The organism is Mesorhizobium sp. LSJC285A00, assembly GCF_000503155.1.
In the GTDB taxonomy this organism is placed as follows: Bacteria; Pseudomonadota; Alphaproteobacteria; order Rhizobiales; family Rhizobiaceae; genus Mesorhizobium.
The window spans coordinates 1-57,671 of the sequence record NZ_AYVK01000020.1 but is presented as its reverse complement, the minus strand read 5'-3'; the positions used below and the strand labels follow the sequence as shown (position 1 = coordinate 57,671).

Genomic DNA, 57,671 nt, shown 5'->3' with positions numbered 1-57,671 from the left:
AACAACGTCCATATGGCCAGACAGGACAATCCCGCCCGGAACCATTGGTCCAAACGTCATGAGCAGGCTGGTTCGGGTGCCGTCGGGCGAGGGGAACCTTTGGATGGCTGCCCCCAGGGATTTGGCGAACGTTTCGACATAGTCCGCGATGTCGTGGTTGGATTGACCCGATAGCGACTTAAATCCCACCAGCTTGGATAGGATCTCGATAGCGTCTGTGGAGGGCATCCTTCATTCGACCTTTGGTTCCAGTGGCTGCGACGGCGACTTAGCCCGAAGGATGAAGCCGCCGCCGCGTCCGCCGGCAAATGGGAGGATGCCGTTGGCCGCCGCGCCAACATTGTGCATTCCGCGGAGTATGAGAGGTGAGCCAGGGCAAGCCGATATGTCCTTGCAATACATCCAACCGCCGAGACGAACGTTTCCCAGACTTGGGCTCCCAGTAGACCCCAATCGGACGGCACATGATGTCAAACTTTCAAACAAGGGTTTGAGAGCCATATTGTCGACAGTGGACAATAGGTTCGCCATGCTAGATATCGGCGATGTGTGAGATGAGGTTTCAGATTGGACTGGGCTGGACAGATCGCGTCGGCGACGGTTTTGACCGTTGGGCTGGCACTTGCGACGCTTCCGGTAGGGCTCTTGCTTGGATTGGTGCTGGCCTTGGCATCAAGGTCGGAAAGTCTTTGCCTGCGGTCCGTTGCGGCGGTCTACTCAACAGTCTTCCGCGGCTTGCCGGAGCTTCTGACGCTGATCGTGATCTACTATGGAGCGCAGGAACTGCTCAATCAGTTCGCAGACGAAATCGGGATTGACGGCTTTGGCGAGATCAGCCCGTTTGCAGCGGGCGTATTCTCCCTGGCTCTCGTTTTCGGAGCCTTCTCCGCGGAAGTCTTCCGGTCTGCGCTGAACTCCATCGCCAGCGGCCAGGCCGAGGCCGCGCAGGTGATCGGCCTTAATCGCTTTCAGACATTCAAGGATGTCATCGCACCTCAGATGCTGCGGGCGGCGATGCCTGGCCTGTCGAATACGTGGATTGTATTGTTGAAAGATACGTCATTGGTCTCGATCATCGCGCTCAATGACCTCATGCGGACGACCAGCCTGGCGGTATCGAGCACCAAGCAACCGTTCGCGTTCTACGGGGCCGCCTGCATCATCTATCTCCTGTTGACCACGGTCTCGGAACGCACCGCAGGTGTACTCGAGGCACGGTTCTCTCGCGGATATGCCAGGAGCGCGTCTTGAATTTGTTCCTGCCCGATTTTGCCCCTCAGCTTCTGGCCGGTTTTGCCGTCACCCTGAAGATCGTGGCCGTGTCCGCCTTTCTGGGGTTCCTTGCGGCGATTCCGCTGACGATGGCGCTTCTCAGTGGTCGTGCATCCATCCGTCTCATAGCCAGTTCATACCTGCTCTTCTTCCGCGGTACGCCGCTGCTCGCACAGCTTTTCCTGGTCTACTATGGAAGCGGCCAGTTCCGCACAGCCCTGGACCATGTCGGCCTCTGGTGGCTCTTCGCAGACCCCTTCTTCTGCACGATCTTGACGTTTTCGCTGAACACCGCAGCCTATCAAGCCCAGATTTACCGCGGCGCCATCAACTTGGTCGCGCGCGGGCAAACCGAAGCGGCGCAGACCCTCGGTTTGTCCCCCTACAACACGTTTGTCGACATCTTGATTCCGCAAGCGATGGTCGTCGCGGTGAGACCGCTCGGCAATGAACTCGTTCTTCTTGTAAAGGCGAGCGCCGTCGCCTCCATCGTCGCCGTCTATGACCTGATGGGTTCCGCCAGATTGGTCTATGCGCGGAGCTTTGAACTAAGCCCATATCTTTGGGCGGGGCTTATCTACATCTGCTGCGTTGAGGTGCTCAGGTTGAGCTGGAATGTCCTCGATCGCCGGTTTCGGCGGCATCTGCCGAACAGCCATTGACAGATATCTTCGCATCGATAGATTGCCGACTGTCGACAATGAAATTCAAACGATACCCCTCTGGGAGGAACCAATGAATTGGAAGCGTCTTACGACGGCAGCCGTCTTTGCGGCTGTATGTTCGGTCAACTCGGCTTACGCACAGCAAGACGTGAAAATCGGAACGGAGGGTGCCTTTCCTCCCTTCAATTTTGTCGACGCGAATGGCCAGCCGCAAGGGTTCGAAGTCGATCTCGGTTATGCGATCTGCAAGGCGGCCAAGCTCAATTGCACATTTACCGCCATCGCGTTCGACGGTCTTATTCCTGCACTCAAGGCAAAGAAGATCGATGCGATCATCGCCTCGATGAACATCACCGACGAACGCAAGAAAGTCATCACGTTCGTCGGGCCCTATTACGTCGATCCGCCTCGCTTCGTTGGCAAATCTGGATCGTCTGCCGATGTCACCCCGGCGGGGCTTAAGGGCAGAACCATCGGTGTAGCGTCGGGAACGATCAGCGAGAGTTACGTTCGCGACGTTGCAGGGACAACAGCAAAAATCACGAGCTATCCGAGCCTGGACAATGCTCTTCTTGACTTGTCGGCCGACCGCGTCGAACTCGTCCTTGATAACGCGATCGCCCTCTCCGAGGGATTTTTGAAGAAGCCTGAAGGAAAGGAGTTTGAGTTTATCGGACCGGCGCTGTCGGACACCAAGCATTTCGGCATCGGCCCAGGCATTGGAATTCGCCAGAACGATAAGGCTACGGCATCCGCGCTTGCTTCAGGCCTGAAGGCGGTACAGGACTCCGGCGAGTTCAAAACACTGAGCCAGAAGTATTTTGGCATGGATATCTCTCCGAAGAAGCCATGAGCATTCGGAGCACGAGCATGGATTCCGAACGACACACAACCAATCCGGCGATCGATGTCGCCGGAGTGTCCAAGCGATTTGGCCAACACCCGGTTTTGACCGCAATCACCTTGCAGATGCCGGCCGGAAAACGGTTCGTCGTCTGCGGTCCGTCGGGATCGGGCAAGTCGACCCTTGTACGCTGCATCGTCGGTCTTGAGCGAAGATCCGCAGGCTCAATCAGGGTGGCCGGTCATGATCTCGATCCCGATTGTGCGAACGCAAGGCAACTCGCCGGCGACGTCGGAATGGTCTTCCAGCAATTCAATCTTTTCCCGCATCTGACCGTCATGGAAAACCTCATCCTGGCCCCGCGGCGCGTAAAGAAGATGACACGGGCTGCTGCGGAGGAAATTGCCATGGCGCAGCTGAGAAAGGTGCGCGTGGAGCAACTGAAGGACAAGTATCCGTCTCAGCTATCAGGAGGTCAGCAGCAACGCGTGGCAATCGCCCGTGCTTTGACGATGCAGCCCGCTGTCATGCTCTTCGACGAGCCGACCTCGGCGCTCGATCCGGAACTGGTGAACGAAGTGCTCGACGTCATGCTGGGTCTTGCCGACGAAGGGATGTCGATGATGATCGTCACGCATGAGATGCGGTTTGCGAGGCAGATCGCCGACCGGATCGTCTTCATGGATATGGGGGAGATCGTCGAGCTTACGCCGCCCGACTGCTTCTTCAACGCGTCTCAAAATTCCAGAGTGCGTTCTTTTGTGGAAGCCACGACAAGGGGATAGCCGCTGTACCTTCATGGTTGCCAATAAAAACCCAAATAGAATGGAACTCGTGACTGAACCCGATTCGGTCGTTGCTCGCACCAATAATTCATACGCATCCAGAGCTGCTTTGCGACATTCCCCGAGAAGGCGGGTTTCATCGCGCGTCATCTCCGTTTTTGGCATCGATTGGATCGCAGCTGGGATCGGTGGGACGTGCTCGTTGCGATCTGGCGGTGAGCCGAAAGCGATCTGGACCGTCTGCTGAAAACAGCCTGCGGTGTCGCCGAAGGTGAGCGTCAAGCCGCCGGCCAAGTGTGGGCTGGTAGCGAATGACGCCGCGGCGCCCGGCAGTCACTCTGCGACGTCACAATGCCGCCCTCGGCCGATGGAGCGAGCACGGCCAAAGCCAGGACCAGTCCCAGGCAAAGCCACCGGCATTATGAGGAGTTACATGACCAATTCCGACCTTGCATCCAAATTGAAAGACGACACTCTCCTGGTCAACAAGGCGCTTGTGGGCGGGCGCTGGGTGGGTGCCAGGGAAGGATCCGTCTTCGCCGTGACCGACCCCGCCACCGGCGAACACATACTGCCAGTCCCAGATATGGGCGAACTGGAGCTCCGGGAGGCAATCGATGCCGCGCACGAAGCACAGAAGAAGTGGGCGAAGCTGACCGGAAAGGAGCGAGCATCATACCTTCGAAAGCTGTATGATCTCGTCGTTCAAAATGTCGAAGATCTTGCGATCATTCTGACCCCGGAAATGGGCAAGCCCCTGCAAGAAGCCCGGACCGAAATTCTCTATGGGGCGTCCTACATCGAATGGTTCGCCGAGGAAGCAAAACGGATTTACGGCGATGTCATTCCCGGCCATCAGGCTGACAAGCGCATTTTCGTGCTGAAGAGTCCGGTTGGTGTGGTTGGAGCAATTACGCCCTGGAACTTTCCAAGCGCGATGCTCGCCCGGAAACTTGCGCCCGCTTTGGCGGTGGGATGTTCGGTGGTCGCCAAGCCGGCCGCGGCAGACACCATTGTCGGCGCTCGCCCTTGGGGTACTTGCGGAGAGGGCCGGTATCCCGGCGGGCGTGCTGAACATCGTCACATCCACCAACGCAGCAATGGTTGGTTCGGTGCTCTGCGCAAGCGACAAAGTTCGAAAGATCTCGTTTACAGGCTCGACGAATGTCGGACGGATCCTGATGAGGCAAGGTGCGGACCAGATCAAGAAGCTCAGCCTTGAGCTTGGCGGCAATGCACCGTTCATCGTTTTCAACGACGCCGATATCGACGCGGCCGTGGAAGGGGCGGTCGTTGCCAAATTCCGCAATGCGGGCCAGACCTGCGTCTGCGCAAACCGCATCTATGTGCAGTCGGGAGTCTACGAGGAGTTTGCGTCGAAACTCGCAGGCCGGGTGCGCAACCTGAAGGTCGGCAATGGCTTTGCTGAAGGGGCACAGATCGGCCCTCTGATCGATGAAAATGCAGTCAACAAGGTCAATGAGCATCTGCAGGATGCGCTGTCGCACGGCGCGCATATAGCGACAGGCGGGACAAGCGGTGAACAGGGCAAACAGTTTTTCTCGCCGACCGTACTCCTCGGTGTCACCTCCAAGATGAAGGTTGCGGCGGACGAAACCTTTGGTCCCCTTGCTCCGCTGTTCTCCTTCGAGACAGAGGAGGAGGTCGTGGCGATGGCAAACAAGACCGAGTTCGGTCTTGCCGGCTATTTCTACTCGCGAGATGTCGCTCGTATATTCCGCGTTGCCGAGGATCTTGAAACTGGGATGGTGGGTATCAACACAGGTCTGATCTCGACCGAGATCGCTCCGTTTGGCGGCGTGAAGCAATCGGGGATGGGACGGGAGGGCTCGAAATACGGAGCCGACGACTACATCAACATCAAATACATCTGCTTGAGTATTTCGTAGCCGATGATCGAGGCCTGGTAAGCGTGGCGGAATGGGTGCCATTTGCGGGAGTGTCCTCAATTCGGCTCTCGTCGCGGCAATGGCCATCGTGAAGGCTTTGACGTTCGCAATCATCAAACCTTGGTTTGGTGCAACATAATTTCGAATTTCCCCCGGTGATCTAAACAAGGCCAGGTGAGTCTCGGCCTCTCCTGCGCAGCGATGCGGCGAAGCCGGGCTTCCCGTAGACCAAAAGCTCAGGACGGGACGAGGGGGTGCTCGATCGGCTTCCAGCCGAACCGCCACCTTGGGTGATTTCGGCGCCTCGAATCTTTGAGGATCACCATAGCCGGCAGGCGCTCTTCGATGCGTCACCGATGGAGGTAAGAGAGCAGAAGCATGAACCAGGACATTGGCAGCTACTTCAATCGGTTCTCCGTCCCGTCCGAAGTCATTTCCTTCGTCTGCCGTCCGATAGGCCATTTCATCGACGGCAAGGAAGTTGATTCAGCCGCCGAAGTCATCGATGTCATCGAACCGTTCACTCGTCAAAGATTGACGGGAATGGCAAGCGGAAATGCTGAAGTTGTCGATCGCGCGGTGCGTTCGTCCCGCAAGGCTCTCAACGGCCATTGGGGCAGAATGCCGGCGCTGGAACGACAGAAGCTTATCCTGCGATTGGCTGAAGCGATCGACGCCGACGCAGATTTCCTGGCCCATCTGGAAACCATCGACGTTGGGAAAGCGATTTCCGACGCGAGGTCGATCGACGTTTTCGGCTCGATCGCAAATTTCGACTATTTTGCAGGCTGGACAAGCAAGCTGGATGGCAGGACAGCGAGCGCAGTCTCCCTACCTGGCGAGACGCTGACCTACACCATCAAGGAGCCGGTCGGGGTTGTGGCGGCAATCATCCCGTGGAATTTCCCACTGCAGATCCTCTCGTGGAAACTTGCGGCCGCGCTTGCTTGCGGATGCACGGTCGTCTGCAAACCGTCGGAGCTCACGCCTCTCTCGGCAATGAGGGTCGCCCAACTCGCGACCAAGGTTGGTTTTCCTGATGGCGTTATCAACGTCGTAAATGGCTTTGGGCATATCATCGGCCAGGCGTTGGCCGCCCACCCGGGTATCGACAAACTTTCGTTTACAGGTTCGACAGCCGTGGGAACGGCGGTTGGGAAAACCGCGCTCGATACGATGAAGCGCCTGACGCTTGAGCTCGGAGGTAAATCGCCTGTGATCGTGACGAGGCAGGCGAACCTGGATAACGCAGCGAACGCAATTTTGTCAGGAATATTCATGAATTCCGGCCAGGTCTGCGACGCGGGATCGCGCGTCTATGCCCATGCCAGCGTCCACGACGAATTGGTCGAGAAGCTGAAGGATGGTGCAGAGAGTTTGGTAATTGGTTCTGGTTTGGATCCGACCTCCAGGATCACCCCACTCGTCTCGGCGGCGCATCGGGGCCGCGTCCTGGAGCATATCAGGAGCGCACATTTGGAAGGCGCATTACTCGTTACAGGCGAAGGGCCAGGCGGAACGGGTCGCGAGGACGGCATTCTTCGTCCGACGATCTTCGCTGAATGCTCCGAAGGAATGGGAATTTTCCGCGAAGAAATCTTCGGCGCCGTTCTGGGCGTTGCACGATCTGAGACCCTTGATGAAGCGGTGGAAAGGGCCAATGCGAGCATCTACGGCCTGGCTGCCGCGGTCTATTCCGACAATGTCGACGAAACAGTGCAGCTGTCCCGGCGGCTCAAAGCCGGGAACATCTACATCAATGCAAATGGGCTGCTGGATCCCACAATGCCATTTGGTGACGTGGGAGCTTCGGGCTTCGGCAAGGACATGGGACCGGAACAACTCGACGGATTCCTGACAACAAAAAGCATCTACCTTCAACTCGGAAAGTGATGCGCAACATCTCACACAGCGCTTTCGGGAGGAGGCAACGATGGAAACATTGCGGCGAATTAACACTGATCAGGAGCTGCCACGGTTTTCGGAGCACACTCGGGCCATCGCCAGTGAAGGAGCGGCAGGCTGGGCGATCGCGGACTTGGCGGCGGATGCTGTAGATCGAAGAGAAGACGTCGTCAGCCTCTGCCTTGGGGATACCTCGTTCGACACGCCGACGAGGATATCCGAAGCTGCCATTCAAAGCATCCGAGGCGGTCGGACGCACTACGCTCCGGTTCCGGGCACGCCCGGCCTCCGTCGCAACATTGCGGCCGCGCAAAAGCGGTTCGATGGGTGTGATTGGAGTGCAGCTCAAGCCATTGTATTCGGTGGAGCACAAAATGCTCTTTTCGCCGCCCTGATGACCGTTGCCGGAGCTGGCGACGAGGTGCTTTGCCTTGAGCCTTGGTATGCCACATACGAAGCGGCAATACGCGCCGGTGGAGCAGTGGCCCGACCCGTCAAACTATCGCTGCAAAATGCGCGGCGGAAGGTGTCCGAGGATATTCTCCGTGCAGTGGTAGGAGATCGAACGCGGGCGATCTTGCTGAACTCCCCAAACAATCCCGGCGGATATGTGTTCGGCAAGCAGGATCTGGAAACCATTGCCACCTTTGCCGAGCGGCACAATCTATGGATCATCAGCGATGAGGTTTACCGCAGCACAGTCTTCGACGGCGAGTTCCTCTCAATAGCATCCATTCCCGGAATGAGAGAGCGGACGATAATTGTGAACAGCCTGTCGAAGTCTCATGCAATGNTCTCAATAGCATCCATTCCCGGAATGAGAGAGCGGACGATAATTGTGAACAGCCTGTCGAAGTCTCATGCAATGACCGGCTGGAGGCTGGGGTGGACGCTTGGGCCGGTCCCGGCATCAGGTCATTTGGAAAATCTTGCGCAATGCATGCTCTTCGGATCGCCGACCTTTATTCAGGATGCCGCAGCGGTGGCTCTCGATGAGGCGGGTGACGAGGAGATGCGGTTTTTCTCAAGCGAACTGAAGCGCAGACGCGATCTGATGTGCGCTAGCTTGTCCGAGATTCCCCAGCTGAAATTTGCGCGGCCGGGTGGCGGCATGTTCTGTTTCGTGGACGTCAGTGCGACGGGTTTACCCGGCACTGAGTTTGTCGAGCGTCTGTACTCCACGGAACGACTGGCAATCGTCCCGGGCATCGCGTTTGGGCCGGATATGAAAAACTTCATACGTATCTCGTTCTCGGGTGCCGACTCCGTGATCGAGAGCGGAATGGACCGGCTGAGACGATTTTGCGCGGGATTGTAGCAACGACGTGTCGAATTTGGTAACTGCTCGTACGCGAGCCGCTCGCCCCTGGTACTGGGCAAGCGATCTGCACCGGGCAAAAGGGGCAGGGGCTTGAGTACACAGGTTGCGGCGACGGCCAACTGTACGATCCGGAATTCGGGCCATGGGATGGATTCCTTGGTTTGGGAATGGGACTGCTCGCTCGCACCCTTGCCCTCGTCACGACAGTGCTAAGGCTGCGGCGGCAGTTAACGTTTCGACCTACTAGGCCTTCATACACGAGGAGCCATTGCGTCGCGCCGGTGGCCAGGAGGTTCGTGGACACGCCAAGCTGCGTGGGTAGTAAGATACTCGATGCCATCACTACGCGGGATTGACGGGTTGAGTGTTCCCGGACTGAAGTTTTTGGACAGGGTGGGTTGCCGAGCAACTCCCCATTGCGGCGCGAGACGATCCGATCGCCGCCAGCGACTTGGCAGATCAATTGATGAAAGCGGCCGAGAAGCGGCATCGTAGCGCCAGCTGGTTATGTACCATGAAAGCAGCAAAAAATGTGTTACGCGTTGTGATACCTATTGTGATATAAATCGGCTGTCGACGCTAGGAAAAACATAGTAAATACAATCGTGTAGAGCCGAAGCCGATCCAGCCAACGGTACCATCGAATTTCCCGCTAAAGTCTTGATTGCCGATCCCGGCGATCCACGGGAGATCAAGACCTGTATGGCGCTGTCGGCAGGGCAGGAAGACCCTGACTGCACACACACCGCGGTGCAGATACCCGCGCCGCATCTAAGGTTTCATCTTACTCCAGCGGTTCGTCGGTCGGCCGAGGCGTCGTGCCTGCCTGACGAGGACGGCCGGCATTGCGATTTGCAACGCGGCTGTCGAGCGGCGATCTGGACGCTTGCTGGGCGCCAGCGGTCTTGGGCGCCGTCGGCCTGGCACCGGAATCGCTGTCTTCAGCATCGCGAGGGGGATGTGGCAGGCCGGCGGCCTCAGGCGATCTGACCGAAGGTGTGGCGGCCGGGTTTGTCGATGCGGGTTTGTCCTTGGCCATTTTCAACTCTCGCCTTTTCAGCATGCAGACGGCCGGACAACAAAGTCGGGCCACTGGGGCAGAACGGTCAGCCGTGCGGGCGCATCACGACTTTGATGCAGCCGTCCTCCTTGTCGCGGAAGGTTTTGTAAAGCTCGGGCCCGGCCTCGAGGCCAGCCGGATGGGTGATCACGAATGACGGGTCGATATCGCCGTTCTGAACCTTCTGCAGCGATGTCGCGTTCATCCTGGATCGTCGGATCGGCCACCTGATCGCAACGTATGTCGCCTTTACCGTGCCATGTGAGGGCCTTCATGTGCTGTTCCTTGACGACAAGCTCTGCGAGCCCGAACTTGGCTTGATGTGAAATGTTCCCGCTTCGAACGAGCATCCGGCCTCAACCCTTGGCGGCCGAACCGGGTTCGGCCATGCCGCAATGCTGCTCGGCCAGGGTGCCGGCCGGCGTGCCATGCGCCGCTGCAACCTGCAGCTTGTTTTTCCAGCCGCTGATCGCCTGCTGCCACGACCGCATCCCTGATCGCTTCGCAGAGGTTTGGCGCAAGCGCAGGATCTGCTATCGCGCCAGAATCGCGGCGACAACGAACACGACGGCGGCAACGACGACAAGCGCGACAATGGCCAGCACCGGGCCGTTTTTACTCGGGGCCGGGGCGCGCTCGTCGTCCGGCCGCCGCATCGCATTGGCGAAGCTTGCTTGATTAGCGAAAGCCGGCGTGCCCGTCGCTGCGGGAACCGGCACGGCGCAGGTGTCTGCTGCTTCGGCATCGGTTTCCATAGGCGCCGCCGCCGGGTCGAATCCCGGCGTCTTGTCCTCTGTCACCCCAGACTGGATATCGCCTCTGTCTTCGGCCGGGTTACGTTCGACGTTCATGATGATGCTCCTGCCGCTGGCCCGGGCTTCCCCAACCGCGAGCGGATCAGGATGTTCCATCGGGCGGAATCGCCGACAACGAGGAGCAAATTCAGATAGCCTTCAAACAGATGTCCCTGGTGGCAACGCGGCCTTGCAACCGGTCAGCACCGGATGGTGGTTTCGTTGTAGTCGGCCATGGTCGGCAACGCGGCAGATTCGGCAAAGTTCCAGTCTGGCTCGCAATGCCCGCTTACGCACACCGCCGCTCGTTGACCTTGAGCTGGCTCGTTCCAGCCACTCCAACCCAAATTGCCAGTCCGGCTCCCGGCGGCGCGCTGTTTGGATTCCGTGGGAACATCAACAGCGCCAGCGAGTTCGGTATGTGCAGCGAGTTCCCTGTTCGCCGCATGGCCGACTGCCGGAGCTCTTGACTGCCCGCGTCTTCGCTCCTGGAGCGCGGGCCACTCCTCTTAGCCCAAGGTTGCGATCATGAGCAGAAACATTCCGGAAAAGCGGGCCAGGCAGGGTGGCTTGGGGCGACCGGTCCTTGGCGTGCTCTTGGCAGGCCTTGTCTTGGCGCTCGTTGCCTGGGGGATCGCTGAAATCTATGGCGAGCAGGCTAAGACACCGGCGACACAACAAAACAGCCGGGTTCCATCGCCAGATACTTACAGCCCAAATCCTGGCCAAACGGACCCTGCAAACTCCAAGGCCGACGATGTGAATGGCGAACCGGTGGACCGAAATCCCAAGCTCGACAAGGATCCCACGCCGCGATCAAGCACTGGCGGGGATCAGCCAGGAACGCCGCCAACTCAACCTGCTTCGCCATAGCGTCCGCACTAGTTGATAAACACAATTCAAACAGATGCGGAAATGTGGAGCGGCGTTTTCAGCCAATTTCAAGAGCCGGGTCTGTCAATAATCGCCGGCGCTCTCTGATAGCTGGGGAGCCACGAAAACCTCCGCTGATTCTTACCGCTTGCTGGATGGCACTGGCGGCTCCAGACCGACTCCGCGCTGTGTCACGCCGGCAGACCTTTGCACCTCTGGGGCGCTTTTGAACTTGCAAGTCGATGGAATCGGGCAAGCTGGGTGTAGATGATGCAGTCGTCATCTTATCGAGGTCCGGCAGCAACACCATCTTTGCGTAGCGTGGAGGAACCAGATGGCTTCCGAAAACAGCGAACATCCCGCACACAAATAAAGCGAGAAGCAGGGCCGTAAGCACATCTGTGAAAATCTCGACAAATCTCATGTGCTCGCTCCGCGCGTAAGGATCCCGCCGCGCTCTCGACAGTAAGAGCGGCGGGATCCTCAACCGGCGATGAAGGGACTTTGATCGACGGTCTTCTCCTAATGTGGCTTCCGGTTGCGTGTTCCCTGGTTCGGACCTTATCCACCGACTATGGGACTAAGGTCCCGAACCTAAATGGAACCAATGGGGAAGAGCGGAATCCATGTGCCTTTAAGAGGCTTCAACCAGAGGGCACGACGGCTGATCGTCAGCCTCCCGCAAGAGACAGTCCACGGGCGCGCTCGCGCAGCAACGCAAGCAGTTCGTCGCGCCGTGGCTCCGGCGTGTCGACGGGTAACACCAAACACAAGGTCCTTTTGATGACGCCGTGGCCGTCACGGATGGGCGCCGCCATGCACCAGGTGAAACGGTCGGCCAGGGCTGTGGTCTCGCTGAAACCCTGCCGGTGGGCCAAGGCAACATCGGCAAAGAATTCGGCTGGTGCAATGATGCGGCCGTCGGGAAGCTTGTAGTCGCCAGATGGGATGAAATCCCTCAACTCTTGCTCGTTCATATGGCCGAGGAGCAGCCGTCCGGATGCCGTCCATGGGATCGGCACCTCAACCCCGACATCGCTTGAGATCCGGAACGGGCCTGGGGAATCTCGGCAGTCCAGGACGACGTATTTGTTGCCACGCAGGCCGCATAGCTGGACCGTCTCGCCTGTCTCGGCGGCCAACTTATCCAAGGTCTCGATGATGCGACGGTAATGGGCGTTGTGATGTGAGTAGGCCCAGCCGAACAGATGCATGGCGCGTCCGAAATAGACGTAACCTTCACCGCCGACGTTTTCGAGCATTTCGGCGTCGAGCAGGCTGTTGACGATCTCGTAGGTGGTCGAACGCGGCGCGCCGATCATTTTGGCAATGTCGCCGACGCGCATTGGCGCGCGGTGCCGCAGCAACGCCTCGAGCAGCATGATGACGCGGTCAATGCCGCGTCGTCGTTCGCCGTTGCGCGGCTCCGCGCCGGCTTCCTTCCCGATCGCATCGTTAGTGCCGTCGCTCATGACCATCCGCCAAAATCATTTCGGTTCTCGTCTCAAGGCGCTTGAAAGATGTCAAGGCTCGGTCTAGCATCCAATTTGTCCGATATACAGACACATTGTCTGAAATACCAGACAAACTAACGAGCCTGACGCAGACAAATCCCGAGGCGACACACGGTTTCCAAGATCCGGCGACCGACGGGTTTCCTCGCCCTTGTTCTGCACGTCGAGGCCACAACCTCTGAAGGGAACAGTCATGATGAAATCACCGTTTTTCGCATCCGCCAGCGCGCTTTGCCTCGGTCTCGTGCTGAGCTTTGGCGCCGGCTCGGCAGCCAATGCCGCCGCCAACTGCATCAAGGGCGACCGCAAGGCGCCGTACACGATCGGCTGGGCCAACATCTATTCCGTGCCGACCTGGATGAAGCAGACCCAAGGCACGATCGAAGCCGAAGTCGAGACCCTGAAGAAGCAGGGACTGGTCGACAAGCTCGTCGTCACCGACGCTCAGGGCGATGCCAACGTCCAGATCCAGCAGATCCAGTCGATGATCGATTCCGATGTCGACGCCATCATCCTGATCGCCGGTTCGTCGACCGCACCTGCACGCGTTCTGGCCGATGCCTGCGCCAAGGGCATCGCCATCATCAACTTCGACAGCCTCGTCGATACCGACAAGGTCACCGCCAAGGTCAATACCGATTCTTCGCAGTGGGGCGACCAGGCGGCCAAGTTCCTGATCGACGCTATCGGCGGCAAGGGCAAGATCCTGATCCTCAACGGCCCGGCCGGGGTTTCGGTCAGCGATGACAGGCGCAAAGGCGCCGACGCTGAGCTCAAGGCCCATCCCGACGTGACGGTGCTTGCCGAGACCAACACGCCCTACAACGTCGCGCCGGCACAGGAAGCCGTCACCAGCCTCCTCTTCGCCAACCCCGAGATCGACGGCATCCTGTCGCTCGGCGGCGCTCTGTCGGCAGGCGCCGTGCTGGCCCTCGACAAGCAGGGCCGTGAACAGGTGCCGATCACCGGTGAGAACGCCCGGCAGTTTTTGGAACTCTGGAAAGAAAAGGGCTTGAAGAGCTGGGCGACGATGCAGCCGAACTGGCTCGGCGCCTTCGCCACCTACACTGCCGTCCAGGCGCTGGAAGGCAAGGATGTGCCGGCTTTCGTCAAGATTCCGCTGCCGGTAATCGACAATTCCAACATCGACGAATACCTCGCCCGGGCCAAGGACTTCCCGGCTGACGGCTACATCTTTTCTCCTTACGATGAGGAGCTGTTCAAGAAGCTGCTGGCTCAGAAATAAGCCTGAAGGGTTGTAGCGTTGACAACCATGGCTCCGCTGCTCGTGGCGCGGGGTGTGTCGAAGTCTTTCTTCGGCAACCCCGTCCTGCGCGACGTTTCAATCGCTCTCCAGCCGGGCCGCGTGCATGCGCTGCTCGGCGAGAACGGCGCCGGAAAGTCGACCTTGATCAACCTTTTGTCCGGCGCCTTGAGACCGGATGGCGGGACGATCGAGGTCGATGGACGCGCGGTCTCACGCATGACGCCGGCTGTTGCGCGGCAGGCCGGCATCGCCGTCGTCCAGCAGGAACTCAGCCTGACGGCCAGTCTTTCCATCGCCGAAAATATTGGTCTCGGCGCCTATCCCAAACGGTTCGGCCTGATCGACTACCGCGAACTCGCTGCGCGGGCGAGGGCCGCATGCGAACTTGTCGGCCTGCACGAGCCGCTGTCGACGCCGGTCGGGAATCTGTCGCTCGGCCGCCGCCAAATGGTGGAGATCGCCAAGGCGCTCTACCGCCGGCCGCGCGTGCTCATTCTCGACGAACCGACATCGTCGCTATCGGCAACCGAAACCAAAATCCTCACCGATCTGCTGCAGCGGTTGCGCGGCGAAGGCATCGCCATTCTCTACATCTCGCACCGACTGAACGAAGTCATGGCGCTATGCCAGCACGTCACCGTGCTGAAGGACGGCACCTGCACGGCCGACCGCACCCTGGAAGGCACCGACGCCGCCGGGTTGGTTCGGCTGATGGTCGGCCGCGATCCCGGTGACCTTTTTCCGCAATGGCAGCCTTCCAGTTTGCCTGCCGACGCTATCTCCGTCCGAAATCTTTCGGCCGGCCTGATGCGCGACGTCGATCTGGATATCAAAACGGGCGAAGTGCTTGGCATTGGCGGCCTGGTCGGGCAAGGGCAGGAAGATCTGCTGCTCGGTCTCTACGGCGCCATTCCGGCACGGACGGCATCGGCGACCGTCAACGGCGCCTCCGGCCTGCCCGGCGGCGTGCCGAAAGCCAACGCGCTGGGGCTGGCCTATGTGCCCGCGGATCGCAAGCGCGAGGGCCTGCACCTGATCCATCCCATCATCACCAACATGATGCTGCCCGCCTTTGCCAGGCTGCCGGCGCTGAAGCTGCGCAGCCGCCGCGCAGAGCGCGAGACGGCCAAAAGCCTTGCCGCCCAACTCGGCATCAAGGGTCACCTCGGCCGGGCGGCGCAGGCTCTATCGGGCGGCAACCAGCAGAAGGTGGCGCTGGCGAAATGGATGCCGCACGACCCGTTGGTGCTTCTGCTCAACGATCCGACGCGCGGCGTCGACGTCGAAACAAAACGTGAGATCTACATGATGCTTCGCAATTTCGCCGCCGCCGGCAAGGCGGTCGTGCTGCTCAGTTCCGACACGCCCGAACTGGTGCACCTTTGCGACCGTGTAGCCATCGTCCGCGAAGGCCGCATCGTCGCCATGCTGGCGCGTGGAGCGCTGAGCGAGGAAGCCATCGTCTCCGCCGCGATGGGCGCCGAACAGCGGAAGGTTGCGGCATGAACACATCTTCCTCCGCCCGGCAGACCGATGCGCTCTACTGGCCGGTGCAGCTGCGTCGCAATGTCGGCGTGCGCAGCCTGTTTGCCGTCGTCCTGGTGTTTCTCATCGCCTATGGCGTCCTCTTTCCGGGCCTGTTCACGGCGTCCGGCTTCGCCAAATTCACCCAGAGCTGGTTTCCATTGGCGCTGGTCGCCATGGCGCAGGCGATCCTGATGCTCACCGGCGGCATCAGCCTGGCCATCGGCGCGACGGTCAGCTTGGGCGCGGTCATCGCCGCGACGACGATGGCCGGGCCGCTGGGCGTCGCCGGGGGCACTGCCGCAGTGGCGCTGACGGGCCTCGGCATCGGGGCGGCGACCGGCTTCATCGTGGTACGGCTTCGGCTGCCGGCCNTCGGCTGCCGGCCATCGTGGTGACGCTTGCCGGGTCGTTCATCATCGGCGGCGCCGCACTGCTGATCCTGCCGCGGCCCGGCGGCGCAATCCCGGCGTGGCTGTCCGACCTGCTTGCCGGCAACACACCGGCGGCATTCGTGCTGCTGGTGGTCATCATTCTCCTGTGGAAGCTCTATCTCGCCACGCCGCTTGGCTTGAGCCTCTATGCCGCCGGCGAGAATCCGGTCGGCGCCTATCGCTCCGGCGTGCCGGTCGACGGCGCGCGCATTGCGGCCTATGCGATCAGCGGTCTGCTCTCCACCGGCGCCGGCTTGTTCGTCGCCGCACAGACCGGTTCGGGCGACCCGGTCATCGGCGCCGCCTTTACCCTGAACTCGATTGCCGCTGCGGTGCTCGGCGGCATCGGCTTCCTCGGCGGCCAGGGCACGATGCGCGGCGCGCTTGCCGGCAGCCTGCTGCTCAGCCTGATGATCAGCGTCATGTTCTTCCTCGGCTTCACGCCGGTCGCACAATATGTGGCCCAGGGCCTGATCATCATCGGCGCGGTCGCCATCCCGCAATTCCGCAAGGCACAGCAATGACAGCATGGAATGACAGCGCGGGCGGCAAACGCGCCCTGACGGTCCTGCGCAGCCGGCCGTTTCTCACCGGTGCCATCGTTGCCGCGGTCTGGATCGTGGCGAGCTTCGTTTCGCCCGGCTTCGGCGCTTATGGCCATCTGCGCTATCTGGTGGAGCTCGGCGCCGTCATCGGCCTGGTTGCCGCGGGCCAGACTTTTGTGGTGATCGCCGGCGGCATCGACCTTTCCGTCGCGGCCATCGTCACGGTCAGCGCCGTCAGCCTGCCGCTGCTGTCGTGGCAGGTGGATCCGACCGGCATCACCGCCATCCTTGCCGTTCTGGTGCTGACCACGGCAATCGGCCTGGTCAACGGGCTCGGCGTCGCTTTGCTGCGCGTCCACCCGATGATCATGACATTGGCCATGGCGACATTCCTGCAGGGTCTGTTGATCATCATCGCCGGCGGCAGCGCCGTGACCGCCGAGAACCCGCTGGTCCACTGGCTCGGCAATGGCCGGCCGGCCGGCATTCCCGCTGGCGTATTGTTGTGGGTGGTCGTCTCGGTGATCGTGCTGACCACGATGCATGCGACATCGCTCGGCGCCCGCATCTTCGCCATGGGCGCCAACCCGCTTGCCGCGGCATTGTCCGGTGTTCCGGTCACGTCCACGACGCTTGCGGTCTACGGCATCAGCGGCTTCTGCTCGGGACTTGCCGGCGTGCTCGTGTTGGGCATGAACGGACAGGGCTATGTCGGCATCGGCGATCCCTATCTGCTCGCCTCGATTGCCGCCGTGGTCCTCGGTGGCACCTCGATCCTCGGCGGGCTTGGCACCTATGCCGGCACCATCCCCGGCGCCATCCTGCTGGTCACCATCACCGCGCTGATCACCGTCGTCAACGCATCGCCCGGCTGGCGCAGCATCCTGTTCGGCTCGCTGATCCTCGGCCTGCTGCTGCTCTCAGGCCGGGAGCAGGCGCGCCGATGACACATCGTCGAGCCGATAGATGCGCCTTGCGTTGCCGAAGAACAGCGCCGTCTGCTCGTCGGCGGAAAAGTCCGCTGTGATGGTTTTGAAGCCGTCATATATGTCATCGAACGAGGCATGCAGGCCGGCGACCGGAAAGTCGCTGCCGAACATGGCGCGACCGGTGCCGAAACAATCGATGCAATGCAGGACGACGGGCTTCAGGCTGTCGAGCGTCCAGTCATGATCGTAGGCGACCAGATCCGATATTTTGATGGCGACGTTGTCGCATTGCGACAGAAGCCGCAGCCCGTCGCGCCATCTCTGCATGCCGTCGGCGTCGCGGTCGATCGGACTGCCGCAATGGTTGAGCACGAATTGCTGATCGGGGAAGGCAGCCGCAAGGCGAGCCGCGCCGGCGAGCTGGCGCGGAAACACCATCAGGTCGAAGGCCAGCCGATGCTGGCCAAGCAAGGCAAGCCCGGCGCGCCAGGCCGGATCGTCCATGATGCCGTCACGGGCCGCAAAACGGCGGGCAGGGTCGGGATCCCAGCTCAATATGTCGCGCACGCCGGCGACACGCTCGAACGCGGCTTGCGCTTCGATCAGCGCAGGCGCCTGGCGATCGGCGAGCGGCACGTGAACGACATAGCGGGCGGCGACGCCGCGCGATTTGTCGAGTGTTTCAAGCCAGCGCGTTTCTCCGATGCAGTCGCCACTCGCCCAGCCGGCTTCGACATGGACGGTGGCGACGACATTATGCCCTATGGCATCGCGCGCATAATCCCCGGGCAGATAGTTCCGCCGCAAGGGGCCAAGCTCGCCCAGGCCGCCGCGCTCGCCGGCCGTGGCGGCGAGCCAGGGATGCCGTCCCAGGCTGAGATCCCAAAGATGATGATGGGCGTCGATGATCGGTCCGGCGTAAGGTTCTGGCACGTATCTCTCTCAGGCTGTGACCGGCGATCGATTCTGGCTTCGTTCTGCGACGGTGAAAGGGTTAGCATCGGATGACTGAAAACTCACCGGTTCCAGCCCTTTCGGTGCACGAAAATTTTCAGCTCGACGACCGCATCCGCGGCGTGCCTCCCGGCACAACCGGGCTTGACAGCAGCCTTGTCGCGGCCGAGCATTGGCATCCCGCCGATGGACGCATGGCGCTTCCGGTGCTGACCCTCCACGAGGCGGCCTTCTCCGCCAATCGCGACCTGTTCCTGCGCTATGCGCGCGAACACAATGTTGAGATCGCTCCGCATGCCAAGACGCCGATGGCGCCCGACCTTGCCCGGTCGCTGGTCGAGGCCGGCGCATGGGGCACGACGGTCGCCGACATCAGGCAAGCGACAGTGATGCTGAAGGCCGGCTTGACACGGCTGATCATCGCCAATGAGGTTGGCGGAGCCGGCGGCGCTAACCGGCTGGCCGTGCTTGCTGGTGCCTGGCCGGATGCCGAGCTCTATGTCTTTGCCGACTCGGTCGACGCCGTGAACGCGCTTTCCGAGGCTTGGCGCGCCAATGCGGCACTGCCGCCTTTGCATGTGCTGGTCGAACTTGGTGCGGGCAGGGCGGGCGCCCGCACCACCGCGCAAGCCGAGGCCATCGCCGATGCGATCACGGCTGCCGGCGGGCGGTTGCTGATCGCCGGCGTTGCGACCTATGAAGGGGCGGCGGCGCAACCCGAGCCCGGTCGCACCGATGAGGTGATATCCGGCCTGCTGGCAATGACCGCCGACATGTTCCTGCGGCTGCGTGCCCGCGTCGGCGGCGACGCACCGCTGATCGTCACAGCCGGCGGCTCCGCCTTCTTCGACCAGGTGGTCGCGGCGCTTGCACCCCTCGTTTCCAGCGACGGCAACGCAACGCTGGTGCTACGCAGCGGCGCCATCTTCTTCCACGACCACGGCACCTATGACCGTTCGCTCGGCGCCCTCGATACCCGCAAGGGTTTTGCCATAGGCGGCATCAGCGCTTCGGCGCGGCATTCCTTTCGCCCTGCGCTACGCCTTTGGGCCGAAGTGCTGTCGCGTCCGGAGCCGGGCCTTGTCATCTGCGGCATGGGCATGCGCGACGTGTCGTTCGACCAGGGCTTTCCAACGCCGCTCACCGTCTTTCGTGCCTGCAAGCCGCTGCCGATGCCGGCGGCGCGCGCCGAGGTGGTCAAGCTCAACGACCAGCATTCCTTCCTGTCGATTGCACCGAGCGACGACGTGGCCGTCGGCGACGTCGTCGAATTCGGCATCTCGCATCCCTGCACCTGCCTCGACCGTTATCGCGTGATCTTCGGCGTCGACGCGACCGGCCACGTCCGCCACGCTTTCCCCACCTGGTTCGGCTGACCAGATCCCCCAAAAAGAGAACCTCGAAAGGATCCGATATGATCAAGTATTTTCAGTCCGGCTCGCGCATGTCGCAGGCAGTCGTCTATGGCGGCCTCGTTCACATAGCCGGCCAGGTGGCCAACGATCGCAAGGCCGGCATCGAAGGCCAGACCAGCGACGTGCTTGCCAAAGTCGAGGCGCTGCTGGTCGAGGCCGGCAGCAGCAAGTCGAAGTTGGTGGCGGTCAACATCTTCCTGCCGCAGATCGGTGATTTCGAGGCCATGAACAGCATCTACGATGCCTGGATCGATCCTGCCCGCCTGCCGGCGCGGGCCTGCGTCGAGGCGCGGCTTGCCGACCCTGATCTGCGCATCGAAATCACCGCGGTCGCGGCGGTCTGACCATGCACACCGGCCTCGCCCACACGCTCGATTTCGACCGCGACGGCAAGACGCTCAGCCATCTAAGCATTCCGTTCTCGATCGATCGCTCGCCCTACTTTCAGGTCAAGGTGCCGATCTGCCTCATCCGCAATGGCGACGGCCCGTCACTGCTTTTGATGGCCGGCAATCACGGCGACGAATATGAGGGCGAGCTGTCGCTGGCAAAACTGGCGCGCCGGCTCGATCCGAGGCGGATCAAGGGCCGCATCACCATCATGCCGATGGCCAACGCCCCTGCGGTGATGGCCGCCAAGCGCTGCTCGCCGCTCGACGGCGGCAATCTCAACCGGGCCTTTCCCGGCGACCCCTCGGGAACGCCGACAAGCCGGCTCGCCAATTTCCTCGAGACGGAGCTGTTTCCCCGTCACGACGTCGTCTTCGATATCCATTCGGGCGGCACGTCGATGGAGCATCTGCCGACCGCGCTGGTCGAACGCAACGCCGATCCCGAGCGCCACCGGCGTGGCGTCGAGCTGATGCGCACGCTCGGCATGCCCTACGGCTTTATCGCTGACAACGGCCAGGCCTCGCCAACCTCGATGGGCGCAGCGCGCCGCGCCGGCGCCGTCGGCGTCAGCGGTGAGTTCGGCGGCGGTGGCACCGCAACGGTCGATTCGATGGCGATCACGGCCCGCACGCTCGACCGTCTGATGATAGCAATGGGTGTGGTCGACGCGCCGGTTCTTGGCGCGGGCGAAAAGCCTTCGGCGCCGACAAGGCTGCTGTCCCTGTCCAGGCACAGCCAGGGCCTCTATGCCACCCGCCGCGGCTGGTTCGAGCCCGCCGCCAGGCTCGGCGACAGTGTCACTTCAGGACAATTGGCCGGCTGGTACCACGATCTCGAACGGCTCGATGTTGCCGAGGAGGCCCTGCATTTCGCCGAAAGCGGCTTGGTGCTGTCGCGCCGGCTGCACACGATGTGCGAGGCGGGCGACTGCCTCATGCAGGTCGCAGAGCCGGTCGACGGCTGAGCCAAACCCGGATCAGGCAGAGGATATTCCATGCAGCAACTGTCCATGTGGACCTATCCCTGGGACATCCAGGATCTCGGCCTGGAGACGGTCGAACGTGATCTTGTCGAGCGCGCCGGGCTCAACATGATCAGCCTGGCAACATCCTATCATGCCGGGCGCTTCCTGCAGCCGCGCAGTCCGCGCCGCAAGGCCTATTTCCCTGAGGACGGCACCATCTATTTCAAGCCGACCGCTGCGCGCTGGGGAAGTCTAGCCATCCAGCCCAAGGTGGCTGACGTGATCACCGAGGGCGGCGACGTGCTCGGTCAGCTCATCCGCCATCGCGATGCGGGCGGGCTAGGCGTTTCGTGCTGGACGGTCTGCCTGCACAACACCCGCCTGGGCATGCTGCATCCGCAGGCCGTCACCCGCAACGCCTTCGGCGATGCCAACTACTACAATCTCTGCCCCTCCCATCCCGATGCGCGCGCCTATGTCCGCACGCTGATCGCCGACATCTCGCACAGCTACCGGCCGGACCGGATAGAACTTGAAAGCCCGTCCTTCATGGGCTTTGCCCATGAATACCATCACGAGAAGGACGGTGTCGGGCTGACGCCGGAAGACGATTTTCTTTTGTCTCTGTGCTTCTGTCCGTCCTGCGTCGCCCGTGCGGCAAAAGCCGGCATCGATGCCGAGGCGGCGCGCAAGCTCACCAGGCAATGGATCGTCGAGACCTGCGAGCGCGCGGTGCCTGAGCGGCGCTTTCCCGATTTCCCCGCCTGCGGCCTCGACGCCTTTGCGCCGTGGCCGGAGCTCCATGCCTATCTCTTGTGGCGATTCGAGCCAGTGACCAGCCTGGTCGCCGAACTGCGCGAGGTAGCCGATCCCACGACGCGGGTCGTCATTATCGATCTGAAAGACGGCTGGCTTGGCGGTTGCGATCTGGCAGCGCTGGGCAAGGTCTGCGACGGGGCGATCCTGTGCGCCTACGACATGCAGGCCGGCGATGTCGCCAGCCTGATGGCGGCCGGCCGTGCGGCACTGGGCGCGGACAAATTCCTCGGCGCCGGCTACCGGCTGTTCTATCCGGAAATGGCCCGCCCCGACATCCTTGCGGCCAAGGTGAAGCCGGCGCTGGCGCCCGGTGTCGACGGCGTCAATTTCTACAATTACGGCCTCATTCCAGCCGCGCGGCTCGACTGGATCGGCGCTGTTCGGCGGTCTTGAGCCAGCGGGCCAATGCTCGTCGGCCACAATGCGTTTAGGACGGATTCGGGCGCGAGCGCTTTCAGGTGAATCAAATCAGCGAAACCTGAAGCCATCCATGGTGTAATCCGGGTATGCGTCCATCGTGTCGAACAGGTCGAACAGGTCAGGTGTGTCCGCCAATATTCCTGACAGAACCAGCACCGTGGCCACGCCGGCAGCAAGTCCGCCGGCGATGTCGTGTTCGACGCTGTCGCCGATGCAGACCACAGTGCTGCGGTCTGGATTGCCTGCCAGCGCTAGCGCAGCGCCGAATATAGTGGGGTAAGGCTTGCCGATACGCGTGACGCTGCCACCGAGGCTCTCGTAGAGATCCGCCAGCTGGCCGGCGCCGAAGCGCGGCCCCACCTCCGTCAGCATGATCTTGTCCGGGTTGGTGCAGAAGCATGCCACCTGCCGCGCTGCAGCCGGTGCAAGAAGCCTGCGATAGTGTTCAAGATCGTAGCGGTCGCCCTCGCTGCCCGAAATCAGCACCAGCCCGGCATCGTCACTGTCCTTGGTCAATGCGAAGGGCAGACCTTCGATCGCCGAGCGGTCATCGTCGCGGCTTACAAGCAGGCATTTCGTGTTTCGCAGCAGCCTTCCGGATGCCGCCATGTCGTGGAAGAACTCCCACGCTATCTCGCCGGAAGAGACAAAATGGTCCCAGCTTCCCGGTTCGAAGCCGAGCTTTAGCAGCCGGCTCTCGTTGGGGCCTGCCCGCTTGCCGGAGTTCGAGATCAGCACAATGGTCTTGCCGGCGCGCTTCAGGGCCGACAGCGCTTCCACCGCGCCTGGATAGGGGCTGGTGCCATCATGCAGCACGCCGAACTGATCGAGCAGGAAAACATCATAGCGCTCGGCCAACTGCCTGATGCCGTTGAGGTGTTCGACTGGTTTCGCGCTCATAGAAGTCCCGCCGTGCTTGCGCCCATCAGCGCCAGCCGCGCCGTGCCGGCAGCCGCCTCGTCCGAAAGCGCCGGCAGGAATTCAACGCCCAGCCGGCGCTGCCGAATCGCCGTCCAGGCAGGATTTGCCGCACCGCCGCCGACGCTTCTGACCGATGTCAGCGCAGGCGCTCCGAGTTCGGCAAGCCTGTCATAGCCGAGCGCCTCGATCGCGGCGATGCCCTCGAACATTGCTTTCAAATAGTCGGCGTCGTTCGCCGGCCGCGGCGCAAGGCGCGGCGGCAGGGCGGGATCGGCGACTGGAAATCGCTCGCCTGTCGCGGGAAGCGGATAATAGTCGAGGCCGGTCGCGGTCGCCGGGTCGATCGCGGCGCTGAGCTCGATGATGCGCGCCAGCGAAAAATGCTGCGCCAGCACCTTGCCGCCGGAGTTCGACGCGCCGCCCGCCAGCCAGACATCTCCAAGCCGATGGCTGTAGATGCCGAAGCGTGGCGCCGAGATAGGCCGGTCGGACAGGATCTTGACGGTCAACGACGACCCCAGCGCGGTGACGCCGTCGCCTATTGCCGCGGCACCTGTCGCCAGGAACGAGGCGCAGCCATCGGTCGTTCCGGCGACGACGGCGATTTCGCGCGGTAAGCCGAACATATCCGCGGCATCCGCGGTGAGTTTGCCGACGACATCGCCCGGCCTGGCGATACCGGGCAGCAACTCCATGCGCATTTCGGTGGCCGCAATCCAGTCCGGCCAGCAGCGGGCCGTGATGTCGTAACCGGTTTTCAAGGCATTGTTCTCGTCGCTGACATCGAAGCGACCGGAGAATTGTCCCGCGATCCAGTCCGCCTGATGCAGCACCGCGGCAACACCGGGCGTGCGCTGGAACCAGAGCGCCTTGGCGAGACCGGACGTCGCCCCAAGTGCGGCACTGGTCGCTGGGGCTTCGCGAGCGATCGCGACCAGAATGGCGTTGTCGGCGACCGTATCGTTGTACATCAGCGGCTCGGCCAGCGGCCGCCCGGCGCCGTCGACCGGCAGCAACGTACCTGAAGTGCCGTCAACAGCGATCGACCGGACCGCTGTTCGGTCGATGCCCGAAAGCAGTTCCGCCAGCGCTGCGCCGACCGCTGACCACCACACTGCAGGGTCGCGGGCATTCCGGCCAAACAACTCGAGCGAAACGGCGGAACGCGCGGCAATGGAAAAATCCGGACGCATGGCGACCGCGCGCGCGCCGGACGTGCCGATGTCGATGCCTATGGCAAGCGGCGTGTCAGCGGCTGGCGGCATTGAGTTTCTGGCGATACTTCTCGGCGTCCCAGTTGACCAGTTCATCGTTCTCGGCGGCGGTGAGGTAGTTCAGCCGCGCTGCAATGTCGATGCGTGCCGTCACGTCGGCAAGGCAGCGTTGCATGGCGTCGGCGCCCGCACTGGCATCGCCGCGCATCAGCACGCCCAGCCCGGGAAACAGGATCGCCACGGGGTTTGTACCGCACCGCTCGATGACGCGCGGCACATCCTCACCGGGCTTTGCCACCACCGACCCCCGACCCAGAAAGATGACGTGATCGGGGTAGAGGCTGCCCCCGGACGCCATGCGGCGGCTTTCGGGATCGATGGCGACCGCGTGCGCCTCGATTTCCGCCGGCAGCCTGTAACCGGTTTTCCCGGCCAGCGCCGCCAATCCCGCAACATCCGGTTCCGCCACTTGGCGCGCCGGCCGCGCCAGAAGCAGCGTGACGCGGCGCAGCAGCACTTCGGCCTCGGCGACGGTATCGGCCGCGACGACCAGCCCGTGATTGGCAAGGATTAGCACGTCGACCCCAGCCTGAAGCCGCTCGGCAATACCCTGGGCAAGCGGCAGGCCTGGCCGGAAATAAGGAACATACGCCCATTTGAGACCATCAAGGCGTCTGGCGGCTTCCACCTCGCAATTGGCCTGTACCGCCAGCGAAATGGTTTCGACGCAATGGACATGCAGGACGACGCGCTGCGGCATCAGCGCGTGAACGGTGGTTTCAATCGAAGGGCGCAGGCGCCGGGCGTTGAGCGTCTCGATGGCGAAGATCTGCGGCTGGTCGGCGGCGCTGTCGCGCTGTTCGACAGCCCTGAGCAGCGGCGCCATCGCCACCGGGACCATGATGTCTTCGGAGAGCGCATCCTTCAGCCATGTGCCGGAAGCCTTGATCCACAGCGTGTCGCCGGCTTTCAGCGAGGTGTTGCCGCCGGCGGCCTGGGTCAGATTTGGATTGCGCCCGATGCTGGCCGAAAGCGCCCGCAAAGCAGCCATTTCCTGCGCATCCGCATAGCTCGCCATGGCGCATTTCCTCTATCAGCTCCGTCAGCCTCGCAGCTTCGGATACCCGTCGTGGGATGTTGATGTGTATCGCAGATGCGAGCGACTTACGTCAATAGTGATCTAATGTCATCAAAGGTTCTTGCAATCGGAAAGATGTTGAGTAAGTTACGTCAAATGCCGTGGCAAAAACGGCTCCTGGGAGGAAAAACGATTGAGCGACTCCGGCCGCCAGCGTCAGATCGTCGAGTTGCTGCGGGATCGCCCCTTCGCGTCGGTGCGCGAACTGCAGGAGCAGCTCGGCGTGTCGGCGGCGACGGTGCGGCGCGACATCGACAAGATCGACGAGGCCGGTGAAGCACGGAAGGTCTATGGCGGCATCTCGGCGCTCGACGGTGCTTCACAGGCGGGTGTTGCCTATGCCAGGCCCTATGACGAGAACCGCGACCTCGCGGTCGAGGCCAAGCGGCAGATCGCCGCTCTCGCGGCCACGATGGTGCGCGACGGCGATGCGGTCATCGTGCATGGCGGTTCGACCTGCTTCCACCTCGGGGTCAAGCTGGCTGAGCGCAGCATCCGTCTCTATACCAATTCGATGCCGCTCGCGGCCTATCTGAGCGACCACGGCCATTGCAGCCTGACCGTTGCCGGCGGCGATCTGCATCGTGAGCCGGGCATCATCCATTCACCGACCCAGGCGGAGCCGTTCTACGCATCGAAGTTCTTTCTCGGCGCCCAAGGCCTTGGCCAGGAGGGCGTGCTGGAATCGCACCCGCTGCTGGTCCGCTCCATCGCCGATCTCAGCCTGTGTGCCGACCAGATCGTGGTGCTGGCCGACAGCCGCAAACTGTCGATCCACGCCCGTAACATCGCGCTGCCCTTGTCGCGCATCGGCACGCTGGTGACCGATGACGGCCTGTCCGACGTCGACGCGCGCATGCTGGAAGACGCGGGCGTCATGGTGCGCATCGTTTCGGTTTCGGGAGCCATCCAGTGAAGATGGCCGTCCTCGATTTCGGCAAGACCAATTCGAAGCTGTTCGTCTTCGCTCAGGACGGGCGCATCGTCGACGAGCGCCGGACCCGGCCGAACTGGATGCGCAAAGATGGCTTCAGCGTGCTTGATGAGGCAGCACTTCACGATTGGGCGGTTCGCGCCGTTAGCGAGGCCGCCGACATCCATGGCGTAGAGGGCGTGATGGTGTCGGGCCATGGCTGCACCTTTGCCCTGGTCGACGAGGCGGCGCTGACGCATCCGATACTCGACTACGAGCAAGAGCCGCCGGCTGATATTGCCGCGCAAATAGATCGCCTCGTTCCGGATTTCACCGAGACCTTCTCGCCGCGATTGCCGCTCGGCTTCAACTACGGTCGCCACATGCTGTGGCTACAGGCGGTGCAACCCGGTGCATTCACGGCCGCGAAATCGATCCTCGGCTATCCACAATACTGGAGCTGGCGGTTTGGCGGCCGGGCGGTCTCGGAAGTGTCCTATCTCGGCTGCCACTCGCATTTATGGGCGCCGCGCAAGCGCGACTTCAGTTCGCTGGTCGACATTGAGGGCTGGCGCGACCGGATGCCCGCTTTCGAGCGGGCGGGCTCGGTTATCGGCGAGCAACGCCTCGGCGACACGAAGCGGCGGATCGCCATCCACAATGGTGTCCATGACAGCAATGCCGCGCTCCATGCCTATCGCCGGCAGGAGCTTGGCCCGGTCACCGTCGTCTCGACCGGCACCTGGGTCGTCGTGCTTAATCCGGATTGCCTGCTCGACGCGCTCGATGGCCAGCGCGACATGCTGGTCAATGTCGATGTCGACGGCGGCCCTGTGCCGACCATCCGCTTCATGGGCGGGCGCGAATTCGCCACGATCAGCGACGGCTGGCAAGGCGCGATCGCGCCGGCGGCGGTGCAGCGGGCGATCAACGCCGGCAGCATGGCGCTGCCGAGCTTCGCGCCGGGCGGACCAATGCCCGGCCGCGCCGGCAAATTGGTCGGTCGCATGCCGAGCGCCGAGGAACGCGCAGCCGTGGCGCTGCTCTACGTCGCGCTGATGGTCGACCTCTGCCTCGACCAGATCCATTCGGATAACACCGTGATCGTCGATGGCGGACTGAACGCTGGCGGCCTGCTCGCCGGGCTAGTGGCGCAGCTGCGTCCCAGCCAGGCCTTCCTGCAAGGGGCCACACTGGAGGGCAGCGCCACCGGGGCGGCGGCGCTGGCCTTCGAGACCGTCGGCCGCGAATTTGCCGCGGAAGTGCCGGAGCCCGTGCGTGCCGCAAGCTTCACCGGACTTGCCCGATATCGCGACACATGGCGTGGCCTCATCGGCGAGCAGGGCATCCCCCGCGCGGCAGCGGGAGGCGCACGGTGATTGTCGCTGCTCAGGCCGAAGTCACGCGCCAGCCAGTGCTGGAAATGCGGCACATCTCGAAGACGTTCGGGCCAGTCCGCGCCTTGCAGGACGTGTCGCTGACCGTCCATGCCGGCGAAGTCCATGCGCTGATGGGTGAAAACGGTGCTGGCAAGTCGACTTTGATGAAGGTGCTGTCCGGCGCCTATCGGCCTGATGCCGGCGGCGAGATACTGATCGACGGCGTGCCGGTCGCCACCGGCGACCCGATCAAGGCGCGGGCTCACGGCATTGCGGTTATCTATCAGGAACTGTCGCTGGCGCCCAACCTGACGGTCGCGCAGAACATCTTCCTCGGCAATGAGCCGAGGCGTTTCGGCATCGTCGACCGCGACCAATGCTACCGGCGCAGCAATGAGATCATCAAGCGTCTCGGCGTGTCCTTCTCCGCACGGGCCCAGGTTTCCAGCCTGTCGCTCGGCGAGCGTCAGCTGGTCGAAATCGCCCGCGCGCTTTCGACCAGCGCGCGCATCATCGTCATGGACGAGCCAACCACCTCGCTGACCTCGCGCGAGACCGACCGTCTGTTCGAGGTCATCGCGACGCTGAAGTCGCAAGGCATCGCGATCATCTACATCAGCCACCGCATGGAAGAGGTCTACCAGTTGGCCGACCGTGTCAGCGTGCTGCGCGACAGCGGCTATGTCGGCACACTCGAGCGCGCCGAGCTGAACGCCTCGCGCCTCGTCTCGATGATGGTTGGCCGCGACCTGTCGGCTTTTTACAGGAAGGATCATCGCCCGCCGGACAGCAAGCGCGCGGTCGCCTTGTCGGTGCGCGGCATGGCGGACGGCAATCTCCTGAAGAACTGCTCCTTCGAACTGTACAAGGGCGAGGTGCTGGCTCTGGCTGGCCTTGTCGGCTCGGGCCGCACCGAACTCGCGCGACTGATCTTCGGTGCCGACAGACGCATCGCCGGCACGCTGGAACTCGACGGCAAGCCCGTAACCATCGGCTCGCCAAGCGAGGCACTGAATGCCGGCATCGCCTATCTCACCGAAGACCGCAAGGAACTCGGCCTGTTCCTCGACATGTCGATATCCGACAACATCAGCATGGGCGTGCTGGCTAGGGATGCGCGGCCCGGCGGCTTGCGCGATTTCAAAGCCGCCGAGAGACGTGCTGCCACGGCCGTTTCGGATCTCTCCATCCGCACCAGGTCGGTACAGGCCAATGCCGGTTCGCTGTCGGGCGGCAACCAGCAGAAAGTGTTGCTTGCCCGCCTGCTCGAGACCGAGCCGCAAGTGGTCATCCTGGATGAACCGACGCGCGGCGTCGATGTCGGAGCGAAGTCGGAAATCTACCGGCTGATCGACAATCTCGCCAAAAAGGGCATCGCCATCCTGATGATCTCCAGCGAACTGCCGGAGGTGATCGGCGTTGCCGACCGCGTGCTGGTAATGCGCGACGGCACGATTGCCGGCGAGGTTACGGCGTCCAAAGACCAGCCGCTGCGCCAGGAAGCAATCATGGAACTTGCAACGGGAGCGGCCAAGGGATGACCGACAAGGCGACCGAGATCAGTGGCCAGGTTGTCGGCAGGAGCCGGCGGTTGCGCACCGCCTTCGCCGCCCTTGGCATGCTGCCGATCCTGATCCTGCTGGCGGTCGGCTTCCAGTTGATGAACGCGCGCTTCTTCACCCAGACCAATTTGCTGATCGTCATGCAGCAATCGTCGATCAACATTGTGCTGGCAGCGGGCATGACCTTCGTCATCCTGACCGGCGGGATCGACCTGTCCGTTGGCTCGATACTTGCCGCCTCGGCGATGGTGGCGGTGATGGTGTCGCTGGTGCCTGATTGGGGACTGCTGGGCGTGCCGGCGGCCATTCTCGTCGGCCTCGGCTTCGGCGTCATCAACGGGCTGCTGATCGCCTATATCAGACTGCCGCCCTTCATCGTCACGCTGGGGTCGCTGACCGCTGTGCGCGGCGTCGCCCGCCTGCTCGGCCAGGACACCACGGTGTTCAACTCGGACCTGCCGTTCGACTTCATCGGCAACGGTACGCTGTTCGGCATTCCGTGGCTGGTCATCATCGCCTTGTCGGTCGTGGTGCTGTCCTGGCTGGTGCTCAAGCGCACCGTGCTCGGCACNTTTCCCTACACGACGCTCTTCCGATCTACTCGGACCTGCCGTTCGACTTCATCGGCAACGGTACGCTGTTCGGCATTCCGTGGCTGGTCATCATCGCCTTGTCGGTCGTAGTGCTGTCCTGGCTGGTGCTCAAGCGCACCGTGCTCGGCACCTGGATCTATGCCGTCGGCGGCAATGCCGAAGCGGCGCGGCTGACCGGCATCAAGGTGCCGCTGGTGCTGCTCTTTGTCTATGGCGTTTCCGGCCTGCTGGCCGGCCTTGGCGGCGCCATGTCAGCGGCCCGGCTCTATGCGGCCAACGGGCTGCAGCTTGGGCAGTCTTACGAACTCGACGCCATTGCCGCGGTCATTCTCGGCGGCACCAGCTTCGTCGGCGGCGTCGGCTCGATCTGGGGTACGCTGATCGGTGGCCTGATCATAGCGGTGCTCTCCAACGGGCTTATCTTGGCCGGTGTCTCGGACATCTGGCAGTACATCATCAAGGGATTGGTCATCATCGTGGCAGTCGCCCTCGACCGCTACAGGCTCCAGGCAGGAGCGAGAACGTGATTGACCTTGGTCGCCGGCGTAAACGACCGGTTTGTGTAACGCACCGTGAGAGGCGCGGGGCAATTGGAGGAAAGCAATGAAGACCATCGCTAAACTGCTCTGCGGCGTCGCACTCGCGGCTGCCGCCATCGCGCCCGCATCGGCCAAGGACCTCAACAAGGTCGGCATCTCGGTCGGCCTGCTCGGCAACCCCTTCTTCGTCGCCACCATCAAGGGCATCGAGGACGCGGCCAAGAAGATCAACCCGAAGGTCGAGGTAACCTCAGTGTCGGCCGACTACGACCTCAACAAGCAGGTCTCTCAGGTCGATTCCTTCATCGCCGCCGGTGTCGACGTGATCATGCTCAATGCGGTCGATGCCAAGGCGATCGGCCCGGCGGTGAAGAAGGCGCAAGCAGCGGGCATCGTCGTTGCCGCCTTCGACGTCTCGGCGCCAGGCGCCGACGTCACCGTGATGACCAACAACGTCAAGGCCGGCGAAGAGGCCTGCCAGTATCTGGTCGACCACACCGGCGGCAAGGGCGACTACGTTATCCTCAACGGCCCGGCGTCGTCGTCGATCCTGGAGCGGGTGAAGGGCTGCAAAGACGTCCTTGCAAAACACCCCGACATCAAGATCCTCTCCGACGACCAGAATGCCGAAGGCTCGCGCGACGGCGGCCTGAAGGTCTTCCAGTCGCTGCTCACCCGCTTCGACAAGATCGATGCGGTGTTTGCCATCAACGATCCGACGGCGATCGGCGCCCAGCTTGCGGCCAAGCAGCTCAATCGCTCGGAGTTCATCTTCACCGCAGTGGATGGCGCTCCCGATATCGAGAAGGAACTCGCTTCCGGCACCTCGATGATCAAGGCCTCGGCTTCGCAGGATCCCTACGTGATGGCTGGCCAGTCGCTGACGATGGCGGCTGAGCTGCTTGCCGGCAAGAAGCCGGCGGAGCCGACCGTGCTGCTCGACCCGAAGCTGATCACGGCCGAGAACCTGAAAGACTACAAGGGCTGGACCGCGGCCCGCTAAGCCTCCCAAGGCCGATGCGGCCGGGGCAACCCGGCCGCATCTCAATTCCAGAAACGGGAGACGATCATGTCGCGCATCGGTATTCATTCCTTCGTCTGGTCGGCGAGTTCGGCGCAAGGCGACCTCGAACGCACGCTGGCCAACACCAGAGAGGCCGGCTTCGACCTGATCGAGTTCTCCTATCTTGACCCGGCCAATGTCGACGTTGGCGGGTTGGCCAGGCGCATCGCCGACCTCAAGCTCGGCGTCGCGATCAGCATCGGCCTGCCGGCCGACGGCGACATTTCGAGTGCCGACAAGGCGGTTGCCGCGCGCGGCGTCGAGATCCTCAACGAGACGATCGCGCTCACCCGCGATCTCGGCGGCCAGAAGATTGGCGGCATCCTCAGCACCAGCCACGGCTTGCAGACGCAGGCGCCGACGCGCGATCAGTGGAACCGCAGCGCGGGGACACTTGCGAAGGTTGCGGAGACGGCCAAGGCCGCCGGCGTCACGCTCAATCTGGAGATCGTCAACCGCTTCGAAAGCAATCTGCTCAACACCGCTTCACAAGGCCTGGCCTTCATCGCGGACACCGGCTCCGACAACATCTTCCTGCACCTCGATACCTTCCACATGAACATCGAGGAGGCCGATGTCGGACTGGCTATCCGCCATGCCGCTGACAAGATCGGTTATGTCCATATCGGCGAGAGCCATCGCGGTTTCCTCGGCACCGGCAATATCGACTTTGCCGCCATCTTCGATGCGCTGACCGCGATCGGCTATAGGGACGACCTCAGCTTTGAATCCTTCTCGTCGAAGATCGTCGACGAGAACCTGTCACGGAAGACCGCGATCTGGCGCAATCTGTGGTCCGACAATATGGAATTGGCCCGGCATGCGCGCGCCTTCATCTCAATCGGTCTGGAGACGGCGCAGCGAAAGGCAGAGCTTGTTGCATCGAGACATCGTCCTTAGCAGGAGCGCGCTGCCAAAGCGCCAATGTTGTCGTTCATCCGGCCCGCGCCTTACGTGCAAGGAATCGACGTCGGAGGCGCTGAGTGTGGCGGAGGCAGTCGAGCGGGGTGACGCTGACGAGAGCTTTCTGATTTTGGCTCACGAAACGCAATAAAATCAACATCTTCATACGCCCTCCGGGGCCATCCGATCTCCATACTGGACGGGGATGACGTTTGACACAGCGCGGCGGAAAGAAGCAGGATGGCTGATAGAGTCGACATCGCATAATGATGTCACTATATAGCGGCGGCTTCGACCGTGTAGCTGTGGCAGTGTACCACGAAGCAGCAGAAAATGTGTTACGCGTTGTGATCCCTATTGTGATACAAATCGGCCGTCGACAGCAGGAAAAGATCGTAAGAACAACAGCATAGAGCCGAAGCCGATCCCGGCCAACGTACCACTCTATCAAACAATCAGAACGTGCTCATTGAACCCTTCCCTTCATTCGGCTCTTCGGACCTCCGACAAGATCAACTTGCCGGGCGAAGCCGACTCGGTTCGAATGGCAGCATGCATCCTTTACCGGGTGCGGACGTTTACGGTTACCAACCGGCATAGCCGCCAGGGAAAAGCAGTATGAGTGAACATGCGATCGAGTTCTTGCGCGGATGGATCGGTGAAAAGGTCCACTGCCAGCACTCGCCGGTAAAGATCGAGAAGCAGGCCGAGACCCTCGCCAAGGAGTGCGCGGCCAAGGCCGCTGAGGTCGGCATTCCGCTGGAAGATATCCAGGAAGAAGTCGGCGACATCCAGGAACTGATCGCATCGCGGCTCGAAGAGGCGGCCGAGGCCGACCAGAGCAACGCGGCCAAGCCGTGACGCAACAGGCCTGGCGCCGCCAGGCCTTGTCCTCTATCCAAATCGATCTTTCAGCCAAGCCTTCGGCAGCGCCGGCACGAAATTGCCGTCGCGTCCGCTCATATCCTCATTGGCGACCATTGCATTGAGGATCGCCTCCTCTACGCCTTGCGCCACCGCATCGAAGAACGGATCGATATCGACGTCCGGGATGTAAGCGACGTTTGCGGTTCGTCCCGATGGTGCAAGTGCTGCTTGCGGATTGGCGGTGGTGAAGGCCAGAAAAATGTCGCCCGAACTGTGGTAGCCGAAGCCGCCTGTCATGGCGATGCCGAGCGGCACGCGCTTTGCCAGCCGCTTCATCTGGTGCGGCAGAAATGGCGCATCGGTGGCGACGATGGCGATGATCGAGCCCTTTTCGGCACGCGGCGTGCCTTCGCGCATCGCCGGCTCTACCAGATCAGGCCCGACGCGGGCGCCGCGCAGTGTGAAATTGCGCCGCTTGCCGAAATTCGCCTGCACGAATACGCCGACCGTATGCCTGATGCCCTGCCACTCGATGATGCGCGATGCCGTGCCCGAGCCGGCCTTGAAGCCAAAGGCAATCATGCCGGTGCCGCCGCCGACACTGCCTTCCTCGATCGCTCCACCGGCGGCACCGTCGAGCGCGGCTTCGACATCTTCGAAGCCGACGTGATGACCGTTGATGTCGTTGAGGAAACCATCATAGGTCTCCGCCGCAACCGGCAGGCCCCAGCCGCTGTCGAGCGCCGCCGGCAGCACGCGTTGCATCCAGCGCAGCGTGCCGTCGCGGGTAACGCCGCAGGAATGCGTGTTGGTGATCGTGACGGGCAGGTTGAAGGCGCCGACTTCCTCGATAATGTGCGACCCCGTCAACTCGCCATTGCCGTTCTGGCTGAAGACACCGGCAAGCACCGGCGTGGCGAGCTCAGCCAACGGCCGCGGCAGGATGGCGGTGACGCCGGTGCGCACCGGCCCCGTGCCAACCTCGAGCAGACCCTCGCCGGAAATCAGCGTCGCATAGCCGACCGATACGCCGGGCACATCGGTGATGGCGTTGAAGCCGCCCGGCGTGCCCTCGAAGGTAATGCCGAAAGCACGCGCGCGCGGCTTGCCCGCCGGCGTTTGAAGATGCGGGTCATGTCCGGTCATGCGGTCCTCTAAAAAAGCGAGCCCTGATTGCCCGGCTCTTTCGGTTTGCTGGCCGTCGGCTTTGCGGCGGGTTTGCTGGCGGGCGGCGTGGCCGCTGGTTTGGCAACGGCCTGCACCCGCTCGGCGTCGCCGGTCGCGACTGCATTTACGATGCCGTCGGCGAACTCCAGCTGCAGGCCAGCGCCCGGCGCCACATCAACTGCCAGTTTGATCACCGCGCCGCCGGCATCCTTGACCAGCGCGAAGCCGCGGGCCAGCACAGCCTTGTGCGACAGCGTTGCCATCAGCCTCTCGGATTGGACGATGCGGCCGCGCAGTCGCTCCAGCCTGAGCAGTACCGCTTGCGTGCCTCGTCTCGTCAAAGCTGTCAGAAGATCCCTCTGCACGGTTTGCCGCCGTGCCGTTGGCTCGATCGTAATGCGGCCTTGCAGCAAAGCCAGTTGCTGCCTGTGCCGTTGCAGGGATGCTTTCGCACATTTTGGCAACTGATCCGCCGCACGATTCAACTCCGCGCGCCGGGCTCTCGCCAATGCGCGCAGCGCCCCCTGGGCGCGCAAAAGGTCGCGGTCGTTGGTGCGTCGCGCCTCGGCAATCCGCCGCGACAGCGTTGCCGGAGTGAGCTTCACGGCGAAGAACCGAGCTTGCTTTCTTTCGGTGGAGACCATCAGCCCCCGGCTAAGCCGGCTGGCCGCCTCGTCCAGCCGCCGTCGCGGCAGCGCCAGCAACTGGTCGGGCGAGGGCAGCGCGCGGGCGGCCGCACGCGAGGCCTGCCGCTTGCGTTCGAAATTGCGCAAGGTGGCTGCTTTGAGCCGTGCGCCAAGACTGGCTAGTGTCGCTTCGAGGTCCGCTTTCACCGGCACCGCGATCTCCGCCGCACCTGTCGGCGTCGGTGCGCGCATGTCGGCGACGAGGTCGATCAAGGTCCAGTCGGTCTCGTGCCCGACGGCCGAAATCACCGGAATGCGCGAGGCGGCGACGGCGCGCGCCAGCCCTTCATCGTTGAACCCCCAGAGGTCCTCGAGGCTGCCGCCGCCGCGCGCCACGATCAGAAGGTCGGGCTGGGCAATCGCGCCATCCCAGGCCAGCGCGTTGAAGCCGTTGACGGCGGCCGTCACTTCCGCCCCCGCCGTCTCGCCCTGGACTCTTACCGGCCAGACCAGCACATGCAGCGGAAAGCGGTCCTTGATGCGGTGAATAATGTCACGGATCACCGATCCGGTCGGCGAGGTGACGACGCCGATGGTGCGCGGCATGAACGGCAGCCGCCGCTTGCGGCCGGCGTCGAACAGCCCTTCGGCCTGCAGTCGCCGCTTGCGCTCTTCCAAAAGCGCCATCAGCGCCCCGGCGCCCGCCGGCTCGAGATTGTCGATGACGATCTGGTAGTTGGATTTGCCGGGATAGGTGGTGAGTTTGCCGGTGGCGATCACCTCCATCCCCTCTTCGGGGCGGAATTTCAGCCGGCCCATCGTGCCTTTCCAGACCACCGCGTCAAGCCGCGCGCGGTCGTCCTTCAGCGTGAAATAGGCATGGCCGGAAGAGTGGGGCCCGCGATAGCCGGAAATTTCGCCGCGCACCCGCACATGGCCGAAGACATCCTCGACCGTACGCTTCAGGGCGCCGGAAATCTCGCTCACCGTGTATTCGGTGGCATTGGTTCGTGATTCGGATTCTGCGTCGCTCATCGGCCGATTGAGCGGCTGTTGTCGCTCCGCGTCAAGATTCCATAACTTGATCTTAAGCCTGTCCTGATTGACTCTGGGCCAAGGAGGACGCATGAGCGCCCGCAGACAACGCAGCCCGTTGACGTTCCAGGTCACCCTGACGGTGCTGACGCTTGCCGTTTTTGCACTGGCCATCGTTGTCGGCTTCGGCCTTTACGCCACCATGCAGGCCGACCGGGTCTCGCTCGAGCGGCAGAAGGTTTTCCTGGCCAACGGCCTGCAGGACCAGATCGCCGCGGTAAAGCGCGAGCAGGAAAGCGTCGCCGTCTGGGATGATTCCGTTATCAACGCCAAGGCCGGCAACCAGACCTGGATGGCAGAGAATCTCAGCGTCTGGATGTCCTCGTATTACGGCCACAACCGGGTCTATGTGCTGGACGACGCCAACCGGCCGGTCCACGCCATGCGCGAAGGGAAGGTCGTGTCGCCTGCCGTCTTTGGCGAGGACGAACCCGCTTTGCGGCCGACAATCGCCAGGTTGCGCCAGATGATGAGCAAGGACGCAAGCCAGGCCGGCGCAAAATTCGTTGCCGACGATCTGGTCTCGCTTGGCGGTCAGCCTGCCATACTCAGCGTCATGCCTCTGGTGCCGAGTTCGGATCGCGTCACCCAGGCATCCGGCAGCGAATATCTGCATGTCTCCATAGAGTTCATCAACGACGCGGTGATCGGCAAGATCGCGCAGAAATATCTTCTGGCGGGGGCGCATCTCCTGCCGATGGCTCAGCCGCTTGGCTCGGCTGCCATTCCGCTTATCGACAAACAGGGTGTCATCCTCGGCTATATTGCCTGGGACCAGGAACGGCCCGGCCTGACGCTGGTGGGCAAGGCCAGCCCGGCCCTGGCTCTGGCCGCGCTGGTTGCGGCGAGCGTGCTCGCCTTTCTGCTCCGGCGTCTGCGCCGTGCGTCATCGGCGCTGCAGACCAGCCAGGCCCAGGCGCAATATCTCGCCTTTCACGACACGCTCACCGGCCTGCCCAACCGGGCACTGTTCGAGGACAGGCTGCGGCGTGCCTTGCTTACCTCCGGCAATGAAAGCAAGGTCGCGCTGCTTTATCTCGATCTAGATCGCTTCAAGCATGTCAACGACACGCTTGGTCACCCGGCAGGCGACGAACTCGTGCGCCAGACGGCGGCCAGGCTTCACCATACTGTTCGCGACGTCGACACGGTGGCAAGGCTGGGTGGCGACGAATTCGCGGTAATCCTGATCGATGTCCGCGACGTCAGGAACGCCGAGGATATTTCCGAGAGGGTGCTGCAGAAACTGCAGGAGCCGTTCAAACTGATGGACGATCAGGTCTTTATCAGCGCCAGCATCGGCATAGCCTTGTCGACAGGCCCTGATGCCGATGCAGACGATCTGCTGCGCAAGGCCGACATCGCGCTCTACGAAGCCAAGAAGAACGGCCGTGGCCGCTACCAGGTCTTCGCCGGCGACATGGACGACCTTTTGCTGCGCAAGCGCAAGGTCGAGAGCGAGCTGCGCAGCGCGCTGAATGGCGGCACCGGTATCAAGCTCGCCTACCAGCCGGTCTTTGCCAGCGATGGCAAGACCATTGTCGGCGCCGAGGCGCTGATCCGCTGGGCGCATGAGGTCCATGGCGCACTGCCGGCGGCGCAGTTCATCGCCATCGCCGAGGAACGCGGCATGATCGGGCAGCTCGGCGCATGGGCCCTGCTGGAAGCCTGCCGCTTCGCCGTGAAGACCAAACTGCCGTGGCTCGCCGTCAATGTCTCGCCGCTGCAATTGCGCGACGCCGGCTTTGCCGAAGAGGTTGCCTCGATCCTCGCCGAAACGGGACTGGCGCCGAAGCGCCTGCAGCTCGAGATCACCGAAAACGTTCTCCTGGAAAACAACGACACCACCAGAGCGGCTCTGGCAGCCTTGCGCCAGTCGGGCGTCGGCATTGTGCTCGACGATTTCGGCACCGGCTATTCGTCGCTGAGCTATCTGCGCCGCCATGCCATCGACAAGCTCAAGATCGACCGCTCCTTCGTGCGGCTTCTCGACGGCGACGGCAATTCGGGCGCCATCGTCAAGGCGCTGATCGATCTCGCCGGCGCGCTCAAGGTCGAGGTCACCGCCGAGGGCGTAGAGACCGAGGTGCAAAAGGCGCTGCTGGTCGCCATGGGCTGCCAGCAGCTGCAGGGCTACCTCTTGTCGCCGCCGCTGGAGCCGGCGCAATTGGTGGCGCTGCCCGGCCTGTCGTCGGCCAACGCAACGACGGAGGCGGCAGCGTCGGCCTGATCGTTCCTACCAGCCAGGCAGGATCTGGTTCGGCTTGCTCCGCTTCATCTTGGCGAAGGCGAGCGAGGCGAAATCGAAGCTTCCCGTTTCTTCGCCGAGCGGCACGGAAATATTGTCGAGGCTTTCCGAGATGTGTCGGGCCAGAGCGTCGACGATTTCGGGACGCGAGGTCTGGCCGCGCATGATGCCGATGCGGCAGTCGGGCAGGGCGCCAAAACCGTCGGCTTCGCCCAGCACTCGCATGCCGGGCCGCAGCGCGCATTCCGGCAGCACCGAGATCGCCAGCCCCGACAGCACCGCGGCGGTGATGACGGTGGCCGAGAAGCTGGTGAAGAGGATGCGATAGTCGCGGCTTTGCCGGTCGAGCACATCGACGGCGGCGCGCCGCCAGATGCAGTTCGGCCGGCCGAAGGCCATCGGCAGCACTTCCTGTTCGTGCGTGGCATGGTTGGCCGAGGTCACCCATAGCAGCGGCTCGCGCCGCACCACTTCCGACTGGCCGCGCGTATCATTGTGCGTCACCAGCGCAAGATCGAGATTGCCGCGCTTGATATGCTCGACCAAGCCTGGTGTCGGCTCGCAGATGACAGTCAGTTCGACGCGCGGATTTGACCGTGTGAAGCGTGCCATGATTTCGGGCAGGAACCGGTCGGCATAGTCGTCGGGGGTGCCGATGCGGATGGTGCCTTCGAGCCGCTGGTCATCGAAGGCGGCCAGCGTTTCGCGGTTGAGATAGAGCAGGCGGCGCGCGTAGGAGAGCAGCTTGTCGCCTTCCTCGGTCAGCCTGTTGGTGCGGCCGTCCTTTTCGAACAGCGGCTTGCCGATCCGCTCTTCCAGCCGGCGCATCTGCATCGACACCGCCGATTGCGTGCGCAGCACTTCCTCGGCCGCGCGGGTAAAGCTGCCGGTATCGGCAATCGAGATGAAGGTCTGCAACTGGTCGAGATCGAGTGGCGCTTTCATCGGTCCAATCCATCAGTAGCGTTGATGCTAAAGATTAGAAACATTCGTTGGATTAATCAATCGGTGCGTGGCAAATTCACATTGTCCACATGAAGGCATGTGAATCGAGACCGGAACGGCCGCTGTCCCCAGCGCCGATCGCCTGGTCTTGTCCAGTTCGAGTCTGAAGGAGACCGACATGACCACGTTTGATTTCGCCACCGAGACCTCGCGCATAACCTCGCGTCCGGCCGTTGCGACGCGCGTGGCCAACACCCTTCTCAATGCCTACCAGGCCTGGAAAAATCGCCGGGCCTTCTATCGCCTCGGCGAGATGTCGGACGCCGAACTCGCCGATATCGGCCTGACTCGCGCGGATCTCCATGTCGCCATCGATGTGCCGTTCGGCGCCGATCCGACCGTGAAGCTGCGTGCGATTGCGAGCGATCGTGCCGATACGATCGAAGATCTCGCCCGCCAGATAGCGTGATATCGGGCGCATTGTTTCGGTTGCCGTGAACCTTTCTCAGGGCTCGCTGCGACCAACGAGTATAGCAGGCTCCCCACTCCCTGCCGGTTCCCCGCCGGCCAGCCTGCACACTGGCCCGGTCCTCCTCCAGGACCGGGCTTTTCTTTTAAAGCTCCGTCGTCATCGTGCGGTCTGCGCCGCTCGCTTCGTTCCTTGCTCCGAAGCCGCGAAGGTTAGCGCCCAACTACCGCCAACTACCGCCGGTCCATGTCCCGCTTGAACTGGTCGAAGATCGTTTCCACGCCCTTCTGATAGTCGTCGCGCTGCTGGGCGCCAGTCTCGAACATCTTGCCGAAAATATCGTCGAACGGATTGCGTGGCCTGCCGCTCGGATTGGCCTGCGGTTGCGGCGCCTGGCGCTCCTGCGGTGCCTGTCGCGGCTGGGGTGCTTGCGGCTGCTGCGGCGCCGAATGCCCACCGGGCAGGCCGAAGCCGCCACCACCGCCTTGCCGCATCATCTCTTCAAAAATCTTGCCCAGCGGGTTGTCGCCGTAAGGGCTCTGTGTCTGTTGCGGCTGTGTTGGGTGCTGCGGCCGGCCCTGCGGTTGCTGTGCCGCGCCACCGCCGAACATGTCCTGCAGCACCTTGCCCAGCGGATTGTCGCCATAGGGGTTGGGCGCCTGTTGCGGCTGGCTTTGCGGCTGTTGGGCGCCGCCGCCGAACATGTCCTGCAGCACTTTGCCCAGCGGGTTCTCACCGTAAGGATTGGGTGCTGGCTGCGGCGCAGGCTGTGCCCCGCCGCCCGCCTGCCGCATCATCTGTTCGATGATCTCGCCGAGCGGATTGCTGCCGCCGCCGAAGCCACCGGCGGCCTGCATCTGACCCCCGGTCAACTGGTTTGTCGTCTGCTTGAACAATCCGCCCATCACCATCGAAGCGATGGCCGGCAGCATCTGCTGCAGGATCTGCTGGCTGACGCCGGTCGCCTGCGCGGCCTGGCTGGCCACCGCGCGCGACAGCTCCTTCGAGCCGAACAGATGACCCAGAATGCCATTGCCCTCATTGACGCCTTGCGGTGAGAAAGCCCTGGTCGCGTCCTCGAAGTATTTGGCGTGCTGGCCGCTCGCCATCGCCGTCATGAAGGCGCCGAGCCCATAGGGATCGGCGGTGTTGCGTTGCAGCCCTTGCGAGAAGGCCGGCAGCAGAGCGGCGACAGCCGCCTGCGTCTGCTGCATGGAAAGCCCGTACTGCTGGGCAAGCGCCTGCATGCCGTTGCCGTTCTGCGCCTGCGCCAATATGTCGAACAAGGTAGGCATCGGTTTCTCCTCCCGGAAATCCTCGAGGGAGAACCTAGTTCGTTTCGATGTTCGATTGAAGCGGCTTTTGCCGCTGCTCAAGGCGCCACGCTAATACGCATATTCCATGAACACCGGCTCGATCGAGCCGCCCCAGCGCGTGTGGTAGGCCGACAGCATTTCCTCGGCACTGGTGGTACCGCGCGCCACGACTTCGTCCAGCGTGTTGAGGAACGAGGTCTCGTCATAGCCGTCGCGGTTCTTCCTGCCGCGATTTTTCAGCCCAAGGCGCGAAATGGTCATTACATCGCGGCCGATCTCACGCAGCGTCGTGTTGCGGAACGGCGCGGAAATGCCTTGTTCCGGCACCGCATTGCGCATCGCCAGCGTTTCTTCATAGGTCCAGCTCGAAGTCAGCGCCTCGGCGGCGTCGAGCGCGGCCTCGTCATAAAGCAGCCCGACCCAGAAGGCCGGCAGCGCGCAGATGCGGCGCCACGGCCCGCCATCGGCGCCGCGCATTTCGAGGAAGCGCTTCAGCCTGACGTCAGGGAACAGGGTCGACAGATGGTTCGCCCAGTCGCCCATGGTGGGCAGTCCGTCCGGTACTTCATTGCGGGCAACGCCGGCCATGAACTGGCGGAAGGTGATGTGCGTCATGTCGTGATAGTGGCCGTCGCGGATGACGAAATACATCGGCACGTCGAGCGCCCATTCGACATAGTCGGCAAAGCCGAACTCGGGCGAGAAGCAGAATTCGAGCAGGCCCGAGCGCTGGTTGTCGGTGTCGCGCCAGATGTCGCCGCGCCAGCTCTGCAGCCCGTTCGGCCGGCTGTCGGTGAAGGGCGAGTTGGCAAACAGCGCCGTCGACAGTGGCTGCAGCTTCAGCGACACCTGCATCTTGCGGCGCATGTCGGCTTCGCTTTCGAAGTCGAGGTTCACCTGGATGGTGCAGGTGCGATACATCATGTCGAGACCCTTGGTGCCGACCTTGGGCATGTAGCGGGTCATGATTTCGTAGCGCGATTTCGGCATTTTCGGCGTCTCGGCCAGCGACCATTTCGGGCTGCCGCCGAGGCCGAGAAAGCGGATGCCCATCGGCTCGGCGATCTCGCGTACCTGCGCCAGATGCGCATTGCCCTCCCGGCAGGTCTGGTGGATCGTTTCCAGCGGCGCGCCCGACAGCTCGAACTGGCCGCCAGGCTCCAGCGAGATCGCGCCCTGTCCGGTCGGCTCGACCAGGCCGATGATGCGGCCGTCATCGATGATCGGGTCCCAGCCGAGCTTTTGCTGCATGCCTTCGAGGATGGCGCGGATGCCGCGCTCGCCGCCATAAGGCACCGGCGCGTTGCCGTCGACATAGAAGGGGAACTTCTCGTGCTCGGTCCCGATGCGCCACTTGTCGCGCGGCTTGTTGCCTTCGGCCAGATGCTCGACCAGTTCGTCGATGCCTTCGATTGGCCGGAAATCGGTTGTGTCGCGCGCCATGGGGCCCCCTCTGCGGCTCTCGGAGCCCGCCGGCGCTAAATGGACGAAATGTCAGCAGCCGATCAAGCGAAAAATCCTGAGCCACAGGTCAACAGGAATTGATCTTTACGCCTCTTACCAGTCTCCGACCGTCGCCTGCATCACCGCAAGCGCCGCTACAGCTGCTGTGTCAGCGCGCAGGATGCGCGGTCCGAGCGGGATGGCAGTGACGAAGGGGAGCGCCCGCAGCATCTTGCGTTCGTCGTCGGAAAAGCCGCCTTCCGGCCCGACCAGCAGCGCCAGCTTCCTCTCCGGCACCGCCTGCAATGCCGGCAGCGGGTTGTCGGTCGAGGCATCCTCGTCGCAGAAGATAAGCCGGCGTTCCTTGTCCCAGCCGGAGAGCAGGCGCTCGAATTTCTCGGCCTCGCGCACTTCCGGCACCGCCAGTATGCCGCATTGCTCGGCCGCCTCGACGACATTGGCGCGCAGCCGGTCGATGGAGGGTTTTGCCACTTGCGTGTGCTGGGTGATCACCGGCTGCAGGATGCCGGCGCCCATCTCGACCGCCTTCTGCACGAGATAGTCTAGCCGGCCCTGTTTCAGTGGCGCGAAGCAATAGATCAGGTCAGGCAGGGGCGGTTGCGGTCTCTGCGAGGCCAGCACCTTCAGCCGCACCGCCCTTTTCGACCTGGTGGCAATCGCCGCCGACCACTCGCCGTCGCGGCCGTTGAAGACCAGGATCTCGGCGCCTTCGCCGAGCCGCAGCACATGCGTGAGATAATGGCTCTGCTGCTGGCCGGCATCGAATTCGATGCCGGCCGCGAGGTCGTCCGGCACGAACAGCCGCTGCATCTTGTAATTGGCGCGCATCGCCGAGGAATGGGCGAGGCGGTGCCTGGCGTCAAGTCTCGGCGGAACGATGCCACACCGGTTCAAAACCGTGCCGCAGCACCGAAACGGTCGTGGCCGGTGTGAGCAGGCGCAGCGACCGGCCGGCAAGGCTGTCGAAGGCCGCCGCATCGCCATAGCCTGCGAACGACCAGGGCAGCGCGTTGCCGCCGCGCAGCGCATAGGCCGAGCCGCCATCCGCGATCATCGCTCCGTCCGGCAATTCGGCAAGCTCTCCCATGGTGACATCAGGTGGCTTGCCGCCGGAAGCCAGCCGCTCCTTGTGCAGCCGCTTGTCCACCATTGGCGCGCGCGGTTCATTTACACCGAAGACTTTGCCGAAACGCCCGACAAAATCCGTGGCTCGCTCACGCCGGCAATAGAAACAGGGACGGTGCCCGGCGGCCAGCGCCGTCACCTCGTCGAGGAAGAACAACTCGGTCCAGCCGGCCCTGCCGCCCGGCCTGTTCCTGCCCATCGGCTCGCGCCGCACATTGCGGAATTGGCAGACGCAGATGATCCAGGCCGGCAAGGCCCAACGCTTTTTCAGCAGCGTCTTGGTCTCAGGATCGTGGATGATGCCGCGATTGCCGGTGAACAGGCCGCGCTCGGATACGGCATGGATGGCGCCGAACGGATCGACCCGGTTCTGCAGTGGCATAGTTCTCTCCCGAATGCGCATCTTGGCTGCAATACGGGCGACATGATATCGCTCCTCGCGTCATTTCATGTCAGCAGGGTTTGGCGATGCGGGTGCTGGTGGTCCAAAACTACGACAATACCGGTCTCGGGCAGGTTGGCATTGCGCTCGCCGAAGCGGGCGCCGATCTGGACCTGCGCCGGCCCTACAAGGGCGACGCGCTGCCGCACGACGCGACCGGGCACGATGCCATGGTGATGCTCGGCGGCGGTCAGAACGCGCTGGCCGACGATGACTACCCCTATTTCCCGGCGCTGCTCAAGCTGACCCGCGATTTCGCCGACAAGGATCGCTCGGTGCTCGGCATCTGCCTGGGCAGCCAATTGGTTGCCCGCACTTTCGGCGGCGAGAACCAGATCGGCGGCGCCTCGGAGTTCGGCTGGCACAAGGTATCGCTGACGCCGGACGCCAGGACCGATCCGGTGCTCGCCGCGCTGCCCCAGGATTTCCCCATCTTCGAATGGCACGACGACACCTTCGCCCTGCCTGCAAATGCGGTGCGGCTCGCCGGCAGCGACATTGCCGAGAACCAGGCGTTCCGCATCGGCCGCGCCGTCTACGGCTTCCAGTTCCACTTCGAGGCCGACCGGCCGATGGTGAAGGACTGGAGCACGTCCTTCGCCCCGCTCATTGCCGATCGCCATCCTGACTGGCACGACCGTCTCGACGGCGAAATGGCCCGCAATGGCCCCGAGGCCGATGCCGCGGGTTTGGCCATTGCCCGCGCCTGGGTGGCGACGATCTGAGCCAGCAGCGGTCGCGCGTTGCATAATTGGCACGCGGCGGGGAATCCGCCGGGGACAACCGCTTTCATCCTTGGTTTGTGGCCGAACGCTATCCTACAAGGCGCGCGCTCTGCATCGGCAATGCAACCGCGATGAACCTTCTGTGTGCTCCGCGCGACACACCGCCGATACAGAATCGACCTACAAGCGCGAAATCGTCGAAACTTTGAGACGAATTCGTTGTTTCAACGCATTGGTAACCGCCTCGTGCCCAGATGCAGGAAGCTCAACTAGAGATGACGTCCGTGAAAGCAGCGCTTCTGTCCTTTGTCATGCTGTCTGCCATCGTTTTGTGCGGTCTCGGCATTTATTCCGCCGATGCAGCCAACAACCATCAGGCCGTCGACGGCTACGGCGTCACCGCCGCGCTTCGCTAAAACGCTTTTCCCTGCACAGTCAGGATACGCTTGTCCGCGCCGTCCACGGCGAGCGCGCTGAGCATGCCTGACTGCCAGGCGAGCGTGTCGACATTGACGCGGTTCGGCATCACCTCCGCCTCCGGCACCGGTGTGTGGCCGTGCACGATCACCTTCGGGTAAAGCCCTGGATGGTTGTGGAAGACGTCGCGGATCCAGACCAGATCCTGCGGGCTCTGGCTCTCCAGCGGCACGTCAGGCCTGACGCCGGCATGGCAGAAGAAGAAATCACCTGATATCAGTGACAATTGCAGCGACCGCAGGAAGTCGACATGGGCTTGCGGTACAGCATTGACCAGTGCCTGGTGTCCCCGCCGTAACGCCTCGGCCTTGGCGAACCAGCTTGCGTGTCCCGCTAGGTCGACGCCATAGGATTGTGCCGTCTGCACGCCGCCATAGCGGATGAACAGCCCTTCCGGGTCAGGCTCGTCGAGAAAGTCGAGGAAGCCGATATCGTGGTTGCCGGCGAGCATCAGATGCCGTGGATCGCGTTTCTGTGCCTCGATCAGGAAGTCCATGACGCCCTTGGACTCTGGTCCGCGGTCGACATAGTCGCCGAGGTGGATGACGCGCCAATCGCTGGTCGGCTTGTATTCGAGTTCGCTCTCGATGCGGCGATGCATGGCGGCGAGCAGATCGAGCCGGCCATGCACGTCGCCGATCGCATAGAGGCGCATGCCATCGGGCGCGCGCGCGTCGAGGTAGTGGATGCCGGTCTCGGTCAAGGCGGCTTCGTCTCCGTGATCCAGCGAGGCTAGGGTCTAATCGGTGAACAAGACCCTATCGCCGCAACTGGTCCTTGCCCATCTCGGTCACCAGCCGTTTGCCGCACAGTGCCAGCGTGATGTCCATCTCCTTGCGGATGATGTCCAGCGCCAGGGTCACGCCTTGCTTGCCCATGGCGCCCAACCCGTACAGGAACGGGCGGCCGATATAGGTGCCCTTGGCGCCGAGGCAAAGCGCCTTCAGCACGTCCTGGCCCGAGCGGATGCCGCCGTCCATATGCACCTCGATCCTGTCGCCGACGGCATCGGCGATCTCCTCCAGCGCCATGATTGACGACGATGCGCCGTCGAGCTGGCGCCCGCCATGGTTGGAAACGATGATGGCGTCGGCGCCGGTCTCGACCGCCATCAGCGCGTCCTCCTTGTCGAGAATACCTTTCAGGATCAGCTTGCCGCCCCAGCGCTCCTTGATCCAGGCGACGTCCTTCCACGACAGGTTCGGGTCGAACTGCTCCGTCGTCCACGATGCCAGCGAAGCGACGTCGCCGACGCCCTTGGCATGGCCGACAATGTTGCGGAAGGTGCGGCGCTTGGTGCCGGCAATGCCCATCAGCCAGCGCGGCCGCATGGCGATGTTGGCAATGTTGGCCAGCGTCATCTTGGGCGGCGCCGACAGCCCGTTGCGGACATCCTTGTGGCGCTGCCCCAGGATCTGCAGGTCGAGCGTCAACACCAGCGCCGAGCATTTTGCAGCCTTCGCCCTGTCGATCAGGCCGAGCACGAAATCCTTGTCGCGAAGCACGTAGAGCTGGAACCAGAACGGCTTCTTCGTCACCGACGCGACATCCTCGATCGAGCAGATGCTCATCGTCGACAGCGTGAACGGCACGCCGAATTCCTCTGCCGCCTGCGCCGCCAGCATCTCGCCATCGGCATGCTGCATGCCGGTCATTCCAGTTGGGGCAAGCGCCACCGGCATCGCCACTTTCTCGCCGATCATCGTCGATTCCAGCGAGCGGTTGCTCATGTCGACCAGCACGCGCTGACGGAATTTTATCTTCTGGAAGTCCTCCTCGTTGGCGCGGTAGGTGCTTTCGGTCCAGGCGCCGGAATCGGCATAGTCGTAGAACATCTTCGGCACCCGCCGGCGCGCCAGGTCCTTGAGATCGGCAATGGTGAGGATGTCGCTCATGGTGGTTCCTCGTTAGCCAGTCGTCTTGAAGCCGTCGTCGGCGTCGGAGCGCTGCTTGAGCCTGAGCCGCGACACGCGCTGCCAGTCGCCGCTGCGTTCGGCCTCGAGCATCGAGCGCTCGACATAGGAGATATGGTCCATCGCCGCCTGGCGGGCAGCTGAGGGATCGCCGGCCTTCACGGCTTTGTAGATCGCGCCGTGCTGGGCCAGCAGCGCCTCGCGCGCTCCGGGCACGCTGAACACCAGAAGCCGGTTCTGGAACACGCCTTCAGACAGCAGCCGGTAGCAGGAGCGCAGCGTGTGCAAGAGGATGATGTTGTGCGCGCATTCGCACACAGCATGGTGGAACTCGACGTCGATTTCCGCCTCGTCGTCGAAATCGCCGGTGCGGTGCGCCTCGTCCATACGCGCCATGATGCGGTCGAGCAGCGCAATGTCGTCCGCTGTCGCGCGCCGCGCCGCATATTCGGCCGCAACACCTTCGATCTCGCGGCGGTATTCCAGATAGTCGGTCACCGCCTTGCGGTGCATCGAGATGAGGTCGGTCACCGGCTTGGTGAACAACTGGCCGATGACGTCGGCGACATGGGTGCCGCCGCCGGCCTTGGTGATCAGCAGCCCGCGCCCTTCCAGCGCCTTCAGCGCATCGCGCAGGATCGGCCGCGACACGTCGAACTGGCGCGCCAGCTCGCGCTCGCCCGGCAGCCGGTCGCCGGTGCGCAGCACGCCTTCAAGGATCAGGCTTTCGATCTGCTGCACCACCTCGTCGGCGGTGCGCGAATGCTCGATCCTGGAGAAAACATCGCTCAACGGGGGCCTGGGAAATTGAACCGGTGTCGCGCAAGATAAAGCCAGCGTCGCCAACTGGTCAAATTATTTATCCAATTCGCCCAATCGGGTCGGTCAGCGCGTCGCGCCGGCAGGACCTACGATGCTAGACTTTGGTGTTTACGCGCCTCATGGATTGCCTTTAGAGGACGCCATTACACGAAGGGTCGAGAACAGGGGGACCACCGTGTCGGACGAGACGTCCAACCTCGAATTCCAGCCGCGCGCCCAGGGCAGCGTGATGGGCTTTCCCGCGCATGAGGGACGGCCCGGCGCGATCGGCGAGGTCCATGCCCGGCCGCATCCGCTGATCGAGAAGCCGCGCGTGCTTGTGCAACTCGCCTTCATGACCGAGGGCGGCTCCGGCGTCGACATGGCCGTGCTCTCCGAACTGTCGCGGCGCCTCGGCATCGCGGCGCCCGACCGTCATGCCCGCCACCACGCCATGAAGTGGGGCAAGGGTACGCTGCGCTGGGAGCGGCATACGGAATTTTCGACCTATCTGTGGGAAGGGCCGCTGGCCGAAAGCAGCAGGGCGCAGGAGGATTCTCCTTTCGGCAACGGCTTCTCGCCGCCGGGAACGGTGATCTCAGGTATAAGGCTGGAGATCCGCAAATGGACGCCGGCAAGCGAGAAGCTGATTGCGGCCTTCGACCCGACGAGCCTCTGCTATTCGCTGGTCGAGCGCGGCAATGCGGCCATAGTCACCGATTTCCGCCAGGACGGCGACGGCCTGACCCGCATCCTGGTGCTTGATCGCGGCCTGACGCCGGCGCGGACCGGCGCGCTGTCGCAGCGGCTGATCGACGTCGAGACGTATCGCACGCTTGCCATGCTCGGCCTGCCGCTGGCGCTGACGCTGTCGGGCCGCGCCCGCCGCATCGAGGACCGGCTGGCGCAGACCACGCTGGAAATGAAGGTCGCTGAAACCCGCGACAGCCAGACGCTGCTCGCCGACCTGACCGAGCTTGCCGCTGAACTCGAGGCTGATGCCGCCTCCAGCCTCTATCGCTTCGGCGCCAGCCGCGCCTATGACGGCATCGTTGTCGAGCGGCNGGCACCCGCCATGCGCACCTGCCGTTCGGTCGAGGAGCGCCAGGCCAACCTGTCGCGAAAACTGACCCGCGCCACCACGCTGCTGCGCACCTGGGTCGATGTCGAGGTCGAGAAGCAGAACCGCGATCTGCTGGCGTCGATGAACAACCGCGCCCGGCTGCAACTGCGGCTGCAGCAGACGGTGGAAGGCCTGTCGGTGGCGGCAGTGTCCTACTATGTCGTCGGCCTGATCTCCTATCTCGCCAAGGGCGCCTCGATCTTCGGCCATGCCTTTGCACCGGAAGTCGTCACGGCCGTCGCGGTGCCGGTCGCCATCCTGCTGGTCTGGTGGGGCGTGCGGCGAGTCAGGCGGATGCACTCCGAGCCGGCGAAACATCCGGGGGAGTAGGAGCGCACTTTACCCTCCCCCTTGTGGGGAGGGTCGATCCGCATAGCGGATCGGGGTGAGGGTGCTCGTAAAGAGCTTTCGTCGCGCGGACCCCCACCCCGCTCACTGCGTTCGCGACCCTCCCCACAAGGGGGAGGGTTAAGATCCATAGCGGCAGATTGCCGCTGCGGAAGGCTGGCAGTACGCTCTTTGCCCGACGCGGTGTTTGCAACATCCGGATGTAACTGGTAAAAGATTTTTACCAGCCAAGCGGAGGACGCCGCCAATGTCCGGCCTTGTCATGCCCAAGCCAGACGACGCCACGATGCGAAGGCGCGCAGAGATCGTCGCCGATATGCGCATCATCGTGCCGGGCGAGGGCGTCGTCGACGCCACCAACGAAATGCGCGCCTTCGAAAGCGACGGTCTCACCGCCTACCGGCAATTGCCGCTGGTCGTGGTGCTGCCGGAAACGGTGGCGCAGGTGTCGCGGGTGCTGAAATACTGCAACGACCGCAACATCCGTGTCGTGCCGCGCGGCTCCGGCACCTCGCTCTCCGGCGGCGCGTTGCCGCTCGAGGATGCCGTGCTGCTGGTCATGAGCCGCTTCAACCGCATCCTTGCCATCGACTATCCCGATCGCGTCGTCGTCGCTCAGCCCGGCGTCACCAATCTCGGCATCACCACCGCCGTCGAGCAGGAGGGCTTCTACTATGCGCCCGATCCATCCTCGCAGATCGCCTGCTCGATCGGCGGCAATGTCGCGGAAAATTCCGGCGGCGTGCACTGCCTGAAATACGGCCTGACCGCCAACAATGTGCTCGGCATCGAGATGGTGCTGATGAACGGCGAGGTGGTGCGGCTTGGCGGCAATCATCTGGACTCGGAAGGCTATGATCTCCTCGGCGTCATGACGGGGTCCGAAGGCCTGCTCGGCGTCGTCACCGAGGTCACCGTGCGCATCCTGAAAAAGCCGGAGACGGCCCGCGCTCTGCTGATCGGCTTTCCGACCAGCGAGCAGGGCGGCCAGTGCGTCGCCGACATCATCGGCGCCGGCATTATCCCCGGCGGCATGGAGATGATGGACCGGCCGGCAATCCATGCCGCGGAGGATTTCGTCCATGCTGGCTACCCCCTTGATGTCGAGGCGCTGCTGATCGTCGAACTCGACGGGCCGGGCGTCGAGGTCGATCACCTGATCGGTCTCGTCGAAGCGATCGCCTATAGGAACGGCTCCACCACCTGTCGCATCTCGCAATCCGAACAGGAGCGGCTGAGTTTCTGGGCCGGCCGCAAGGCGGCCTTCCCGGCGGTCGGCCGCATCTCACCCGATTATTACTGCATGGATGGCACCATCCCGCGCAAGGAATTGCCGCGTGTGCTCGCCGGCATGCGCGAACTGTCGGGAAAATACGGCCTTGGCGTCGCCAATGTCTTCCACGCCGGCGACGGCAATCTGCATCCGCTGATCCTCTACGACGCCAACGTGCCGGGCGAACTCGACAAGGCGGAAAGTTTTGGCGCCGACATCTTGCGGCTCTGCGTCAAGGTCGGCGGCGTCTTGACCGGCGAGCACGGCGTCGGCGTCGAGAAGCGCGACTTGATGCCTGAAATGTTCAACCAGATCGACCTCGACCAACAAATGCGCGTCAAATGCGCCTTCGATCCCAACCATCTGCTTAACCCGGGAAAAGTGTTTCCACAACTGCGCCGCTGTGCGGAGCTTGGGCGCATGCACGTGCATCGGGGGCAGCTGGCATTTCCGGATATTCCGAGGTTTTGATGGGGGCGGAATNGAGCTTGGGCGCATGCACGTGCATCGGGGGCAGCTGGCATTTCCGGATATTCCGAGGTTTTGATGGGGGCGGAATGTCTCACGTCGGCGATCCTTCGCGCCCCCCTCTGTCCTGCCGGACATCTCACCCACAAGGGGGGAGATCACCAGTCATCTCTGCCTTCGCCAACCTTCGACGTTGCTAGAGAGGCGCGGTCGCCAAAGCTGCTAATCTCCCCCCAAGTGGGGGAGATGTCCGGCAGGACAGAGGGGGGCGCGAAGGAACTCGACCCATCTTCGCCATGACGACCTTCACCCCCACCACATCGGCCGAGATCCTCNGGAGCTTGGGCGCATGCACGTGCATCGGGGGCAGCTGGCATTTCCGGATATTCCGAGGTTTTGATGGGGGCGCGAAGGAACTCGACCCATCTTCGCCATGACGACCTTCACCCCCACCACATCGGCCGAGATCCTCTCCACCGTCCAATGGGCGGCGGCGGAAGAGTCACCTTTGGAAATCATCGGCCACGGCTCCAAGCGCGGCATCGGCCGGCCACAGCAGAGCGAACACACGCTCGATCTTTCGAAGCTCACCGGCGTCACCCTCTACGAGCCGGCCGAGTTGGTGCTGTCGGCCAAGGCCGGCACGCCGCTTTCCGAGATCGAAAACCTGCTCGCCGAAAACGGCCAGCAGCTCGCCTTCGAACCGATGGATTACGGTCCTTTACTCGGCGGCGAGCCCGGCAAGGGCACCATCGGCGGCGTGCTCGCGGCGAACCTGTCCGGTCCGCGCCGGCTGAAGGCGGGGGCTGCGCGAGACCATATTCTGGGCATCAATGCGGTTGCCGGACGCGGCGAGGCTTTCAAGTCCGGCGGCCGAGTCGTCAAGAATGTCACCGGCTACGATCTGTCGAAGCTGATGGCCAACAGCTGGGGCACGCTGGCCGTGTTCACCGATGTCACCTTCAAGGTGCTGCCGGCGGCCGAGACCGAGGTGACGCTTGCCATGCGCGGCCTACTCGACGATGCCGCCTCTGCCGCCATGGCGCTGGCGCTCGGCTCCAGCGCCGAAGTGTCGAGCGCGGCCCATCTGCCCGAACGCATCGCCGCGCGCATTGCCGGGGGCAGTCTAGGCACTGACGCTGCAACGCTGCTGCGCGTCGAAGGGTTTGGCCCATCGGTCGCCTATCGCATTGAGGCGCTGAAGACCCTGCTGAAAAATGCCGGCCCGCTGCAGGAGATCGCAGGTGAGACATCGCATGCCCTCTGGCGTGACATAAGGGACTGCACGCCATTCGCCGACCGTAGCGAAAAGCCGGTCTGGCGCGTTTCGATGGCGCCGTCTCAGGCTCACCAGATGGTGCTGACGCTGCGCATGCAGATCGGCGTCAGTGCCTTCTACGACTGGCAGGGTGGGCTGGTCTGGCTGCGCATGGAGGAGGGCGATCCCGAGGCCGCCCTGCTGCGCGGGCTGATCAAAAAGCACGGCGGCGGCCACGCGACGCTGGTGCGCGCCACCCCTTCGCATCGCACCGCCGTTCCGGTGTTCGAGCCGCAGGCACCGCATAAGGCCGCATTGTCGGCGCGGCTCAAGGCCGAGTTCGATCCCAAGTCCATCCTCAATCCCGGCCGCATGGCCCAAGGCTAAGATAATGCAAACTAACTTCTCCCTTGCCCAGCTCGCCGATCCCCATGTCGCGGAATCGGAGAAGATCCTGCGCAAATGCGTGCATTGCGGCTTCTGCACCGCCACTTGCCCGACCTATGTGACATTGGGCAACGAGCTGGATTCGCCACGCGGGCGCATCTATCTCATCAAGGACATGCTGGAGAACGGCCGCCCGGCCGACAAGCAGATCGTCACCCATATCGACCGCTGCCTGTCCTGCCTGGCCTGCATGACCACCTGCCCGTCGGGCGTCAATTACATGCATCTGGTCGACCATGCCCGCGCCCATATCGAGGAAACTTACAAGCGGCCGCTGCTCGACCGGCTCACCCGCGCCATGCTGGCCTTTGTGCTGCCCTATCCCGCGCGCTTTCGCGCCGCGCTGAGATTGGCGAGACTCGGCAAGCCATTCATTCGTCTGTTCGAAAAGGTGTCGGCCCTGAAGCCGCTCAGCGCGATGCTGAAGCTGGCACCGGCCTCGATCCCGACGGTCTCGCCAATGGCCTCTTCCGGCATTCATGCCGGGCAGGGGACGAAGAGAGGCCGCGTCGCCATCCTCACCGGCTGCGCCCAATCGGTACTCGACCCCGCCATCAATGAGACGACGATTGCATTGCTGACACGGCTGGGCGTCGAGGTCGTGGTGCCGCAGGGCGAAGCCTGCTGCGGCGCGCTGGTCCATCATATGGGCCGCGAGGCAGCAGCCCTTGCCTCGGCACGGCAGAATGTCGATGCCTGGACGCGTGCCATCGACCAGGGCGGGCTCGACGCCATCGTCATCACCGCATCGGGCTGCGGCACAACCATCAAGGATTACGGCTTCATGCTGCGCCTCGATCCGGCCTATGCCGACAAGGCCGCGCGGGTCTCGGCGCTGGCCAGGGACATTACCGAATATCTCGCAAGCCTCGACCTGCCCGAGCCGGTGCGCAAACCCGGCACCGTCGTCGCCTATCACTCCGCCTGCTCGATGCAGCACGGCCAGAAGATCACCCGCCAGCCGAAGGAATTGCTCGCCAGGGCCGGCTTCGTCGTGCGCGATCCGCGCGAGGGACATCTGTGCTGCGGCTCGGCCGGCACCTACAACATCCTGCAGCCGGAGATTTCGGAGAAGCTGCGCGACCGAAAGGTGAAAAACATCGAGGCCACCGGCGCGGAGATCGTTGCCACAGGCAATATCGGCTGCATCACCCAGATCGCTTCGGCTGCAAAGCTGCCGGTGATGCACACGATCAAGCTGCTCGACTGGGCCTATGGTGGTCCGAAGCCGGAGGGCGTCTCCGAAGGAAACCTGGTCGCCGCCGAGTAAGCAGCTATTCCGCTGCCAGCCGGTCCACCACGCCATACGTCGCCTGGTAGCGCGCGCGCTGGCGGCTGAGCGCGACCATTGTGTTGCGCAAGAGGATCGCCACAGTGATCGGGCCGACGCCGCCCGGCACCGGCGTGATCCAGGACGCGACTTCCTTCACGCTCTCGGTGTCGACGTCGCCGACGATGCGGCTCGTGCCGTCCGGGCCGATCTCGGAATTGATGCCGATGTCGATGACGGCCGCACCGGGCTTCACCATGTCGGCCTTGATCAGCCGCGGCTTGCCGACGGCGACGAACAGCGCATCGGCGCGGCGCGCATGTGCCGCCACCGAGCGCGTCATGTGATGGCACACCGTCACCGTTGCGCCTTCGCTCATCAGCAGGAAGGCAATCGGCTTGCCGACGATCTCGGAATGGCCGACGACGACGACTTCGAGCCCCTTGAGGTCGAGGCCGGTTTCCTTGAGCAGCTCGACCGAGGCCGCAGCCGTGCAAGGCGCGAGGTCGAGCTGGTTGTAGACGATATTGCCGATCGACGCCGGATGCATGCCCTCGACGTCCTTCAGTGGATGCACCGCCGCTTGCAGCGTCTTGATCGGGATATGCGCCGGCACCGGCCGCTGGATGATGATGCCGGTGACGCGCGGGTCGGCGTTCAGGCCGTGGATCGCCGCCTCGAGTTCGCCGGCGCTGATGTCGGCGGGGAACCGCCGCTCCTCGAAACCGATGCCGGCAAGCGCGGCCTTGGCGCGCTGGTTGCGCACATAGACATCGACGGCAGCGGTATCGCCGACGGTGATCGACACCAGCTTGGGCGGAAAACCTTCGGCGGTGGCGATGGCGGCATCCTCGCGCACGGATGCCATGATGCGCTGGGCGACCGGGCCGCCCCGGAGATAGCGGCTATCGTCTGGCGGAGACATGGCTGAACCTTTGCAGCGAGTTTGGCGCAGGGGAGTTTGGCCGTCCCTATAGCAGGGGAAATGCGGCAAGGCAGCGTGAAAGCGAACCGTCATCCCCCTGGCGCGACGTTCTGGCGCAGCCTGGCTCAGCTATAGCCGCAAAGAGAAAGGGCAGCGCGGTTTCCCGGGCTGCCCTTTCCTGACTGGCCGCATCCCCACACGGCCCGTCCCCCGTAAACTCTTCCCGATCCCTGAAGGTCTAGCCTTCTGAACCAGATGATTCGGTAGCCGACTATATCACGACCACGGTCGTTCCAACATTGACCCTCTCGTAAAGGTCAACCACGTCCTCGTTGCGCATGCGGATACAGCCGGAAGATACCGAGCCGCCGATGGTCCATGGCTGGTTGGTGCCGTGGATGCGGTATTCCGTCGTGCCGAGATAGAGCGCGCGGGCGCCGAGCGGATTCTCTTCGCCACCGGCCAGATAGGTCGGGAGGTAGCGGCCCCTGGCAGCCTCGCGCTTGATCATCTCCGCTGGCGGGCGCCAGTCCGGCCAGACGCGCTTGTTGGTGATCTTGTGCGTGCCAGACCATTCGAACCCAGGCTTGCCGGTGCCGACGCCATAGCGCCGCGCCTTGCCGTTCTTCTCGACCAGGAACAGGAAGTTCTGCGTCGTATCGATGACGATCGTGCCCGGCTTCTGCGGGCCGTCATAGGCGACTTCCTGCGGCAGATAGAGCGGATTGATCTGCGGCCGCATCACCACGCGCTTGGCCGGCGCCTGCACGGAAGCAGTGCGCACCCGATCGGGTCGCGCTGGCTGCGCATAGCGAAGGCGTGGCTGCTGCTGCACGAACTGGCGGCTCTGCCGCACGATGCCGGGCGCGCGGCCAAGCTGCAGCACCCAGGGCGCGGAAAGGTCGGGGCTCACCATCACCGGCGGCCTGTCGGCATAGCGGTCGTTGGCGGCAGACGAGGTGACGCCGGCGGCCAGAATGGCCACGGCGCCGAGCACGGAACGCAAAAAGATCTTCATCGGAACGCACCTTGATCGTCGAACGGACGGAGGCGGAACTTGCCCCCGGTTGCGCGATCCTTGGCGCGAAGCCACAACCGAAACATGAATCGGAATGCGTAAAATGCCGCTTTGTCAGTAAACCTTTTGGTGTGGTTACCGCCGGGTTCAGGAATCTGGTAAAGCCGCGGTAAATGCAGCGCGAAAGCGCGTTAACGGATGGATTGGCCATGGCGCAAGACAACACCGGACTGCTTACCGGCTCCGACGGGATCACGCGCTGCTTCTGGCACGGCAATCTGCCGGACTATCTGCACTACCACGACCATGAATGGGGCCGGCCGGTCGCCGACGACCGCAGGCTGTTCGAAAAGATCTGCCTCGAAGGCTTTCAGTCCGGCCTGTCCTGGCTGACCATTCTGCGCAAGCGCGAGAATTTCCGCGAGGCCTTCGCCGGTTTCGACTTCGACAAGGTCGCTGCCTTCACCGACGAGGATGTCGAGCGCCTGGTCGCCAATGCCGGCATCATCCGCCACCGCGGCAAGATCGTCTCGACCATCAACAACGCCAAACGGGCGTGCGAAATGGTCGACGAGTTCGGCTCGCTGGCCGCTTGGTTCTGGAAGTTCGAGCCGGGGCCGAAGGAGCGGCCGGCGGTGGTGGACATGGCGCATCTACGCGCCAACCCGACGACAGGGGTCTCGATCAGGATTTCGAAGGAGTTGAAAAAGCGCGGCTGGACCTTTGTCGGCCCGACGACGGTCTACGCCTTCATGCAGGCGATGGGTCTGGTCAACGACCATCTCGAAGGCTGCGTGTGCCGGGAGCAGGTGGAGAAGGAACGCAAGGCCTTTAAGAGGCCGAAGTAGGGCGCTGTCCCCCTACCTCCCCCTTGTGGGGAGGTCGCGCCGAAGGCGCGGGTGGGGGTATCTTGGCGCCGCACCCCCACCCCGACGCTACGTCGACCCTCCCCAAAAGGGCATAGGCGCTAAGATAGGTATTGCCTTGCGGAATCGGGTGTGATTCTACGCTGCGATGACACACGAATCG

The 57,671-nt window shown here is 63.0% G+C and carries 47 protein-coding genes and 5 pseudogenes (1 of these 52 running past the window's edge); 31 read left to right on the top strand and 21 right to left on the bottom strand.

Annotated features, from left to right (window positions below):
- Positions 1-228 carry the 5' portion of an acetylornithine deacetylase gene (argE, locus tag X726_RS151840; RefSeq protein ID WP_023670594.1) on the bottom strand. It extends 930 nt beyond the left edge of the window, so only the first 228 of its 1,158 coding nucleotides appear in the window; its start codon is at positions 226-228; the stop codon falls past the left edge of the window.
- A gap of 339 nt (positions 229-567) precedes the next feature.
- Here argE and X726_RS151845 point away from each other — a divergent pair, with 339 nt between their 5' ends.
- The 7 genes and pseudogenes from X726_RS151845 to X726_RS151870 all read left to right on the top strand — a co-directional run bounded on the left by X726_RS151845 (position 568) and on the right by X726_RS151870 (position 8,699).
- Complete coding sequence (locus X726_RS151845) at positions 568-1,251, top strand: ABC transporter permease subunit (RefSeq protein ID WP_050588546.1); 684 nt, start codon at positions 568-570, stop codon at positions 1,249-1,251.
- Positions 1,248-1,934: an ABC transporter permease subunit gene (locus X726_RS151850; RefSeq protein WP_023670591.1), complete on the top strand. Its 687-nt coding sequence runs from the start codon at positions 1,248-1,250 to the stop codon at positions 1,932-1,934. The genes X726_RS151845 and X726_RS151850 overlap by 4 nt, the downstream gene beginning before the upstream one ends.
- A 73-nt stretch (positions 1,935-2,007) precedes the next feature.
- The gene (locus tag X726_RS151855) at positions 2,008-2,790 is read left to right on the top strand and encodes a transporter substrate-binding domain-containing protein (protein ID WP_023670590.1); all 783 of its coding nucleotides are present in this window, start codon (positions 2,008-2,010) and stop codon (positions 2,788-2,790) included.
- 17 nt (positions 2,791-2,807) lie between these two features.
- Entirely contained in the window at positions 2,808-3,566 is a 759-nt protein-coding gene (locus X726_RS151860) for an amino acid ABC transporter ATP-binding protein (protein ID WP_023670589.1), read from the top strand.
- Positions 3,567-3,999: 433 nt separating this feature from the next.
- Positions 4,000-5,476, top strand: a pseudogene (locus X726_RS01000000167040) (NAD-dependent succinate-semialdehyde dehydrogenase).
- A 378-nt stretch (positions 5,477-5,854) separates the two neighbouring features.
- Positions 5,855-7,369, top strand: coding sequence for an aldehyde dehydrogenase family protein (locus X726_RS151865; protein ID WP_023670588.1), 1,515 nt, complete (start codon positions 5,855-5,857; stop codon positions 7,367-7,369).
- A 40-nt stretch (positions 7,370-7,409) separates the two neighbouring features.
- A complete protein-coding gene (locus X726_RS151870; protein ID WP_023670587.1) occupies positions 7,410-8,699 on the top strand; it encodes an aminotransferase class I/II-fold pyridoxal phosphate-dependent enzyme in 1,290 nt (429 codons plus the stop codon).
- Between the two features lie 1,109 nt (positions 8,700-9,808).
- Here the strand turns inward: X726_RS151870 and X726_RS1000000169075 are convergent.
- The 4 genes and pseudogenes from X726_RS1000000169075 to X726_RS151885 form a co-directional block, all read right to left on the bottom strand.
- Positions 9,809-9,952: pseudogene (locus X726_RS1000000169075) on the bottom strand (glutathione-dependent formaldehyde dehydrogenase); the annotation flags it as partial.
- A gap of 166 nt (positions 9,953-10,118) precedes the next feature.
- Positions 10,119-10,232 (bottom strand): annotated as a pseudogene (locus tag X726_RS1000000170510) (oxidoreductase); the annotation flags it as partial.
- 63 nt (positions 10,233-10,295) lie between these two features.
- Complete coding sequence (locus X726_RS151880; protein ID WP_031195897.1) at positions 10,296-10,613, bottom strand: hypothetical protein; 318 nt, start codon at positions 10,611-10,613, stop codon at positions 10,296-10,298.
- 1,487 nt (positions 10,614-12,100) lie between these two features.
- Entirely contained in the window at positions 12,101-12,907 is an 807-nt protein-coding gene (locus X726_RS151885) for an IclR family transcriptional regulator (RefSeq protein WP_023745724.1), read from the bottom strand.
- Between the two features lie 229 nt (positions 12,908-13,136).
- Here X726_RS151885 and X726_RS151890 point away from each other — a divergent pair, with 229 nt between their 5' ends.
- The 4 genes and pseudogenes from X726_RS151890 (at position 13,137) to X726_RS151900 (ending at position 17,660) form a co-directional block, all read left to right on the top strand.
- Positions 13,137-14,189: an ABC transporter substrate-binding protein gene (locus X726_RS151890; RefSeq protein ID WP_023723360.1), complete on the top strand. Its 1,053-nt coding sequence runs from the start codon at positions 13,137-13,139 to the stop codon at positions 14,187-14,189.
- A gap of 27 nt (positions 14,190-14,216) precedes the next feature.
- Positions 14,217-15,716: a sugar ABC transporter ATP-binding protein gene (locus X726_RS151895; RefSeq protein WP_198037339.1), complete on the top strand. Its 1,500-nt coding sequence runs from the start codon at positions 14,217-14,219 to the stop codon at positions 15,714-15,716.
- A pseudogene (locus X726_RS01000000167035) lies at positions 15,713-16,692 on the top strand (ABC transporter permease). The gene X726_RS151895 and the pseudogene X726_RS01000000167035 overlap by 4 nt, the downstream one beginning before the upstream one ends.
- Positions 16,689-17,660 carry an ABC transporter permease gene (locus X726_RS151900; RefSeq protein WP_156940655.1) on the top strand — a complete coding sequence of 324 codons (972 nt, stop codon included), beginning with the start codon at positions 16,689-16,691 and terminating at the stop codon, positions 17,658-17,660. The pseudogene X726_RS01000000167035 and the gene X726_RS151900 overlap by 4 nt, the downstream one beginning before the upstream one ends.
- Here the strand turns inward: X726_RS151900 and X726_RS151905 are convergent.
- Positions 17,634-18,575: an amidohydrolase family protein gene (locus X726_RS151905; RefSeq protein WP_023670578.1), complete on the bottom strand. Its 942-nt coding sequence runs from the start codon at positions 18,573-18,575 to the stop codon at positions 17,634-17,636. The two genes, X726_RS151900 and X726_RS151905, sit on opposite strands and share 27 nt — an antisense overlap.
- A gap of 71 nt (positions 18,576-18,646) precedes the next feature.
- On the opposite strand from X726_RS151905, the gene X726_RS151910 reads away from it, so the two are divergent.
- The 4 genes from X726_RS151910 to X726_RS151925 are packed head-to-tail and all read left to right on the top strand — an operon-like array spanning position 18,647 to position 22,580.
- Complete coding sequence (locus X726_RS151910) at positions 18,647-19,972, top strand: alanine racemase (protein ID WP_031215019.1); 1,326 nt, start codon at positions 18,647-18,649, stop codon at positions 19,970-19,972.
- Between the two features lie 38 nt (positions 19,973-20,010).
- Positions 20,011-20,355 carry a RidA family protein gene (locus X726_RS151915; RefSeq protein ID WP_023670576.1) on the top strand — a complete coding sequence of 115 codons (345 nt, stop codon included), beginning with the start codon at positions 20,011-20,013 and terminating at the stop codon, positions 20,353-20,355.
- Positions 20,356-20,357: 2 nt separating this feature from the next.
- Entirely contained in the window at positions 20,358-21,368 is a 1,011-nt protein-coding gene (locus X726_RS151920) for a succinylglutamate desuccinylase/aspartoacylase family protein (protein ID WP_023670575.1), read from the top strand.
- A gap of 30 nt (positions 21,369-21,398) precedes the next feature.
- Positions 21,399-22,580 carry a hypothetical protein gene (locus X726_RS151925; protein ID WP_031215018.1) on the top strand — a complete coding sequence of 394 codons (1,182 nt, stop codon included), beginning with the start codon at positions 21,399-21,401 and terminating at the stop codon, positions 22,578-22,580.
- A gap of 75 nt (positions 22,581-22,655) precedes the next feature.
- Here X726_RS151925 and X726_RS151930 read toward each other — a convergent pair whose 3' ends face one another.
- Genes X726_RS151930 through X726_RS151940 form a run of 3 tightly spaced genes read right to left on the bottom strand, consistent with a single transcriptional unit; the run spans position 22,656 to position 25,820 of the window.
- The gene (locus tag X726_RS151930) at positions 22,656-23,507 is read right to left on the bottom strand and encodes a TIGR01459 family HAD-type hydrolase (protein ID WP_023670573.1); all 852 of its coding nucleotides are present in this window, start codon (positions 23,505-23,507) and stop codon (positions 22,656-22,658) included.
- Positions 23,504-24,793: an FGGY-family carbohydrate kinase gene (locus tag X726_RS151935; protein ID WP_031215017.1), complete on the bottom strand. Its 1,290-nt coding sequence runs from the start codon at positions 24,791-24,793 to the stop codon at positions 23,504-23,506. The genes X726_RS151930 and X726_RS151935 overlap by 4 nt, the downstream gene beginning before the upstream one ends.
- A complete protein-coding gene (locus tag X726_RS151940; RefSeq protein WP_023670571.1) occupies positions 24,777-25,820 on the bottom strand; it encodes a class II aldolase/adducin family protein in 1,044 nt (347 codons plus the stop codon). The genes X726_RS151935 and X726_RS151940 overlap by 17 nt, the downstream gene beginning before the upstream one ends.
- A 193-nt stretch (positions 25,821-26,013) precedes the next feature.
- Here X726_RS151940 and X726_RS151945 point away from each other — a divergent pair, with 193 nt between their 5' ends.
- From X726_RS151945 to X726_RS151970, 7 genes and pseudogenes are all read left to right on the top strand, one after another.
- The gene (locus X726_RS151945) at positions 26,014-26,796 is read left to right on the top strand and encodes a DeoR/GlpR family DNA-binding transcription regulator (RefSeq protein WP_023670570.1); all 783 of its coding nucleotides are present in this window, start codon (positions 26,014-26,016) and stop codon (positions 26,794-26,796) included.
- Positions 26,793-28,172 (top strand): FGGY-family carbohydrate kinase, encoded by a 1,380-nt coding sequence (locus X726_RS151950; protein WP_023670569.1) that lies wholly within the window; start codon positions 26,793-26,795, stop codon positions 28,170-28,172. Before X726_RS151945 ends, X726_RS151950 begins: the two co-directional genes overlap by 4 nt.
- Positions 28,173-28,216: 44 nt before the next feature.
- Positions 28,217-29,713, top strand: a complete 1,497-nt coding sequence (locus X726_RS151955; RefSeq protein WP_050587408.1) for a sugar ABC transporter ATP-binding protein — start codon at positions 28,217-28,219, stop codon at positions 29,711-29,713.
- 622 nt (positions 29,714-30,335) lie between these two features.
- Positions 30,336-30,854, top strand: a pseudogene (locus X726_RS0135360) (ribose ABC transporter permease); the annotation flags it as partial.
- A 76-nt stretch (positions 30,855-30,930) separates the two neighbouring features.
- Positions 30,931-31,869: an ABC transporter substrate-binding protein gene (locus tag X726_RS151960; RefSeq protein WP_023670567.1), complete on the top strand. Its 939-nt coding sequence runs from the start codon at positions 30,931-30,933 to the stop codon at positions 31,867-31,869.
- A 66-nt stretch (positions 31,870-31,935) separates the two neighbouring features.
- Complete coding sequence (locus X726_RS151965; protein WP_023670566.1) at positions 31,936-32,829, top strand: sugar phosphate isomerase/epimerase; 894 nt, start codon at positions 31,936-31,938, stop codon at positions 32,827-32,829.
- Positions 32,830-33,450: 621 nt separating this feature from the next.
- A complete protein-coding gene (locus X726_RS151970) occupies positions 33,451-33,693 on the top strand; it encodes a DUF768 domain-containing protein (RefSeq protein WP_023670565.1) in 243 nt (80 codons plus the stop codon).
- A 33-nt stretch (positions 33,694-33,726) separates the two neighbouring features.
- Here X726_RS151970 and X726_RS151975 read toward each other — a convergent pair whose 3' ends face one another.
- On the bottom strand, positions 33,727-34,845 hold the full coding sequence (locus tag X726_RS151975) for a P1 family peptidase (RefSeq protein WP_023670564.1): 1,119 nt from the start codon (positions 34,843-34,845) through the stop codon (positions 33,727-33,729).
- An 8-nt stretch (positions 34,846-34,853) separates the two neighbouring features.
- Complete coding sequence (gene xseA, locus X726_RS151980) at positions 34,854-36,527, bottom strand: exodeoxyribonuclease VII large subunit (RefSeq protein ID WP_023670563.1); 1,674 nt, start codon at positions 36,525-36,527, stop codon at positions 34,854-34,856.
- 91 nt (positions 36,528-36,618) lie between these two features.
- Here xseA and X726_RS151985 point away from each other — a divergent pair, with 91 nt between their 5' ends.
- Positions 36,619-38,817 carry an EAL domain-containing protein gene (locus tag X726_RS151985; RefSeq protein ID WP_023670562.1) on the top strand — a complete coding sequence of 733 codons (2,199 nt, stop codon included), beginning with the start codon at positions 36,619-36,621 and terminating at the stop codon, positions 38,815-38,817.
- 6 nt (positions 38,818-38,823) lie between these two features.
- On the opposite strand, the gene X726_RS151990 is transcribed toward X726_RS151985, so the two are convergent.
- Complete coding sequence (locus X726_RS151990; RefSeq protein ID WP_023670561.1) at positions 38,824-39,780, bottom strand: LysR substrate-binding domain-containing protein; 957 nt, start codon at positions 39,778-39,780, stop codon at positions 38,824-38,826.
- Between the two features lie 178 nt (positions 39,781-39,958).
- On the opposite strand from X726_RS151990, the gene X726_RS151995 reads away from it, so the two are divergent.
- Positions 39,959-40,249: a DUF1127 domain-containing protein gene (locus X726_RS151995; RefSeq protein WP_023670560.1), complete on the top strand. Its 291-nt coding sequence runs from the start codon at positions 39,959-39,961 to the stop codon at positions 40,247-40,249.
- 233 nt (positions 40,250-40,482) lie between these two features.
- Here X726_RS151995 and X726_RS152000 read toward each other — a convergent pair whose 3' ends face one another.
- The 4 genes from X726_RS152000 to X726_RS152015 form a co-directional block, all read right to left on the bottom strand.
- Complete coding sequence (locus tag X726_RS152000; protein WP_023670559.1) at positions 40,483-41,544, bottom strand: DUF937 domain-containing protein; 1,062 nt, start codon at positions 41,542-41,544, stop codon at positions 40,483-40,485.
- 90 nt (positions 41,545-41,634) lie between these two features.
- On the bottom strand, positions 41,635-43,008 hold the full coding sequence (locus tag X726_RS152005; RefSeq protein ID WP_023670558.1) for a glutamate--cysteine ligase: 1,374 nt from the start codon (positions 43,006-43,008) through the stop codon (positions 41,635-41,637).
- 114 nt (positions 43,009-43,122) lie between these two features.
- The gene (locus X726_RS152010) at positions 43,123-43,857 is read right to left on the bottom strand and encodes a 16S rRNA (uracil(1498)-N(3))-methyltransferase (RefSeq protein ID WP_023670557.1); all 735 of its coding nucleotides are present in this window, start codon (positions 43,855-43,857) and stop codon (positions 43,123-43,125) included.
- A 31-nt stretch (positions 43,858-43,888) separates the two neighbouring features.
- Positions 43,889-44,536, bottom strand: coding sequence for a hypothetical protein (locus tag X726_RS152015; RefSeq protein WP_023670556.1), 648 nt, complete (start codon positions 44,534-44,536; stop codon positions 43,889-43,891).
- Between the two features lie 86 nt (positions 44,537-44,622).
- On the opposite strand from X726_RS152015, the gene X726_RS152020 reads away from it, so the two are divergent.
- Together X726_RS152020 and X726_RS1000000169060 are read left to right on the top strand one after the other, a co-directional pair.
- Positions 44,623-45,321 carry a type 1 glutamine amidotransferase gene (locus X726_RS152020; RefSeq protein WP_023670555.1) on the top strand — a complete coding sequence of 233 codons (699 nt, stop codon included), beginning with the start codon at positions 44,623-44,625 and terminating at the stop codon, positions 45,319-45,321.
- Between the two features lie 275 nt (positions 45,322-45,596).
- Positions 45,597-45,737, top strand: coding sequence for a hypothetical protein (locus X726_RS1000000169060; RefSeq protein WP_006206855.1), 141 nt, complete (start codon positions 45,597-45,599; stop codon positions 45,735-45,737).
- Here the strand turns inward: X726_RS1000000169060 and X726_RS152025 are convergent.
- Genes X726_RS152025 through X726_RS152035 form a run of 3 tightly spaced genes read right to left on the bottom strand, consistent with a single transcriptional unit; the run spans position 45,734 to position 48,503 of the window.
- A complete protein-coding gene (locus X726_RS152025; protein WP_023670554.1) occupies positions 45,734-46,501 on the bottom strand; it encodes a metallophosphoesterase family protein in 768 nt (255 codons plus the stop codon). The two genes, X726_RS1000000169060 and X726_RS152025, sit on opposite strands and share 4 nt — an antisense overlap.
- Positions 46,502-46,556: 55 nt before the next feature.
- Entirely contained in the window at positions 46,557-47,693 is a 1,137-nt protein-coding gene (locus tag X726_RS152030) for an alpha-hydroxy acid oxidase (protein WP_023670553.1), read from the bottom strand.
- 12 nt (positions 47,694-47,705) lie between these two features.
- Positions 47,706-48,503, bottom strand: coding sequence for an FCD domain-containing protein (locus X726_RS152035; protein ID WP_023670552.1), 798 nt, complete (start codon positions 48,501-48,503; stop codon positions 47,706-47,708).
- A 205-nt stretch (positions 48,504-48,708) separates the two neighbouring features.
- Here X726_RS152035 and X726_RS152040 point away from each other — a divergent pair, with 205 nt between their 5' ends.
- The 4 genes from X726_RS152040 to glcF all read left to right on the top strand — a co-directional run bounded on the left by X726_RS152040 (position 48,709) and on the right by glcF (position 54,699).
- Positions 48,709-49,965, top strand: a complete 1,257-nt coding sequence (locus X726_RS152040) for a DUF3422 family protein (RefSeq protein ID WP_023670551.1) — start codon at positions 48,709-48,711, stop codon at positions 49,963-49,965.
- Positions 49,966-50,230: 265 nt separating this feature from the next.
- Positions 50,231-51,727, top strand: a complete 1,497-nt coding sequence (locus X726_RS152045; protein WP_023670550.1) for an FAD-linked oxidase C-terminal domain-containing protein — start codon at positions 50,231-50,233, stop codon at positions 51,725-51,727.
- A 430-nt stretch (positions 51,728-52,157) separates the two neighbouring features.
- Positions 52,158-53,369 carry a glycolate oxidase subunit GlcE gene (glcE, locus tag X726_RS152050; RefSeq protein ID WP_023670549.1) on the top strand — a complete coding sequence of 404 codons (1,212 nt, stop codon included), beginning with the start codon at positions 52,158-52,160 and terminating at the stop codon, positions 53,367-53,369.
- Positions 53,370-53,373: 4 nt separating this feature from the next.
- A complete protein-coding gene (glcF, locus tag X726_RS152055) occupies positions 53,374-54,699 on the top strand; it encodes a glycolate oxidase subunit GlcF (protein ID WP_023670548.1) in 1,326 nt (441 codons plus the stop codon).
- A gap of 4 nt (positions 54,700-54,703) precedes the next feature.
- Here glcF and X726_RS152060 read toward each other — a convergent pair whose 3' ends face one another.
- Entirely contained in the window at positions 54,704-55,624 is a 921-nt protein-coding gene (locus X726_RS152060) for a bifunctional 5,10-methylenetetrahydrofolate dehydrogenase/5,10-methenyltetrahydrofolate cyclohydrolase (RefSeq protein ID WP_023670547.1), read from the bottom strand.
- A gap of 271 nt (positions 55,625-55,895) precedes the next feature.
- A complete protein-coding gene (locus tag X726_RS152065) occupies positions 55,896-56,642 on the bottom strand; it encodes a L,D-transpeptidase (protein WP_023670546.1) in 747 nt (248 codons plus the stop codon).
- Between the two features lie 209 nt (positions 56,643-56,851).
- On the opposite strand from X726_RS152065, the gene X726_RS152070 reads away from it, so the two are divergent.
- The gene (locus tag X726_RS152070; RefSeq protein WP_023670545.1) at positions 56,852-57,490 is read left to right on the top strand and encodes a DNA-3-methyladenine glycosylase I; all 639 of its coding nucleotides are present in this window, start codon (positions 56,852-56,854) and stop codon (positions 57,488-57,490) included.
- Positions 57,491-57,671: the final 181 nt, after the last annotated feature.

Bases quoted from the DNA above. Each gene is read 5' to 3' on its own strand.
- X726_RS151855 (WP_023670590.1), top strand. From the start codon at position 2,008: ATGAATTGGAAGCGTCTTACGACGGCAGCCGTCTTTGCGGCTGTATGT.
- X726_RS151860 (WP_023670589.1), top strand. From the start codon at position 2,808: ATGGATTCCGAACGACACACAACCAATCCGGCGATCGATGTCGCCGGA.
- X726_RS151865 (WP_023670588.1), top strand. From the start codon at position 5,855: ATGAACCAGGACATTGGCAGCTACTTCAATCGGTTCTCCGTCCCGTCC.
- X726_RS151880 (WP_031195897.1), bottom strand. From the start codon at position 10,613: ATGAACGTCGAACGTAACCCGGCCGAAGACAGAGGCGATATCCAGTCT.
- X726_RS151885 (WP_023745724.1), bottom strand. From the start codon at position 12,907: ATGGTCATGAGCGACGGCACTAACGATGCGATCGGGAAGGAAGCCGGC.
- X726_RS151890 (WP_023723360.1), top strand. From the start codon at position 13,137: ATGATGAAATCACCGTTTTTCGCATCCGCCAGCGCGCTTTGCCTCGGT.
- X726_RS151895 (WP_198037339.1), top strand. From the start codon at position 14,217: ATGGCTCCGCTGCTCGTGGCGCGGGGTGTGTCGAAGTCTTTCTTCGGC.
- X726_RS151900 (WP_156940655.1), top strand. From the start codon at position 16,689: ATGACAGCATGGAATGACAGCGCGGGCGGCAAACGCGCCCTGACGGTC.
- X726_RS151910 (WP_031215019.1), top strand. From the start codon at position 18,647: ATGACTGAAAACTCACCGGTTCCAGCCCTTTCGGTGCACGAAAATTTT.
- X726_RS151915 (WP_023670576.1), top strand. From the start codon at position 20,011: ATGATCAAGTATTTTCAGTCCGGCTCGCGCATGTCGCAGGCAGTCGTC.
- X726_RS151920 (WP_023670575.1), top strand. From the start codon at position 20,358: ATGCACACCGGCCTCGCCCACACGCTCGATTTCGACCGCGACGGCAAG.
- X726_RS151925 (WP_031215018.1), top strand. From the start codon at position 21,399: ATGCAGCAACTGTCCATGTGGACCTATCCCTGGGACATCCAGGATCTC.
- X726_RS151930 (WP_023670573.1), bottom strand. From the start codon at position 23,507: ATGAGCGCGAAACCAGTCGAACACCTCAACGGCATCAGGCAGTTGGCC.
- X726_RS151935 (WP_031215017.1), bottom strand. From the start codon at position 24,793: ATGCCGCCAGCCGCTGACACGCCGCTTGCCATAGGCATCGACATCGGC.
- X726_RS151940 (WP_023670571.1), bottom strand. From the start codon at position 25,820: ATGGCGAGCTATGCGGATGCGCAGGAAATGGCTGCTTTGCGGGCGCTT.
- X726_RS151955 (WP_050587408.1), top strand. From the start codon at position 28,217: ATGCGGCACATCTCGAAGACGTTCGGGCCAGTCCGCGCCTTGCAGGAC.
- X726_RS151960 (WP_023670567.1), top strand. From the start codon at position 30,931: ATGAAGACCATCGCTAAACTGCTCTGCGGCGTCGCACTCGCGGCTGCC.
- X726_RS151965 (WP_023670566.1), top strand. From the start codon at position 31,936: ATGTCGCGCATCGGTATTCATTCCTTCGTCTGGTCGGCGAGTTCGGCG.
- X726_RS151970 (WP_023670565.1), top strand. From the start codon at position 33,451: ATGAGTGAACATGCGATCGAGTTCTTGCGCGGATGGATCGGTGAAAAG.
- X726_RS151975 (WP_023670564.1), bottom strand. From the start codon at position 34,845: ATGACCGGACATGACCCGCATCTTCAAACGCCGGCGGGCAAGCCGCGC.
- xseA (WP_023670563.1), bottom strand. From the start codon at position 36,527: ATGAGCGACGCAGAATCCGAATCACGAACCAATGCCACCGAATACACG.
- X726_RS151985 (WP_023670562.1), top strand. From the start codon at position 36,619: ATGAGCGCCCGCAGACAACGCAGCCCGTTGACGTTCCAGGTCACCCTG.
- X726_RS151990 (WP_023670561.1), bottom strand. From the start codon at position 39,780: ATGAAAGCGCCACTCGATCTCGACCAGTTGCAGACCTTCATCTCGATT.
- X726_RS151995 (WP_023670560.1), top strand. From the start codon at position 39,959: ATGACCACGTTTGATTTCGCCACCGAGACCTCGCGCATAACCTCGCGT.
- X726_RS152000 (WP_023670559.1), bottom strand. From the start codon at position 41,544: ATGCCTACCTTGTTCGACATATTGGCGCAGGCGCAGAACGGCAACGGC.
- X726_RS152005 (WP_023670558.1), bottom strand. From the start codon at position 43,008: ATGGCGCGCGACACAACCGATTTCCGGCCAATCGAAGGCATCGACGAA.
- X726_RS152010 (WP_023670557.1), bottom strand. From the start codon at position 43,857: ATGCGCGCCAATTACAAGATGCAGCGGCTGTTCGTGCCGGACGACCTC.
- X726_RS152015 (WP_023670556.1), bottom strand. From the start codon at position 44,536: ATGCCACTGCAGAACCGGGTCGATCCGTTCGGCGCCATCCATGCCGTA.
- X726_RS152020 (WP_023670555.1), top strand. From the start codon at position 44,623: ATGCGGGTGCTGGTGGTCCAAAACTACGACAATACCGGTCTCGGGCAG.
- X726_RS1000000169060 (WP_006206855.1), top strand. From the start codon at position 45,597: ATGACGTCCGTGAAAGCAGCGCTTCTGTCCTTTGTCATGCTGTCTGCC.
- X726_RS152030 (WP_023670553.1), bottom strand. From the start codon at position 47,693: ATGAGCGACATCCTCACCATTGCCGATCTCAAGGACCTGGCGCGCCGG.
- X726_RS152045 (WP_023670550.1), top strand. From the start codon at position 50,231: ATGTCCGGCCTTGTCATGCCCAAGCCAGACGACGCCACGATGCGAAGG.
- glcE (WP_023670549.1), top strand. From the start codon at position 52,158: ATGACGACCTTCACCCCCACCACATCGGCCGAGATCCTCTCCACCGTC.
- glcF (WP_023670548.1), top strand. From the start codon at position 53,374: ATGCAAACTAACTTCTCCCTTGCCCAGCTCGCCGATCCCCATGTCGCG.
- X726_RS152060 (WP_023670547.1), bottom strand. From the start codon at position 55,624: ATGTCTCCGCCAGACGATAGCCGCTATCTCCGGGGCGGCCCGGTCGCC.
- X726_RS152065 (WP_023670546.1), bottom strand. From the start codon at position 56,642: ATGAAGATCTTTTTGCGTTCCGTGCTCGGCGCCGTGGCCATTCTGGCC.
- X726_RS152070 (WP_023670545.1), top strand. From the start codon at position 56,852: ATGGCGCAAGACAACACCGGACTGCTTACCGGCTCCGACGGGATCACG.